The organism is Actinorugispora endophytica (assembly GCF_004363075.1).
GTDB lineage: Bacteria > Actinomycetota > Actinomycetes > Streptosporangiales > Streptosporangiaceae > Actinorugispora > Actinorugispora endophytica.
In genome coordinates this window covers 1-57,440 of sequence record NZ_SNYN01000020.1, presented here as the reverse complement: position 1 = coordinate 57,440, position 57,440 = coordinate 1, and the positions used below count along the sequence as shown (strand labels likewise).

Below are 57,440 nucleotides of genomic sequence, written 5' to 3'. Positions count from 1 at the left end.
GTCACGCAACCCCGGACCGTCACCCGGGGCAGAGGAGGATCACCCGGCCACCCCACCGAACAACCCCCGCACCGGAAACCCCATAGGGAAGCTCCGGTGCGGGGGTGTTTCGGCGTGCCGGTGCTTCGGGTGGGTCTTTCGGCCTCACGCCGTGCGGATCGCGGGGTCACGGCGGGCGGCGACGGCGGGCGGGGGCCGGGGCCGCGCCCATGCTGTCCGTCGCGTGAGGGTTCCGTTGACGGTCTTGGGCTTTCCGCCCTTCCCGGCCCCGAAACGGGCAGAAAGCCCAAGACCGTCAACAAAACCACCGGTGCCCGAATTCACCCCCGCGCCGGAAACTCCCTAGCGCCCGGTGCCCGTCCGTCCCGCCGCCTACAGCGAACGGACCAGGTCGGCGGTGAAGTTGCTGCCGGTCAGGATGGTGGCGACGCGGGAGCCGGGGATGCCGTGGCCGGCCAGGGCCGCGACGCCGAGGGCGGCGGCCGGTTCCACGATCAGCCCGACGGTGTCGCGCAGCAGCCGCACCGCGTCGAGGACCCGCTCCTCGCCCACCACCACCACGTCGTCCACGACCGCGCCCATCCAGGACACCGCCTCCCGTACCGCCACCCGGACGGCGACGCTGTCGGCGACGGTGCGCGCCCGCTCCGTGGACATCGGGGCGCCCGACCGCCAGCTGTGCGCCATCACCGGCGCGCCGGCCGGGACCACCCCGATCACCCGCGTCTCGGGGGAGCGCGACTTGAGCCACCGGCCGATCCCGGAGACGAGCGCGCCGTTGCCGACCGGGACCACCACCGCGTCCAGGCGCAGCGGGGCGAGTTCCACCCCGATGGTCCCGGCGCCCTCGGCGAGCCGGGGCTCCCGGCCGTCCTCGACGAACACCGAGTCGGGGCGGCCCCGGGAGTAGGCGCGCGCGGCCTCCTTGGCCGCGTCGAAGTCGGCCCCCTCGACGACGACCCGGGCACCCAGTTCGCGCATGCGGGTGACCTTGGCGGGGTCGACGGTCCTGGCGGCGAAGACCCGGACGGACAGCCCCCGGCCGCGCGCCACGTAGGCCAGGCCCTGGCCGAAGTTCCCCGCGGAGGCGCAGACGATGCTCCTGCTCTCCCCGGTGTCGCGGAGCAGGAAGTCGGCGCCCCGGCCCTTGACCGAGCGGATCGGGTTGAGCGTCTCGAGTTTCAGGACCGTCTCCCTGCCCAGGCGCCGCGACAGGGCGTCGTCGCAGAACTGGGGCGTGTCGCGGAAGACGGGGTCGATGAGGCCGGCGGCGTGTTCGATTCGGTCCAAACGGAGGGTGTCGATCGACATGTGCGAATCGTAGTTCGTCCGGTTTCGATCTGTAGTCGGACGCGGCGCGGTCAGGAGCCGCCCTCCGCGTACTCCTTCGCCAGTTGCGGCGGAAGCGGTTCGTGGCGCAGGTACTCCCGGTTGAACGTGCCGGTCCCGTGGGAGAGCGACCGCAGGTCGATGGCGTAGCGGGAGATCTCCAGCTGGGGGACCTCCGCCTTGACCAGGATGCGCCCGCCCGCCACCGGGTCACTGCCCACGACCCGGCCCCGGCGCGCGGACAGGTCGCTCATCACCGCGCCCATGTACTCGTCGGGGACGAGCACCGACACCAGGTCCACCGGCTCCAGCATCGCCACCCGGGTCCGCTCGGCGGCGTCCTTGAGGGCGAGCCTGCCCGCCTTCTGGAAGGCCATGTCGGAGGAGTCCACCGAGTGCGCCTTGCCGTCGTACAGCGTCACCCGGATGTCCACCATCGGGTAGCCGGCGAGCACGCCCTGCTCCATCTGGGCGCGCACCCCCTTCTCCACCGACGGGATGTACTGGCGTGGCACGACCCCGCCGACGATCTCGTCCACGAACTCCAGCCCCGCCCCCGACGGCAGCGGCTCCACCCTGATCCGGCAGACGCCGTACTCGCCGTGCCCGCCGCTCTGCTTGACGTTGCGGCCCAGCCCCTGCGCGGGGACGGCGAAGGTCTCCCGCAGCGGGACGATCACCTCCTCGGTCTCGATGGGCACGCCGTAGCGGTTGGCGAGCCGGTCCAGAGCCAGGTCCAGGTGCGCCTCCCCCATGCACCACAGCACCATCTGGTGGGTCTCGGGGTTGACCTCGACCCGCAGCGTGACGTCCTCCGAGGTCAGTCGGGCGATCGCCTGGGCGAGCCGGTCCTCGTCGGCCTTGTGCGCGGCGCGCAGCGCGGTGGGCAGCAGGGGATCGGGGAAGCTCCACGGCGGCATCCGCAGCGGACGGTCCTTGTCGGAGAGGGTGTCCCCGGTCTCGGCCCTGGTCAGCTTGGCGACCGCGCAGATGTCGCCCGCGACGACCGCCCCCGTCGGCCTGTTCTGCTTGCCGAGCGGGACGGAGAGCGGGCCGATCCGCTCGTCCGCGTCGTGGTCCTCGTGGCCCCGGTCGGCGAGGCCGTGCCCGCACACGTGCACCACCTCGTCGGCGCGCAGCGTCCCGGAGAACACCCGGACCAGGCTCACCCGGCCCACATAGGGGTCGCTGACCGTCTTGACCACCTCGGCCAGCAGTGGGCCTTCGGGGTCGCAGGCAAGGTCCGGCACGGGCCGCCCCGAAACGGTCGTGACCGGCGGAAGCGGTCGCTCGGCGGGACTCGGGCAGGCCAGGGGGAGCTCGGCCAGGAGCTCGGGCACGCCCACCCCGCTCAGCGCCGACATCGCCAGCACCGGGTGGAACCCGCCGCGCGCCACCGCGGCCTCCAGGTCCGTCACGAGCATCGCGCGGTCCAGCTCCTCGCCCGCCATGTAGCGGTCCATGAGCGTCTCGTCCTCGCTCTCCTGGATCACCCCCTCGATCAGGGCGGTGCGCAGCTGCTCGGTCTCGGCGGCCAGGTCCGGGGAGGGATCGGTCTCCACCCGCTCGCCGCCGGAGTAGTCGTAGTAGCGCCGGGAGAGCAGGCCCAGCAGGCCCCGCACCGCGCGGGAGTCCCCCTCGCCCTCGACCACGGGCACGTACGCGGGCATGACGCCGTCGCCGAACGCGGCCCGGCACTGGGCGACGACCTCGGAGAAGTCGGCGCGGTGGTGGTCGATCTTGGTGACGGCGACGGCGCGCGGCATGTCCAGCGCGGCGCACTCCTCCCAGAGCAGCCGGGTGCGCCCGTCGACCCCGTCGACCCCCGAGACCACGAACAGGGCGGCGTCGGCGGCGCGCAGCCCCGCGCGCAGGTCACCCACGAAGTCGGCGTAGCCGGGGGTGTCCAGCAGGTTGACCTTGACATCGCCCACCCACAGCGGGGCGACGGCGAGGTTCACCGAGCGCTGCTGCCGGGCCTCGACGTCGTCGTGGTCGCTGACGGTCGTGCCCTCCTCCACCCGGCCGGCCCGGTTCACCGTCCCCGAGGCCAGCAGCAGCGACTCGACCAGGGTCGTCTTGCCCGAGCCGGAACGGCCGATCAGCACCACGTTGCGGATTCTCTGGGGCTGATCGGCCCTGGGTGCCCTGCCGACGGTCGCAGAGCCGGATTTGTCCGCCATGCTCCAACACTCCCCACGGGATGACGCCATCGCCCCCGCCCCGGTGTGACGCGGGCCACTTCTACCGTCACCCGGGCAACCGGATATGACAAGGGCATTCCGTCGTGGAACACCGAGTCATGAGCTCGGCAGGACCAAGGGCTGACCCCGCGGCCCGCTGGTGGTGCCGGCACGTCCTTCCGTGGACGGGGGGCCACCAGTGCCGGAACGGGCGGGGTCGGGCACGATGGGGGGCGTGTCTGATGTTCTAGGCGACCGCACGCCGCGACCGGAGCCGGTCCGGCGGCTGCTCCGCACCTCCGACGGAATCCAGATCGACTCGGTACTCCTGCGCCGGGCGCTGCCCCGGACCAGCGCCGTGGTGCTGGCCAACGGCTTCACCGGGACGTGGCGCAACCCCGCCACCGCGATGATCGCGGACCGGATGCTCGGGGTGGGCGACGTGATGACCTTCGACTTCCGCGGGCACCACGAGTCAACGGGCGAGTCCACCGTCGGCGACCAGGAGGTGCTCGACCTCCAGGCCGTCGTCGAGCACCTGCGCGGACTCGGGTACACGCGCGTCGCCACCGTGGGCTTCTCCATGGGAGCGGCCGTCGCGATCAGGCACGCGGGGATGTTCGGCGGGGTCGAGGCGGTGGCCGCGGTGAGCGGGCCGAGCCACTGGTTCTACCAGGGGACGACGAGCATGCGGCTGCTCACTTTCGGGGTGGAGCGCCCGATGGGGCGGTTCTTCCTACGGAAGGCCCGCAACGTCAGGGTCGTCTCCCGGGCCTGGGAACCGGTTCCGCCCGACCCCACCGAACTCGCGGGCCGCATCGCCCCGGCCGGGCTGCTCGTGGTGCACGGCGACGCGGACTCGTACTTTCCGGTCGACCACGCCCACCGCATCCACGAGGCCGCGGACGACCCCAAGGAGCTGTGGATCGAACCGGGCATGGGGCACGCCGAACGCGCCATGACCCCCCGGCTGGCCGACCGCATCGCCGAGTGGCTCGCACCCTTCCTGTCCCCCGCGACCCCGCCGCCGACCGGGTAGGGAGCAGCGGGTGGCCGGGGGACCCCCTCGGCCGCCGGTGGCGGTCCGGGTCAGAGAAGGCTCCCGGCCCTTGGGGGAGCCGTCGCGTGCGGCGCCTGCCGGGGGAAGGGCGGGGCCGCGCCCATGATGTCCGTTGCGTGAGGGTTTTGTTGACGGTCTTGGGCTTTCTGCCCGTTTCGGGGCCGGGAAGGGCGGAAAGCCCAAGATCATTCCGGGTGAAGGCGGGACCGGCCCTTGAACCGCCGCCTCACGGACATCCGGCAGGGACGCGCGGACCTCCACAGGGTGGTCCCATCGCGTGCTCCGTCGTGGTGTTCCCGGGCGCGCTCTTTCGCGCACGCGCCATCGAAGCAGAGCGCGGCGCGGGGCGCCAGTGGGAAAACGCCCCGCGCTCCGGTCGGCGCCCGGTCAGTACGACGAGACGTGCACGTGGTCGTAGTGGTTCTGGGTGATGCTGCCGCGGTCCGACATCGGCTTCCAGCCGGCGCCGGGGTTGCGGGAGTCCCAGATCTTCTGCTCCCAGATCACGTACATGATGCCGAGCCGGTCGGCGTTGTTCCTGGCGTACTCGGCCATCTGCGTGCCCAACTGCTGGTTCTCCGCGCTGGGCATCCCGCCGCCCGCGCTCATCATGAAGTCGCAGGCGCGGCCGGAGCCGTGCTCGCCGGAGTCGCCCGGGCGCAGGCAGCCGACGGGGTAGGGGGCGCCGAACTGGCCGATGAGGTCGTCGCGGATCGCGGCCATGCGGGGGGTCACGCCGTCGAAGCCGGGGCCCTGCGCGTCGGCCGGGACCGTGCCGTTGCCGGGGGTCTCGGGGACCTGCTCGGCCTCGTACTTCTCGATCTTGGCGAGGATCTCGTCGCGCTGCTCCTCCAGGTCGTCGACCAGCTCCTGGGCCTCGTCGAGCTTGGAGTCGGCCTCCTCCTGGGCGGCCTCGGCCTCGACCTCCAGGGCCTCGAGGTTGGAGACGCGCGCACCGCTGTTGTGCGACAGCTGGCTGAGCAGGGACGCGTCGTCGAGCATCTGCTCGGGCGAACTGCTCAGCACGATCTCCACCGTGGGGTCCAGGCCGGTGCTCTTGTACTGGCCGGCGGCGAGCTGCGCCACGTCGCCGCGCGCGTTCTCCAGCCGCTCCTGGACGTCCTCGAGGTCCTTCTCGGCCTTCTCGGCCGCGTCCTTGGCGCTGGTGTACTGGACGAGTTCGCCGTCGTACTCCTCCTCCAGCGCGTCGGCCTGCTCGTTCAACTCCTCCAGCGTCACCTCTTCCTCATCGGGGTCCGCGTAGCCGGGGGACTGGAGTGCGAGGACCGCCGCGACGAGCGCGGCGGCGACAACGGTTCCGCGGCGGTGGGCACGCGAAAAAGGGGGTTTGCGAGATCTGATCACTTGACTCTGCTCCGTGGGGAGGGACCTGTGGCCTCAGCGACGGTGGGGGCGGGGGTTCCCAAGGGGCCACACGATGCTTCAGCAGACCATACGAGATCTTCTCGTGATATGCCTAGTCGTCATCGTGATTTGTCACTGGAAAGCCGACATCTCATCGGAGCCCGCCGAAAGCGGAGGGAAGTTTCCGGGGGGTCTCCGAAGCGGCGCCGGCGCCCATGAACCAGTCGGAGCGGCGGATCTCGCGCATGGCGTCCCGGCGCGCGTCGCGGTCCAGGCGGTCCAGGTAGAGGGTGCCGTCGAGGTGATCGGTCTCATGCTGGAGGCAGCGGGCCATCAGCCCGGAGCCCTTGAGGGTGACCGGCTCGTTGCGCAGGTCCACCCCGGCCACGACCGCGTGCATGGCGCGCCTGGTCGGATACCACAGGTCCGGCACGGACAGGCAGCCCTCGTTGCCCTCGTCCTGGGTCTCCTCGGACAGCTCGACGATCTCCGGGTTGATGACGTAGCCGATCTCACCTTCGACGTTGTAGCTGAACGCGCGCAGGCCCACCCCGATCTGGGTGGCGGCGACCCCGGCCCGCCCGGGGGCGTCCACGGTGTCCAACAGGTCCCGCACCAGGGCCTCGGTGTGCCGGTCGAACGTGGTGATCGGTGTCGTCGGCGTGGTCAGTACGGGGGCGCCGAACAGGACGATGGTGCGCTTTGTCATGGTTGAAGGGTAGCCGCGCGGAGCGGGTCCGGCTTCGGTTCCCGCAGAGGGGGAGGGCCTTCCCGTCCTCCGTCTTCCGGGGTCGGGCGGGTTTGGGGGCCGGCGCGTCGTCCGGCACCGTCTCGATCGGTACCGGGCCAGGGGGAGGACCCCCTTCGCCCCCCCGCCCTCCGTCTTCCGGGGTCAGGCGGGTTTGAGGGCCAGCGCGTCGTCCAGCACCATCTCGATGTAGTCGAGGGCCGCGCGGCGCCGGGCCAGCGCGTTCTGGTACAGCGAGGGCCGCGTGGAGTCGCGGCGGATGCGCAGGCACTCGTTGACGATGCGGTCCCAGCGCTCGGGGAAGGCGTGCAGGGCGTAGAAGCCCGCCCCCGACTTGGAGGTGATCTCGCCGGTGCGCAGGGTGAAGTGCAGGCGGCTGACGCTCAGTACGCCCCAGGAGGGGGCCAGCGAACCCAGGGCGGCCAGGCCGCGCGGGGTGATCAGGCTGCCGGCCTTGGCGCGCCAGCGCCGCCAGTGCTCGTCGAGGTTGCCCAGGGACCAGGCCTGCAGGCTCACCCGCTCGTCCCAGACGTCGAGTTCGATCGGCAGCGGGCCGCGGACCGTCACACCGCGTTCGGCCAGGACGTGCCAGGTAGCGGGGTTGACGTCGGGGCCGGCCTTGCGGCGGAAGCGCCCGTTGACCACGGAGACCACCGGGCCGCAGTGCTGCGGGTCGGCGGTGAGGTCGTCCCAGGTGACGTGGATGCCGTTGAACTGCGGCCGGGGGAAGCGGGAGCGCATGCGCGCGTGGACGCGGCGCATCGCGGTGCGCTCGGCCTCGTCGAGGCGGTGGGTGGTCACCACCACGAAGTCCACGTCGCTGGTGTGAGGGCGGAAGTCGCCCAGCGCGACCGAACCGGTCAGGTACAGGCCCTCCACGAGTCCGGGCGCCTCGACGTCGGCGTCGAGCAGGAAAGCCTCGGCAACGGTTCGGGCCTGGGGGTGGACAGCCATCAGTACTACTCCAGTCCGGTTCGTCCGAGAGTGGGCCGCGTGCTCCGCCGACAGGAGAGGAGGTGACCGACGCGGACCGGCCGCGGTGCCACGTCCGGCCGTTCGGCCGGGCGGCTCCGCGCCTTCTCCTCGTCCCAGTTTGGGAGGCAACGCATCCGAAGGCAAGTCGTCAGGCCGAAGGAGCCCCCGGTCACCACCGTGATGGTGGTGCGTGCACCACCATCACGGCGGGGCGGCGGCGGCCTCCCGCGCTTCGCCCCCGCGCTGCCGTGAGGAGACGGGAGCCCGGCGGCTGACGGGGTCGTTCAGCGCCCGGGCGCGCGCCCCCCGGTGTCTTCCGCCAGGGCGACGAGAGCGGCGGCGCGCGTGTCCCAGTCGGGGGCGCCGTGCCGGAACGGGGCCGCGGCCCGGCACAGCAGCGCCGCGGACGTGAACGCGTCCAGCGCGCCGAGGACCCCCGCCGCGTACGCGGCGGGCGCCTCGTCCAGGTAGCCGTCGAGCAGCGGGCCCAGTACGGCGGCGGGACCGTCGCCGCTCCGCCCGGCCGCGTACTCGGCCGCGGCGAAGTCCGCCAGGTCGGCCGCGGGGTGGGCGACGCGCGCCCGGTCCAGGTCGGCCAGGGCCGGGCCGCGCTCGCCGACCAGGACCCGCGCGGCGCGGAACCCGCCGTGGGCCAGGACCCGGGGCCCGGACGGATCCGCCAGCGCGTCCGCGCAGCGCAGCGCCACCGCTTCGGCGCGCCCGGCCAGGCCGGGAACGAGGCCGCCCACCTCCGAGGCGGCGGCGGTCGCCTCGGCTCCGAGGTCGGCGGGGAGGAGCTCCCGGGGTGGCGGCACCGAGTGCAGCCGGGCCAGCAGGCGGCCCGCCTCCGCGAGCGTGGCGTCCCCTGCGGCGGATCCCCGCGCCGGCAGCAGGTCCAGCGGCTCCCCGGGGACCCACCGGGTGGCGACCAGCCCGTACCGGCTGATCCGGACCAGGTCGGGTACCGGGATTCCGGCGGCGGCCGACGCCAGGTAGGCGGACGCGTTCACCTTCCCCGATCGGGCGCGCACGACGGTCACGGGGCGGCCGTCCGCGTCGTCGATCCGGCCGACCCAGCGCCGCCCCGGCCGGTAGGCGAGGGTGCGCGCCGATCCGCCGTCCGGTGCGCCGAACCGGTCCGGCGCGGACGCGAAGTGCCGGACGGCGGTGAGTGCCAGGTCGTCCACGGGCGGTCCCACCACCAGGCAGAGCCCGGGGTCGTGCAGCGGGCCGCGCAGCCGGGGCTCCTCGACGTCGGAGATGTCGACGGCGCGCCCGGCGGGTTCCGGGACCCACCGCCGTGCGTAGCGGACCTCCTCGGCGAGTCCGCCCGGTGCCGCGTCGGCGGCGAGGGCCCGGGCGAAGGCGTGCCGGGTGCCGTCCGGGTAGCGCGCGGTGAACCCGGTGGCGAGTCCGGTCCCCGGCCGGTAGCGCCGGTGCGTCACCTCGACCCCGAGGGGGCGCTCGGCGTCGGCGGGAAGTAGGGAGTCGAGCAGGTCCGAGAGCGCGTCGGGGGTGAGCAGCGTGCCCAATCCGGGGACGCGGGTGTCCCCGCGCGCCAGTTCCTCGTGTGCGGTCGACGGCACGCGGGCCTCCTCTGGTTCGTCGCCTCGCTGTCGATTGTGGCGGGTTCTTCCCCGGACGGGGAGCGCGTCGGGAGGAGTGAACGATTCGGGGAGGACGCGCGGCCACCGGCGGAACGCGGGGCGCCGGGTACGCGGGGGAGTGGCCGGTTCGGCCCCGGAACACGCACGTCCGAGCATTTTCCGTTATCTCGGTAGGTATTCTTTTAATTTTCTACCATTCCGCGCGGCGGGTTTGGGAAAATGTGTTAAATCTTGGTCTCTACTGGGTATTTCAGGGTTCTCCGATGCCGACTGGAAATAGTACGTTCACGCTCGTGTGAATCTCTCTGGAGAGGTTGCTGATTGGCTGCGATCCGGTCCTCGATGTCTTAGGACATCGGTCGATCCGACTCTCGCGAGATGGTGCCGCGAGTGACGGGGGCAACATTGCCGCGATGTGGAAAAAGTAATTCTTTTCGCTTATCCTCTGAAGAGTGTGGCTACCGGTGCTGATCGTCGAGGGTGCCCGCCCCTCGAGGTCGCGCTCGGAGTCAACCGACCTGGTCTTTACCGCCCCTTGGACGGGGCGAACAGCGTCATTAGGCACTGTTGCCGCATGTGTAACACGACTTCATTCGTGTGAAACCCGTGCTCATTACGCTCTCGCGTCGACGGGCGGGGTTACTCGGTGGTTTTGGAGGAAGTGGTTATGGTTCCAACCATGGTTCTCGTAGCGGATGGATCGCGTGACGCGCACCGAAGGGACGCGCTCTGCGGCCTGGCGGAAGCGGTGGTTCAGCGGGGCGAGGCGCCCGTGCGCACGGCCTTCGGTTCGCACGCCGAACTCCAGGCCACGGTGGAGTCGGTCCAGGGGCCGCTCGTGGTGGTCCCGGCCTTTCTCGCGGGCAGCGACACGGCCAGCACCGAACTCCTCTCCGGTCTCGACATCAGCGACCGCTTCGACGCCTGCGCGACGGCACCCCTGGGCGCGGTGCCCTCGATCGTCGCCAAGCTCGCCGCCCAGCTCCGCGCGGCGGGCTGGTGCCCCGGCGACGGCGTCGTCCTCGCCGCCGACGGCGGCCCCGACAACGACGAGCGCCGCCAGGTGACGGATGTGGCGCGCATGCTGAGCCGCCGCGTCCAGTCGCCCGTCCAGGTCGGCTACCTCAACGCCTGGGCCCCGTCGGTCTCCGACGCCGTGACCCGCCTGCGGCGCAACGGCCACGGCCGGGTCGCGGTCGCGACCTGGCAGCTGGTGGAAGGCTCGGACTTCGACCGGCTGCGCGACATCGGCGCCACCACCGTCACCGCGCCGTTCGGCCCGTCCGCGGTCGTCATCGACACCCTGCTGGCCCAGCACCGCGCCGCCACCGCGCGCCTGGCCGCCTGAGTCCGGACGCTTCGGACGGTCGTGGGAGGCCGACCGGGGAGCGGGGCCGCGGACGCGTTCCGCCCGGAGGTGTCCGCGGAGCCCCCGCCCGGGGTCCGGCTCCCCTACCCGGGGCCGGGCTCCCGTAGGGGAGCGCGTCCGGCGGAGGAGGCGGTCGCTATGGTAAGGCGGCATGACCTTTCTCGCGTTGCTCGTCGTCCTCCTCGTCCTGGTGGTCCTCCCGCTGCTCGCGGTCGTCGTCTGGCTCGTCGTCCGGGCCGTCAACGAAGGGCCGCGGCCCCCGCGGGCGCCGGGCCGCCCCCGGGGGCCCGGCCCGTACCCCGGCCCTCCGCGGGGCCCGGGGCGCCGCTGACCAGGCCGGGGGAGCCGGACACGCCGACCCGCCGGAATTGTCCGCTTCCGGCCGCGGAGGCGAGCGTACGTGGCCTGGCCTGTGCCTCATGGGCGACGACCAGGGCAGGAGTGACGACCGCCCACGGGGGAAGCGGGGATACTGGAAGTGCGATGTCCGTAGGGTGGTCCTCATGAGTGACGTCACAGCGCAGTTGGTCGATGACAAACAGCGAAGCCGATTGGTCAGGCGCTTCGGAAGCGGAGCGCTCAACTGGCTGGACGGACTTCCCGAACTCGTCACGGAGCTCGCCGAACGCTGGGCCTTCACGGTGGAGGGGGGCGGGCCGCACGGACAGACCTCGGTGGTGGTGCACTGCAGGCGGACCGACGGAACGGCCGCCGTCCTCAAGGTGAGCCCGGACCCCCCGCTGATCGCGGCCGAGGCGCGCGTGCTGGCCGTGTGGCAGCCGACCCGCAGGGTTCCGGGCGTGTACGAGGTGGACGCCCGGCGCGGCGGGATCCTGATGGAGGCCATCGAACCGGGCCGCACCATCGCCGAGACCGGGACGGTCCCCCCGATGGAGCGGATCAGCGGCCTCATCAACGAACTTCACGAAGTCCAGGTGACCGAGTCGGCGCTGTGGGAACTGCACCCGCTGGACAGCCGGGTCAACTTCATCTTCGACCTGTGGGAGCGGGCGCGCGCGGACGGTCCCGCGGCCGACTTCGTCCCGGCTCCGCTCATGCACCACGGGCACTCCCTGGCGCGCGGCCTGGCCTGCGGGGACGAGAACGTCGTGCCCCTGCACGGTGACCTGCACCCGGGCAACGTCCTGGACGGCGGGGCCGAGCGCGGCCTGGTCGCCATCGACCCGCGCGGCTGCCTGGGCGACGCGGCCGTGGACGCGGTCGACTGGGCGGTGTGGAAGGCCGCCTCGCTGGACGAGGTCAACGACCGGATCGCGGTCCTGGCCCCCGGCATCGGGGTGCCGTCCCAGCGCCTGCTCAGATGGTGCGTCGCCTTCGGTCCCGTCTTCGCCACGGCCCTCGCGAACCGGGGCCGCGCGAACAGCGCCGAGTTCAAGGTCGTGATGGAACTGGCCGGTTGGTGAGGAGCCGCCGGCGGTCCTGACGTCGGCGCCGCCCGGAACGGTCCGGGGACGCCGACGTCAGGACCGGCGACCGCCGCTGTCAGCGGACCGCCGTGGTGAGGCGTCGGGCCTGGTCGGGGGTGAACACCGCGTGTAGGACGGTGGCGTCGTCGTGGATTTTGCCCAACGGGACGCCGTTGCGGACCTCCTCGGCGCGGACCCAGTCGACGAGGGAGTGCGGTCCGCGTTCGCGCAGGTGGCGCCAGACGGACTCCCAGGTATGGCCGTAGTAGTCCACGAGGCGGGTGCAGCCGTCCGACATCAGCGCGAACTCGCTCGCCCGCGCGGTTCCGAGCACCGCCTGGTAGGCGGCTTCGGGGACCGTGCTGGCCACCCAGAAGCCGCCCGGGGTGTTGCGTGACTCGCGCACCAGCTGCCGGCTGTAGGGGCGGCCGCCCGGGAGGCGGTCCACCCGGTCGTCGCTGACCGCGCGCACGGTTCCGTCGTCCTGGGCGAACAGCACCGCCGAGTCGGCCAGCACCAGGTAGTCCAGCCCATGCTCGGAGCGCCGGGCCAGGACCGCGGTCGCCGAGGGGCTGTCGGGGTTGTCCAGGTCGCACCCGCCGCCGTGCGCGTACCGCACCCGCTCGATCGCGACGGCGAGCGCGTCCGGCAACGGCATCGGCGTGCCCAGCGTCACGCGCAGGGCCTCGGCCAACCGGTCCACCAGCCAGCTCACGTCGTGCGCGCACCCGCTGGCCACGCCCGACGGGGCGGTGGCCCCGTCCAGGACGAACGCCCAGTCCGCCCCGGCTCCGATACGGTCCTCGTTGTTGGCTGCGACTCCGCGACGGCTTGCCTGCCTGATTCGCACGTGCCCCTCTTTTCACATCTCGTGGCAGGGGCACCACGGACCGGCGCCCGCTTATGCCGTTGTGTCGGGGATGAGCTTTCCCGGGCCGAGTGCGCCGAGGGGGTTCCGGGATCGGGGACGTCCACGCCCGGAGGGCTGGTCTCGACGGTCGTCCGGACCGGTGGCCGATGCCACCGCGTGATGGTGGGAGACGGCCGCGTGGTACGGCGGCGGGCCCGCCGGACGGGCGCGCGGAACGCGGCGCGGCGTCTTCGCGTCTTCGGGGCCGTGTGGCGCCCGGTGGGTCGAGTCGACGGCCTCCCAGCGGAGGGGAGGAGTGTTCGACCAGGTGGTGGCGGTTTTCAGGGTTTCGGTGAGGATGCCCGCAGACAGTAGCGTGTCACGCGGTCGCGGACCCGGGAATCTGGAACACCGCCGGTCTCCCGGCACGCCGGCGCGGCCCGTCGGACGTCGGGAGGGCCCGCCGCCGGGATCCGCGGAAGTCGTGCGGGGCTCTCGGACCGCCGGGGACCGGAGCGGGCCGTGGAAGACCGCGCGGCGTTCGCGAAGCGACGGCGGCGCGAGCGCGCGGGGCCGGCCCCGCGCCGGACCGGGGTGATTGTCAGGGCCTGTGGACGGGAGCCGCGCCGACCCAGCGGTGATAGGCGTCCACGTCGACGTTGCTGCCGCACACGATGGTGGCTACGTGTCGGCCGGCGAAGCGGTCGCGGTCTTCGAGGATCGCCGCGATGCCGAGCGCGGCCGACGGCTCGACGACGAGGCCGGCGTGGTCGAGGAGCATCCGCATACCGGCGATGATCGACGCCTCCTGGACCAGGACGGCGTCGTCAGCGACCAGGAGGAGATCGTCCAGGACGGCCGGGATGGGACGCCGGCCCGCGACGCCGTCAGCGATGGTGTCGGTCGAGTCGGTGGTGACGACGCGTCGCCGGCGCCACGAGTGTGTCAGCGCCGGCGCGCCCAGTGGCTGGACGCAGACCACCTCGACGCCGGTTGCCAGGGTCTTCATCACATGGCCCACGCCGGTGGCCAGCGCCCCGCCGCCGAGGGCGACCAGGACGGCGTCGAACGACGGCGCGGCGTCCACCAGTTCCAGACCGATGGTCGCCGCGCCCTCGCAGGTCTCGATGTCCAGGCTGTCTTCGAGCAGCCGGATGCCGTCGTACCGAGCGATGGCGGCCGCCCGCTCGCGAGCCGTCTCGTGGTCGCCGTCCACCAGCTCCAACCTGGCGTCCAGCGCGCGGATGCGGTCAAGCTTGACCGCAGTCGCGAAGCGGGACGTCACGACGGTCACGTCGAGCCCCCGGCCGCGACCGGACCAGGCGAGGGCTTGGCCGAGGTTTCCCGCGCTGGCGCACACCACGGCGCGCGGGCCGTGGTCGGCGAGCAGGCTCGCGGCTACCTCGGTGCCGCGGGCCTTGAAGCTGCGGACCGGGTTCGCCGTTTCGAGCTTGATGCTCACCGCGCACCCGAGGCCGGGCTCCAGCGCCTCGCAGCGGTACAGCGGAGTGTCGAGAAAAACCGGGTCGATCACCCGGCGGGCAGCCCTGATCCGAGCGGTGTCGAGGCGCGTCTCCTGCACGGCACAGAAGCGTAGCGCCGTCGGCGACCGGGGACCCGGCCCGGCACGGCGCGGTCTCCGGAGGACTCAGGACTTCCTGTTCCTGGTCCCCGGGAGCAGCCCCGCCGCGTTGACGGTTTCGGCCAGCGGCGCGGCGAGTTCGGCCAGCCGGGCGCAGCCCTCGGCTCCCAGGGGGAGGTAGGCGGGCAGCGCCAGCGCGTCGGTGCGGGCCTCGATCTCCCCGCGCAGGGCGGTGCCCGCCTCGGTGAGGGCGAGGGTGCCGTCGGCGGCCGTCGCCACCAGGCCGCGTTCGGTGAGGCGGCCGACGGCGGCGTCCCAGTCCCGCTCGTCCCACCCGCGGGTCCGGCGCAGCCCGCGCGTGCTCGCGTACCCCGTCGCGGCGTGCGTCACCAGCGACTCCACCGGGTCCAGCCCGGCCACCAGCAGCGCGGCCACGTGCCCGTCGCCCCGGTACTCGCGCAGCAGGGACTGGGCGTGCCACAGGACCAGGTGCGGTTCGACCGGCCAGTCCAACCCGGCGTGCGCGGCGAACAGCGGGCGTCCGTGCGTGTGCCGGGACGCCTCCAGCGCCGCGGTCCGCGCCAGTTCCGCCGCCTCGGCGACCCCGTCGGACCCGAGCAGGGCCTCCCCCGCGACGGCGCGCAGCGCCGCGTCCACCACGTCCAGCCGGGCCTTCAGCACCGTCCCGGGGTCGGCCAGGGTCCACGCCCGGGGGATGACCGAGGCCACCACCGCGGGGTTGAAACTGTGGAAGGCCGCCGCGACCAGGCCGGGGCCCACCGCGCCCAGCGCCGCCGACCGGGAGGCGAAGTAGCCCATGACGGCGGGCTCCAGACCGATCGCCGAGTACGCGGCTTCCGCCTGCGGGGCGAAGTAGACCAGGAGATGGACGGGTTCGACCGCGCTCCACGTGGTGCGGGCATGAACGGGTGTCGTGGACGCGGTGTTCATGAGACCTCCGGGCCGCCCGCGAGACGCGGGGCGTGGTCGGGGAACCAAGCGGCGGAAGTCGATCCTAACCATCGTCTATTGACACCGATCCTTTGCCCTACGTAGGAAGAGTCATCGGTTCGGCGAGAGGGGCGGTGTACTCGTGGAGGTCGTTGCCAGGACGCGCGGCGGAGAGGTGCGGGGGGTCAGGGGCGACGGGGTCGCGGTCTTCCGCGGGATCCCGTACGCCGCGCCCCCGGTCGGGCCGGACCGCTTCGCCCCGCCCCGCCCGCCCGATCGCCGGGAGGGCGTGCGCGACGCCACCGCCTTCGGGCCCACCGCGCCCCGCCCGCCCTACCCCGAGGCCATCGCGCGGCTGCTCGTCGAGCGCTCCGTCCCGGGAGACGACTTCCTCAACCTCAACGTCTGGAGCCCGGACCCGGGCGCCGCCGGACTGCCGGTGATGGTGTGGATCCACGGCGGCGCGTTCAGCAACGGCTCGGGTTCGGAGCCGGTCTACGAGGCGTCGTCCTTCGCCCGGGACGGCGTGGTCGCGGTCAGCTTCAACTACCGGCTCGGCGTGCAGGGCTTCGGGCTGTTCCCCGACGCCCCGGCCAACCTGGGGCTGCTCGACCAGATCGCCGCGCTGGAGTGGGTCCGCGACAACATCGGCGGCTTCGGCGGCGACCCCGACAACATCACCGTGTTCGGGGAGTCCGCGGGCGCGATGAGCGTCTGCGCGCTGCTGTCGACGCCGCGTGCCCGGGGGCTGTTCCGGCGGGCCGTCGCCCAGTCGGGGGCCGGGAACACGGTCGTGGACGCGCGCGACGCCGCCACCGTCACCCGGGTGCTGGCCGAACGCCTGGGGGTCGAGCCGACGGCGGCCGGCCTGGCCGGGGTGCCGGTGGACCGGCTGCTCGCGGAGCAGGACCGGATCTCGCGGGAGATCCGGGGCGCCCCCGACGCGGGGGTGTGGGGCGAGCGGATCGCGGGGGGCGCCATGCCGTTGCCGTACGCCCCGGTCGTCGACGGCGGCCTGCTGGAGCGGCGGCCGGTCGAGGCCATCGCCGCGGGCGCCGGACACGACGTCGACCTGATGATCGGCACCACCACCGACGAGTACCGGCTGTTCCTGGCACCCACCGGCCTCCTGCCGTTCATCACCGAGGAGCACCTGTCCGCGCACCTGGCCAGGGTGGGGCTGGACCCCGGCGCGGCCAGGGTCTACGCCACCTCCTGCCAGAGCGACGACCCCGGCGACGTCTTCGCCGCCGTCGTCACCGACCAGGTGTTCCGCATCCCCGCCTACCGGGTCGCCGAGGCCCGCGCGGAGGCGTCCGCGAACACGTTCGGCTACGAGTTCGCCTGGCGCACGCCCCGCCTGGGCGGGATCCTGGGCGCCTGCCACGCGTTGGAGGTGCCCTTCGTCTTCCAGACCTTCGAGGCGGGTGCCGCTCTGACCGGCCCCGACGCGCCCCGGCCACTGGGCGCCGCCATGCACGACGCCTGGGTCCGCTTCGCCGCCACCGGCGACCCGGGCTGGGCCCGGTGGACCCCTCGCACCCGCCACATCATGCGCTTCAACCACCCGGGCCCCGCCGTCGTCGAGGACCCCGGGTCGGCCACCCGCCTGCTCTGGGAGAAGGCCGACCTCTGACCGGCGGGCGCGAGACGACCGCGCGCACGAAGAGCCCGGGACCGGGCCTCCCCGGTCGCCGATTCCATCGGATGCGGTCGGCCCTCGCAGGTGCTCCCCGGTGACGGCCGGACGCCGGCCGAGCGCGCCGGGGCGCCCCCCGTGCCTCCAGCGGCCCCGAAGCCGTGCGGGTCTTCCTACGGTCCGTATGCGAGGCGTCCGGCCCGCGGCGCGGTGGCAGGCAGACCTCGGCCGCGGCGGTCCCGACGGGCCTTCGCGGCACTGGCGCGAGCCGCTCCTCCGGCCGGTCGGCGCGGCGGGTGCTCAGCCGTGCGGTGCCGTGGCCCGGATGCCGGCGAGCACCACGGCGACGATGCGCTCCGCGTCCGCGCGGGTGAACGCGCGTAGGCCGCGGTTGACGATGAGGTGCACAGGACCGGAGATCATCTCGCCGAGGAAGGGGATGTCGACCGGGGGCAGCTCGCCCCGGTCGACGGCGGTGTCCACCCGCCGCCGCATGGCGGCCACGCGCTGGTCGAGAACCCTGTCCAGCGCCTGCCGGACCGAGGGGCTTTGGCGGGCGGGCTGGACGGCCTGTTCGAGCGTCCGGCCGAACGGTGTCTCCAGGCCGCCGGCGATGCCCATCAGGAAGTCCGCCAGATCCCGGTGGAGGTCGCCGGTGTCGGCGACCGACGCGAGGCCCTCGGCGTAGCGCAGCAGGGCGTCGACGATCAGCTCCTCACGGTCGGGCCAGTTGCGGTAGACGCTGGTCTTGTGCACGCCGGCGAGCTCGGCGACCTCCTCGTAGCGGAAGCCCACGACGCCGTCGCGCGCGACGAGCTCAACGGTCGCGGCGAGGATCTGCGCTCGCACCCGCGCGTTGCGGCCACCGGGGCGCCGTGCGGGCGGCCGGTCAGCGGTCTCGTCGGCCATCGCCCTGCTCACCTCTTGTTCCTCTGCTCAGGTGCCGATTGTCGCCATGGGGGCGTTGCGGTGCAAGTCGGTCACCAGTAGGCTCCTTAAAAGCAACAATTAGGCGCTTTAATCTCCGGGCCGCCATCACGGCGGCCCATCCGCCGACCACGCCGCTCCGTGCCCTCCCCTGCCCACCGGCGGGCCGGCGGCGATCCGACCGGCACATCCGCCCAGTCACACCTGGAGCACACAACGTGAACATCCTTGTCTCCGGAGCCGGTATCGCCGGCCTCGCCGCCGCACTCGAACTCGGCACCCGCGGCCACGACGTCACCGTCGTCGAGTACGGCCGTCACCTCCGACTCGCGGGCACACCCATCGACATCCGCGGTGACGCGGTCGAGACCGCGGAGAAGATGGGTCTGCTGGCGGAGATCCGGGGGCGACGACTACGGATGACCGAGTCCACCCGGTTCGTCGACAGCGACGGCGAGCCGGTGGGCCGCATCCCCGTAGCCCGGATAAGCGACTCCGACGACGACATCGAGATCCTCCGCGAGGACCTCATGCGCATCCTCGCCGACGCGCTCCCGGACACCGCGGCGATCTGTTTCGAGGACTCGATCGGGGCGCTGGCCGAAAGCGGCGACGGTGTCAGCGTGCGTTTCGCCTCCGGCCGCACCAGGCGGTACGACCTCGTGGTCGGTGCCGACGGGCAGCACTCGGCGGTACGCAGGCTGGTGTTCGGGCCGGAAGAGGACTACCTCCGCCACCTCGGCGTCTACATCGCGCTCGCCGCGCTCCCCGACGGAACCCGATCCGAGGACGTCAACTCGATATACAACGTCCCGGGCCGGCTGGCGGGCACCTTCTGGTACAAGGACAAGGCCGTCGCGGTCTTCCAGTTCCGCTCGGAACCGCTCGCCTACGACCGCCACGACCTGGACGCCCAGAAGAAGATCGTCATCGACACCTTCGCGGACCACCAGTCGTGGAGAATCCCGGAACTGCTCGACGCGGTCCGCGCCGACCCCGATTTCTTCTTCGACTCCGCGAGCCAGATCCACCTGCCCTCCTGGCACCGCGGCCGCGTCGTCCTCGTCGGGGACGCCGGCTACAGCCCGGCCTTCCTCTCCGGCCGGGGCACGTCACTCGCGCTCACCGGCGCCCGCATCCTCGCCGAAGAGCTCGACCGGTGCGGGGGCGACCACACCGCCGCGTTCGAACGGTACGAGGCCCGGCAGCGCCCCTACGTCACCTTCGCCCAGGACAGCGTCGACGGCGGCCGCGAACGCATGCTGCCGACCAGCTGGTCCGCCATCGCCGCCCGCAACGAGGCCCTGCGAGCAGCGGACACCGACAGGCGCTGAACCCGGCGCAAAGAGTCCTTCACTCCTGACGCGCTGGAGAGGATGCATGTGAAAGACACACTGGACGAGGCCGCTCCCGGCGCCCGGGAGCACCGATGGAGCAGGCGGCTCATCCTCTGGGTGGCCGTTCTCATCCTCGCCAACGTCCTGGCCGACGTGGCCATCGCCTCCCCCATGATGGTCCTGCCCCAGCTGCTCGAGCACTTCGACACCGACCAGGTCGCATGGCTGAGCGCAAGCGCGATGCTGGCCGGGGCCATCTGGTCGCCACTGCTCGCGAAGAGTTCCGACATCTTCGGTCAACGCCGGCTGCTCGTCACCACGCTGTCGATCGCATGCCTGGGCGCGCTGGTCTGCCTCGTCGCACCCAACGTCTGGATCTTTCTGGCGGGGCGTTTCCTTCAAGGGGCCGCCCTGAGCGCGATCTTCATCACGGTGGCTCTCATCCGCCAGCTCTGCGCCCCGCAGGTGGCCATGCCCGCGATCGGGCTCGTGACATCGGGCTCGTCGATCGTCGGGATCATCGAGCCGTTGGTGATGCAGCCGATCATCCACGTGTTCGGCTACCGGAGCGTGTTCGTCGTGGCGGGCCTGCTCGCTGTGGCGGCCGCGCTCTGCGTGCGCTTCTTCATCCCGGAGTCGTCGATTCGCGGCACCGGCCGGATCGACGTGGGCGGGGCGCTGCTGCTCGGCGGCGGGCTCGGCGCGGTGCTCGCCTACGCCAGTCTCGGTGGAGACTCCGGATGGCTGTCCGCGGGCATGCTCGTGCTGCTGGTGGCCGGCGCCGGCGCGTTGGCCGGCTGGGCGTTCCTCGCCCTGCGGGTCGCCGAGCCCATCATCGACATCCGGGCCCTCAGCCGACCGGTCCTGCTGACGCTACTGGCCCTGGTACTGGCCGCGGGCTCCTTCCGGAGCATGCTGCAACTGACGAGCCTCATCGCCCAGGTGCCCCCCGACCTGGGGCTCGGCTACGGGCTGGGCGACGGAGAGGCGATCGGAGTGCTGCTCGCCACCTCCTCGCTCGGCATCGTGGCCGGCGGCACGCTCGCCGGATGGGTCGCGGGGCGGTTCGGCCCGGCAAAGCCCCTCCTCGCAGCCATCGCCGTCGGGGCGGTGGCGACCTTCCTGATGCTGGCGGGCGTGTCGGTGCTCCCGCTGGCGATCGCCTGCTGGGCCATGGTCGGCCTGGCCGCCGGCGCGATCGCGACGTCCGGCTACAACCTGGCGACCGACCTCGCGCCGCCCGAGCGGCAGGGCACGGTCTCCGGTCTGGTGTCGGTCGTGTTCGCTCTCGGTTCGGTCGTCTTCAGCTTCGCCGGAAGCGAGATCCTCAAGGCCACCCGCGTCTCCGGGACCCTCGCCGGCGGCGCCCCGGTGAGCACGGCGGCCGGCGTGCACCTCTACGTCCTGATGGCCGGGATGCTCTTCGCCCTCGCCGCGGTGCCCGCGGTCATGCTGGTGCGCGGCCGGCGTGCCGCGCCGGTCGCGACCGAGGCGCCGCAGCGTCCGAGTCCGTCCGCGGTCGGCCCGTGACCCGGATGCCGGGCCACACCGTCGGAGGGCCGCTGCTGAAGCGGCCGTACGACCTTCGGCACGCCGGGGTGACCTACCGGCTCAACCGGGGAGTGCCCGCGACCCAGGTCGCGGAATGGGCGGGACACAGCGTCGAAGTGCTCGACCGCACCTACGCCAAGGTGTGGAAGGGGATGGACGACGTGTGGATCGACCGGATAGGCGATCACGGGTGACCCGGATCACATGCTGGTGAAGTGTCAAGGGTGGGGACTCCGAGTGTTTTCGGAGTCCCCACCCTTTTTGTCGTCTATGTCCGGTCCACAGGCGGTCCACGAGTGGTCCACGGAAGCTCGGTGAACATGGTGCACGATGACGTGACCTGACATACGAAGAGACGCCGCCCGCCAGGTGTCTTGCCTGGTCAGTGCGGCGTCTGTCGTCGTCGGTATTCTGTGCCCCCTGCAGGATTCGAACCTGCGCACACGGCTCCGGAGGCCGTTGCTCTATCCCCTGAGCTAAGGGGGCTCAGTGCGTGCACAACTCTAGCAGGGGTGACGGGGTGGGTCGTGCGGTCCGGCCGCGGGGTTGGGCATCTCCCGGCGGAAAGAGGGGCCCGGGCGCTAGTGTCACGCCGTGGGAGAAGCTCTGGGACGGGTACTCGTGGTGGACGACGATGAGGTGATCAGGCAGCTCATCGCCTTGAACCTGAGATTGGAGGGGTTCGAGGTGCACACCGCCGTGGACGGGCGGGACTGCCTGGAGCGCGTCGGAGAGGTGGGGCCGGACGTGATCACGCTGGACGTCATGATGCCCCGGCTGGACGGGTGGGTCACCGCGACGCGCCTCAAGGAGGACGCCGCGACCCGGAAGGTGAGGGTCGTGCTCATCACCGCCCGGGCACAGGACGCGGACCTGCGCCGGGGTGCCGACATCGGGGTGGACGCGTTCGTCACCAAGCCCTTCGACCCGGCCGAGCTCATCAGCATCGTGAAGAACCTGGCGGCCGCCCGCTAGTGTCCCGCGCCTGAAGTCCGCCGGGGAGGACCTTGTCCGGGGTGGTGTCCCTTTCCCCCGGTGATCTTGACCTTTTCGGGGTCTCGGAGGCGATGGAGACCCCGAAAAGGTCAAGATCACCGGGAGGACCACCAGGAGACACGTCCACGGCCCCGGCCGCGCGGTCATCCGCCGTCCCCGTCGCGTACCTCGGGACACTCGCATCGGGCGCGACGGGCACCGGCTACCGTGGGCGGGGCCAGGGTCGGTGGACGAAGGGGGACGTGTGGGTTCTCCGTCCGGGCGGACCTTCGACCCGCCCGCGCTCGACGCCGCGACGCCCCGGGAACTGGACCTCCTCCTGCGGTGGGCCTGCGCGGTCGCGACAGGTCTTCCCCCCGAGGGCCTGCCCGGTGAGCGGCCGCGCCGCACACCCCCCGGCGCGCATGGGCAGTACGCCAGCGCCCTGCCCATGCGCCTCGCGGGTCGGGCACGCCGACCCGCCCGCGAACTCGCGGCCGACGTCGCGGCGGTGCTGCGGGACTGCCCCCAGGTCGTGGACGCGCGGGCCGACGGACCCGGGTTCGTCAACCTCGCGGTCGAACCGGCGGCGCGCGCGGCCCTCGCCCGGGTCGTCGCGGACGACCCCGGCGGCCACCTGCTGGGACTTCCTCCGGGGGGCCGCGCATCGGCTCCCACGGAAGACCGCCCGGAGTGGGAGCTGTCCCCCTTGGAACGGGAGCCCGACCCGGCCCGGGCCCGCGAGCGGGCGCGAGCGGACGCGCGCCGCCGGATCGCCCTCGCCACGGACCCCGACACGGCCGCCGCCGCGCTGCCGCCGCCCCCGGCCGAGGCGACCTGGCGCGACGCCCTTCTCGACACGCGCCCCGGCGCCGCCGCGACCGGGGCCGCCCGGCTGCTCGCCGTCATCGGGGGTGACAGCGCCCGCGTCGCCTTCTGCCGGAGCCCCGACGACCAGGTCCGCCCCGGCGAGTCCACCGGTCCGGACCTGCCGGCCCTGCCCACTCACCGCGACCCCGGCGCCTGGGGCCGCAACACCGACGCCAACCCCGCCTTCGCCGTCCGTTACGCCCACGCGCACGCCCACACCGCCCACACGCGGTGGGCCTCCGCGCTCGGCCACCGCCGCACCCCCGCGGACCGCCCGTACACCGCGTCCGCGGTGTCCGAACTCACCCGCCCCGCGGCCGAGGCGCTGCTCGGCGAGCTCTTCGACGGCCCCGCCGCGCTCCGGGCCGCGGCCCGACGTAGCGAACCCCATATCCTGGTGAGATACCTGGAAGGGCTCCGCGCTGCCTACCATGAGTGGTGGGAGTCCCGCGGCGCCGCCCCGGGGCGCGCCACCGGCAACGAGGCCGGTGAGGGCGCCGGCGGCGCGCACGACCAGACCACCGCGGCCCGGCTCGACACCTGCGCCGCCGTCGCCGGTGTTCTGCGCACGGGGCTGTCTCTCATCGGTGTGTCCGCGCCCATAAGGCTGTGAGGCACCCCGGTCCGCGCCCGGTCGCCGCCCCGACGCGCGCCGAGCCACCGAACACGCAATTCCGTCCAGCCGAGAGTCTCGCCCATGAGCCGCTACGCCCACCCCGCCGGACCGCGCCACGCGGACGTGCTTCCCGAGGAGCACCCGCCCGGCCCGCCCGTGAACCTGACCGAACTCGACGCGAACGTGTGGCCGCGTACGGCCGAGCGGGTGAACGGCGAGATCACCATCGGTGGCGTCGGTGTCACCGAGCTCGCCCGCGACTACGGCACCCCGCTGTACGTGCTGGACGAGGACGACTTCCGGACCCGCGCCCGCGACTACCGGCTGGCCTTCAGCGACGCCGACGCCGACGTCTACTACGCGGGCAAGGCCCTGCTCACCAAGGCCGTCGCCCGCTGGGTGCTGGAGGAGGGGCTCAAGCTCGACGTGTGCAGCGGGGGCGAACTCGCCGTCGCGCTCGCCGCGGGCTTCCCCCCGGAGCGGATCGGCATGCACGGCAACAACAAGTCCGAGGCCGAGCTCGCCCGCGCCGTCGAGGTGGGCGTGGGCCGGATCATCGTCGACTCCTTTGACGAGATCGAGCGGCTGGAGCGCCTCGCGGCCGAGCACGGCCGCGTCCCCGACGTCCTGGTCCGGGTCACCACCGGTGTCGAGGCGCACACCCACGAGTTCGTCGCCACCGCGCACGACGACCAGAAGTTCGGCCTGGCCATGAGCAGCGGGGCCGCCGCGGAGGGCGTGCGCCGCCTGCTCGCCTCCGAGCACGTCAACCTGGTCGGCCTGCACTCGCACATCGGGTCGCAGATCTTCGACACCGCCGGGTTCGAGGTCGCGGCGCGCCGCCTCAGCGCCTTCCTCACCCGGATCCACGCCGAGCACGGCGTCTTCCTGCCCGAACTCGACCTCGGCGGCGGCCTGGGCATCGCCTACCTGCCCGGCGACGACCCGCTGGAGCCCAAGACCATCGCCGAGCGCCTGCTCGGGATCGTCGCGCACGAGTGCGCCGCGAACGACCTGCCGATGCCGCGCATCGCGGTGGAGCCGGGCCGCGCGGTCGCCGGGCCCGCCGGGGTCACCCTGTACGAGGTCGGCACCATCAAGGACGTGGAGGGGATCCGCACCTACGTCAGCGTCGACGGCGGCATGAGCGACAACATCCGCACCTCGCTGTACGGGTCGGAGTACACGTGCGTGCTGGCCTCGCGCGACAGCGACGCCGAGCCCATGCTCTCCCGTCTGGTCGGCAAGCACTGCGAGAGCGGCGACATCGTCGTGCGCGACCTGTACCTGCCTACCGACCTGCGCACGGGCGACCTGGTGGCGGTCGCCGCCACCGGCGCCTACTGCCACTCCATGGCCAGCAACTACAACCACCTGCCGCGTCCCGCCGTGGTCGCGGTCCGGGGGGGCGTCGCGCGCACGCTGGTCCGGCGGGAGACCGAAGAGGACCTGCTCCGGCTGGACGTAGGCTGACCCTGGCCGACGGCCTCGTGAAGACCTGGACACGGACAATGAGTGAAGAAACGGGAGTCACCCTCTTATGGCACTGAAGGTGGCGCTGCTGGGTTGCGGCGTTGTGGGCTCTGAAGTGGTCCGGCTGCTCGACGAGCAGTCGTCCGAACTCGCGGCCCGCACCGGGACGCCCCTGGAGATCGGAGGCGTCGCGGTGCGCCGCCTCGGGCGCGCCCGAGGCACGGGCGTGCCCCCCGAGCTGTTCACCACCGACGCCATGAGCCTGGTGACCCGGGACGACATCGACCTGGTCGTCGAGGTCATCGGCGGCATCGAACCGGCCCGCTCGCTCATCCTCGCCGCCATCAAGGCGGGCAAGTCGGTGGTCACCGCCAACAAGGCGCTGCTCGCCGAGGACGGCGCGACGATCCACACCGCCGCCCGCGAGGCCGGAGTGGACGTCTACTACGAGGCCAGCGTCGCCGGGGCGATCCCGCTGCTGCGCCCGCTGCGCGACTCCCTCGCCGGGGACCGCGTGCACCGGGTGCTGGGCATCGTGAACGGCACCACCAACTACATCCTGGACCGGATGGACGGACTCGGCGCCGGTTTCACCGAGTCGCTGGAGGAGGCCCAGTCCCTGGGGTACGCCGAAGCCGACCCGACCGCCGACGTGGAGGGCTTCGACGCCGCGGCCAAGGCCGCGATCCTGGCCCGGCTGGCCTTCCACACCGAGGTCACCGCCGCAGACGTGCACCGCGAGGGCATCACCGAGGTCTCCGCCGGGGACATCGCCAGCGCGAAGGCGATGGGCTGCGTCGTCAAACTCCTGGCGATCTGCCAGCGCTCGGCCGACGACGCCTCCATCGGAGTGCGGGTGCACCCGGTGATGCTGCCCCGAGAGCACCCCCTGGCCACCGTCGGCGAGGCGTACAACGCGGTGTTCGTCGAGGCCGAGTCCGCCGGCCGGCTGATGTTCTACGGCGCGGGCGCCGGCGGCGCGCCCACCGCCAGCGCGATCCTGGGCGACCTGGTGGCGGTGGCCCGCAACCGGCTCGCGAACACCTCGGTGGCCGAGGGCGAGGAGGACAGCGCCCTGCCCGTGCACCCCATGGGGGAGACCATCACCAGCTACCACGTGGCCCTCGACGTCGCGGACCGGCCCGGCGTGCTGGCCGGCGTCGCCGAGGTGTTCGCCGGGAACGGGGTCTCCATCAAGAACGTCCGGCAGGAGGGGCTCGGCGGCGACGCGCAGCTCGTCCTGGTCAGCCACCCCGCGCCGGACGCCGCGCTCTCCAGGACCGTGACGCAGCTGCGCGCCCGCGACGACATGGTCCGCGCGGTCGCCAGCGTCATGCGGGTCGAGACGTTCAGCGACATCCGGTGACCGCTCCGGGACCGGATCGCCGGGTCGAGGCGTACCCGTCTCGCCTGGTGGGACATCCGGCTCTGGATTCGGACGCCGGGTCGGGTGGGCCTACACTCGTGGTCAGATCACGAGGCCGCGCGCGGTGGCCCGCCGGGCCTCCGCCCGCGTCGGGTGCGTCGGCCGCACCGACCCGCGCCGCCCCCACCGGGGCGGCACCCGGTCACCCAATCTGCACACCACTCGAAAGGGCCCTGTCGTGAGCATGGCACGGGCGTGGCGAGGGGTCGTCGAGGAGTACCGCGACCGCCTTCCCGTCACGGCGAACACCCCGGTCGTCACCCTGCTTGAGGGCGGCACGCCGCTGGTACCCGCCACGCGGGTCTCGGAACTGACCGGCTGCGAGGTGTTCCTCAAGGTCGAGGGACTCAACCCCACCGGGTCCTTCAAGGACCGCGGTATGACCATGGCCATCACGAAGGCCGCCGAGGACGGGGCCAAGGCCGTCATCTGCGCCTCCACCGGAAACACGAGCGCCAGCGCCGCGGCCTACGCGGTGCGCGCCGGGATGACCTGCGCCGTCCTGGTCCCGCAGGGCAAGATCGCCATGGGCAAGCTCGCCCAGGCCCTCGTGCACGGCGCCCAGCTCCTCCAGGTCGACGGCAACTTCGACGACTGCCTGGAACTGGCCCGGAAGCTCTCCGTCGACTACCCGGTCGCGTTGGTCAACTCGGTCAACCCGTTCCGGCTCCAGGGGCAGAAGACCGCGGCCTTCGAGATCGTGGACGCCCTCGGCGACGCCCCCGACATCCACTGCCTGCCGGTGGGCAACGCGGGCAACATCACGGCCTACTGGATGGGGTACCAGGAGTACCGCTCCGACGGGTCCGCCACCCGGCTGCCGCGCATGTTCGGCTTCCAGGCCAGCGGTTCGGCCCCGATCGTGAACGGCGCGCCGGTCACCCAGCCGCGCACCATCGCCACCGCGATCCGGATCGGCAACCCCGCCTCCTGGGCGTTCGCCGAGAAGGCCAGGGACGAGTCCGGCGGCCGCATCGACGCCGTCACCGACCGGCAGATCCTCTCGGCCTACCGCCTGCTCGCCGGGGAGGAGGGCGTCTTCGTCGAACTCGCCTCCGCGGCCAGCGTCGCGGGCCTGCTCCAGGCGGTCGGGGCCGGGCTGATCGAGCGGGGCAGCCGCGTCGTCTGCACGGTCACCGGCAACGGGCTCAAGGACCCCGACTGGGCGCTGGCCGGAGCCTCCTCCGCCACCACGGTCCCCGTCGACGCCCGAGCCGCGGCCTCCGCGCTCGGACTCGTCTGACCGTCGAACCCCCTCCGACGGGAGTCTTCCGAATGCCTCAGCCGCTCCACCCCGCGGTGACCGTGCGCACCCCCGCGACCAGCGCGAACCTCGGCCCCGGTTTCGACTCGCTGGGCCTGGCCCTGGACCTGTTCGACGAGGTCGAGGCCGTCGTCCGCGACGACCGCCGGATCACGGTGGCCGTCGAGGGGGAGGGAGCCGGCGACGTGCCCCTGGACGACACCCACCTCGTGGTGCGGGCCATGCGCGCCGCCTTCGACTCCATCGGCGGCGAGATGCCGGGAATCGACCTGCGCTGTCGCAACGCCGTCCCGCACGGCCGCGGCCTCGGATCCTCGGCCTCGGCGATCGTCGCGGGCGTGACGGCCGCGGCGGCGCTGGCGGGCGTCCGGGGAACGGGAGCCGGGGAGGTGGACCGGGACTGGGTCTTCCGGACGGCCGCCGACATGGAGGGCCACCCCGACAACGTCGCCCCCTGCGTCTACGGCGGGTTCACCATCGCCTGGCGTGGCGCCGGGGCGTGGCGCGCGCTGTCGTCGCGGCCCTCCCCGCGCGTGCTGCCGGTCCTGTGCGTGCCGGGGGACAGCCTGTCCACCGAACGCGCCCGGGGGCTGCTGCCCGAATCGGTGCCGCACGCCGACGCCGCGTTCTCCGCGGGCCGGTCCGCGCTACTGGTCGCGGCCGTTTCCGGCCATCCCGAATTGCTGTTCGAGGCGACCGAGGACCGGCTGCACCAGTCGTACCGGGCCGGGGCCATGCCCGGCAGCGCCGCGCTCGTCGAGTCCCTGCGCGGCGACGGCCTGGCCGCGGTGGTCTCGGGAGCGGGGCCGACCGTGCTGGTACTGTGCTCGACCACCGACCACGGCGTTCCGGGGGCCGCGACCGGGGACGGCGGGGATTCCCCGCAAATCAGCGCCGCTCTGCTTGATTCAATCCAGAAGCGAGCGGGTACGGATTGGCACATACGCCCCTTAAGAATCGATCCGGCAGGGGTCCGTGTCACTTCTCCCCGTTCATAGACTTGCGTCGAGGAATAGCTGTGGGCTCCGGTGATGTTAGGCTAGGTGAAGCACCAGATGCCCCAATGCGGGGCGTGTGCTCATCCGCCGCAGTGTTTTCCGCGTCTTTCGCTCAAGTGGTTTTCGTCCCGCGAGCGCTCCGCACGGTTGTCACTGTGTCGAGCCCACGGCGTGCCCGTGGCTCTGCCCAAACCGCCGAAGTCTCGTTTTCCTCACACAGGAACGACAGGATGGCCCGCGGGCAGCATCATCGAGCCCATCGCCCCAATGTCTGGCTGTACCCAGAACCCGCCGCGATCGGGTAAAAGGGCCGTTGCCCGGCAACGGTTCCAGCATCCACGTTGGGCATGCCTGACCCGGCCCCAGCCGGTTCGCACCACCGGGCTGGCCGTTCAATTCACTCCGACGGCCCCAGCCCGCTCCTTGGGAAGGACCCTTAGTGAGCGACACCACCGAACTCCACCAGGACGCGGCGGTCAGTACGCAGAACAAGACCGCGTCCACTGTGGACGTCGGCGACGCCGCGCCTCCGGCCGGCAAGAGCACGTCAACGCGGTCCCGTAGCCGTTCCGGCGGCACCGGCCTGTCCGCGCTGAAGCTCGCGGAGCTCCAGCGCCTGGCGTCCGACCTCGGAATCACGGGCACCGGACGGATGCGCAAGAGCGACATCATCGCGGCCATCGAAACCAAACAGGGCGGCCCTGTCAGCGCCCCCAAGGCGACGAGATCGGCGAAGCCCGCCGAAAAGACGGGCACAGCCGGTAAGGTCGAGACCACCGACGGCGACTCCCGCCGTGACGCCAGGGAAGAAGTCAGGAGCGAGGCCCCCGCGGCCGCCGAGACCCCCGCGGTCGACGCTCCCGAACAGACCGAGCAGCGTCAGGAGCGCTCCACGCGCAGCCGTCGGTCGTCCCGCAGACGCGGCGACGATGCCGGTGAGCAGCAGGCGCCGGCCGACGGCACCGAACCCTCTACCACCGCGAGCGGCGTGACCAAGACAACCAACAACACCCAGACCACCGGTTCCGAGCAGGGCCAGTCGGGGCAGGGCGGCCGAGACCGCCAGCGCAACCGGCGGAACCGCGACGAGCGCCGCGACGAGCGTCGCGGAAACCGGGACGGCGGCGGTGAGCAGCAGTCCCAGGGCGGCCGCGGGAGCAGCGGCGGCGGAGACGAGGACGACGAGTTCGGCGGTCGCCGCCGGGGTCGCCGCCGCGACCGCCGGGACCGCCGAGGCCGCAGCGACCGCCAGGAGCAGGAGCCGGTGATCGCGGAGGACGACGTCCTCCTGCCGGTCGCGGGCATCCTGGACATCCTCGACAACTACGCGTTCGTGCGGACCACCGGCTACCTGCCGGGCTCCAACGACGTGTACGTCTCGCTGGCCCAGGTCCGCAAGAACGGCCTGCGCAAGGGCGACGCCATCACCGGCGCCGTGCGCCAGCCGCGCGACGGCGAGCGCCGCGAGAAGTTCAACGCGCTGGTTCGCCTGGACAGCATCAACGGGATGTCGCCCGAGCAGTCGCGCAGCCGCAAGGAGTTCTCCAAGCTCGTACCGCTCTACCCGCAGGAGCGCCTGCGGCTGGAGACCGAGCCGAACATCCTGACCACGCGCATCATCGACCTCATCTCGCCCATCGGGAAGGGGCAGCGAGGCCTCATCGTCTCGCCGCCCAAGGCGGGCAAGACGATGGTCCTGCAGTCGATCGCGAACGCGATCACCGAGAACAACCCCGAGTGCCACCTCATGGTCGTCCTCGTCGACGAGCGGCCCGAAGAGGTCACCGACATGCAGCGCACGGTCAAGGGCGAGGTCATCCACTCGACCTTCGACCGTCCGGCCGAGGACCACACGACCGTCGCCGAACTCGCCATCGAGCGGGCCAAGCGCCTGGTCGAGATGGGTCTGGACGTCGTGGTGCTGCTCGACTCCATCACCCGGCTGGGCCGCGCCTACAACCTCTCCGCACCGGCGAGCGGGCGCATCCTGTCCGGTGGTGTCGACTCCACCGCGCTGTACCCGCCCAAGCGGTTCTTCGGCGCCGCCCGCAACATCGAGAACGGCGGCTCGCTGACGATCCTCGCCACCGCGCTGGTCGAGACCGGCTCGCGGATGGACGAGGTCATCTTCGAGGAGTTCAAGGGCACCGGCAACATGGAGCTCAAGCTCAACCGGAGCCTCGCCGACAAGCGGATCTTCCCGGCCGTGGACGTCGACGCCTCCAGCACCCGCAAGGAGGAGATCCTGATGTCGGGCGAGGAGCTCGCCATCATCTGGAAGCTCCGCCGGGTCCTGCACGCCCTGGACACCCAGCAGGCGCTGGAACTCGTCCTGGACAAGCTGAAGAAGACCCAGAGCAACGCGGAGTTCCTGCTCCAGGTGCAGAAGACGACGATCGGCCCGAACGAGCACTGACACGTCCGCCGGTGTTCTGGAGTCGAGAAGGAGCGTCCCTCCCCAGTACTACTGGGGAGGGACGCTCCTTTCGTGCGGAAGGGGCAGACCTGCCTCACCATGACCTCCGGGGAGAGCCCGAGGAGGCCGCCGGGACCGGATGACGGCACGGGCCGCTTCGTCCGCCCGGCGTCGTCGAGCACGCGCCGAGGACGAGGTCCGGTCTCCGCTCCGACGCGATGGGAGCGCCGGCGCCCGACACGTATCCGGCCATGCGGCGTCCGCCCCGCCGGAGGCGTCCCTGTCGGGTTCTTGTCCGCGCTCCTCGGACCGGGCCGGAATCCAGGAATTCCCGGCCCGGTCCGGGGAGAACGGGGCGCCCCGGAGCTCCCGACCGTCCCCCTCCACGAGGGAGACGGTCGGGGTGACTCACCGGCAGCGCGCGTCCATGTCCTCAATCCGGCCGTGGAATCACCAGGAACCCGGAAATACCCCGACAGTGACGTCCCGTCCGAATCCTGGGGTTTCGGGCCCCCGTTGGTATCAGAATCCTGACATGGGCGGTATGTGTGCCCTGGCAGCCCCCCCTGAAGTGTGACTCCGGACACGCGGCGATCGCCCACCTGGGTCTAAACCTCCGAGTTGTTCGCCAAAAAGCCCGTTACATGGTGGGATTCGACTCGATGACGCGTAGAAGACGATCCGTGCTCGCGAGCACGGCGGCGCTGGGGACCGCGGCGCTGATCCTGGTGCAGGGCTGTGTGCCCATCGACGGGGGCGAGGACGCGGGGCCCGGTCCCGGGGCGGCCGCGTCGCAGGAGAGCGCGCCGCCCGCGCCCCGGCTGACCCCCGACGAGCGGGTCGCGCTCCAGCAGGCGCTCAACGAGGTCGTGACGCAGGGCTCCAGCGGCGCGGTCGCCGAACTCGTCGAGACCGGGCCGAGCGGCTCGGACAGCTGGAACGGGGTCGCCGGGGTCGCGGACCGGGCCACCGGGGAGCCGGTGGACCCGGAGGCGCGCTTCCGCATCGCCAGCCTGTCCAAGCCGTTCGCCGCGACCGTCCTCCTCCAGCTCGTGGGAGAGGGGGAGGCGACGCTCGACGACACCGTCGAGGACCACCTGCCGGGGCTGCTCGTCGGAGGGGACCGCGTCACGCTGCGCATGCTGCTGAGCCACAGCAGCGGCGTCTACAGCTACAGCCGGGCGATGCCCGACGTGCTGGACGCGCGCGACCGGGTCTGGGCCCCCGAGGAGCTCGTCGCGCTCGCCAACGAGCGCGGCCCCGTGTTCGAGCCCGGCAGCCGGACCGCCTACTCCAACACCAACTACGTGCTGGTGGCGATGGTGATCGAGAAGATCACCGGAGCCCCCTACACGCGGGCGGTCCAGGATCGCGTCATCGACCGGCTGGGGCTCACCGGGACCTCCGTCCCCGCCGGGACCGCGATGCCGCAGCCGGTGCTGCGCGCCTACCTGCCGGTGTCCCAGGGGCCCGGAGGGGCCACCGCGCCCACCGACATCACCGAGTTCGATCCCAGCCGCTGGTACGGGACCGCGCAGATCGTCTCCACCGTCAGCGACGTCAACCGCTTCTACTCCGCGCTGCTGGACGGCGAGGTCCTGGACGGGGAGATGCTCGCGGAGATGCTCACCGTGCGGGGCCTGGACGGCTCCGGCTACGGCTACGGCCTCGGCCCCCGCCAGTACCGGCTCTCCTGCGACGTCCAGGTGTGGATGCACTCGGGGCACATCCCCGGCTACCGCACCTGGACGGTGCACAGCGAGACCCGGCACCTCACCCTGTTCCAGGCCCGCTACTCGGAGGACCCCGACCCCCCGGCGTGGACGCTCATCGAGACCGCGCTGTGCCCCGAGACCGGGGTCGACGGCGCTCTCCAGAGCCCCGAGGAGGTCCCCGGAGCCCCCGACGCGTCGCCCGACCACGGCACTCCCGGGGCCTGATCGGTCCCGTCGGAGGACCCGCGGAATACGCGCTGGACGATTGCGGTTTGAAGGTCTGGCAAACTGGTATATCGACCGCCGCGGTACCGGTTCGCGCATGCCCGCGTCCAGTCAGGACGCAGCACCGCCACGCGCGTGCGTCCGGCGACCGCACCTAGCGAGGAGATCCGCATGCAAGCCGACATCCACCCCGAGTACGTCGTCACCCAGGTGACGTGCAACTGCGGGAGCGTCTTCGTCACCCGCAGCACCGCCACCGAAGGAGCCATCCGGACCGACGTCTGCTCCGCCTGCCACCCGTTCTACACGGGCAAGCAGAAGATCCTGGACACCGGCGGCCGGGTCGCCCGCTTCGAGAAGCGCTTCGGCAAGCGGAAGTAGCGTCCGCCGACGGCGGCGCCCACCGCGGTTCCCGCGAGTGGCGCGCCGCCGTACCGGCACCGGCCGCGCACCGACACGCGGTTGTTCGATCCGACGCTCTGTGGGGATGTACGAAGTGAAGCTGGACGATCTTCTCGGCGAGTACTACGAGCTTGAGCAGCAGCTCGCCGACCCCGCCGTGCACGCCGACCAGGCCCAGGCGCGCAGACTGGCGAAACGCTACTCCCAGCTCACCCCCGTCATCGCCGCCTACCGCGAGCTCAAGCAGGTCGAGAACGACATCGAGGCCGCCAACGAGCTCGCCGAGGAGGACCCGGCGTTCGCGGACGAGGCCAGGCAGCTCGCCGCGCAGCAGGAGGAACTGGTCGAGCGCCTGCGCCACCTGCTCCTCCCGCGCGACCCCAACGACGACAAGGACGTCATCCTCGAGGTCAAGGCGGGTGAGGGCGGCGAGGAGTCCGCGCTGTTCGCCGGGGACCTGGTGCGCATGTACCTGCGCTACTCCGAGCGGCAGGGCTGGAAGACCGAGGTCATCGACGCCACCTACTCCGACCTCGGCGGCTACAAGGACGTCACCATCGCGGTCAAGGCCAAGGCGAGCGCCGACCCCGGCCAGGGCGTGTGGACCCAGCTGAAGTTCGAGGGCGGCGTGCACCGCGTGCAGCGGGTGCCGGTCACCGAGTCGCAGGGGCGCATCCACACCTCCGCCGCGGGGGTCCTCGTGGTCCCCGAGGCCGAGGAGGTCGAGGTGGAGATCAACGACAACGACCTGCGCGTCGACGTCTACCGCTCTTCGGGCCCGGGCGGGCAGAGCGTCAACACCACCGACTCCGCGGTGCGCATCACCCACAAGCCGACCGGCATCGTGGTCTCCTGCCAGAACGAGAAGAGCCAGCTCCAGAACAAGGAGCAGGCCATGCGGGTGCTGCGCGCCCGCCTCCTCGCCGAGGCGCAGGCCTCCGCCGACGCCGAGGCCCAGGCCGAGCGCAAGAGCCAGGTCCGCACCGTGGACCGCTCCGAGCGGGTGCGCACCTACAACTTCCCCGAGAACCGCATCTCCGACCACCGTGTCGGCTACAAGGCGTACAACCTCGACCAGGTGCTCAACGGCGACCTGAGCGGCGTCCTCGGGGCGCTCATCGACGCCGACACCAAGGAGAGGCTGGAGGCGGCCCAGCAGTAGGGGAGCGGACCACAAATGGCTTTGAAGACACGTCCCGGGACCCAGCGGTGAACCTCGTGCTCGACGAGGTCGCCCGGGCGACCCTCCGGCTCGCCGAGGCCGGTGTCGCCTCGCCCCGGACCGACGCCGAGGAACTCGCGGCGTTCGTGCACGGCGTCCGCAGGGGAGAGCTGCACAGTGTCGCCGACGGCGACTTCGACGCCCGCTACTGGGAGTGCGTCGCCCGGCGCGCGGCCCGCGAACCGCTCCAGCACATCACCGGCCGCGCCTTCTTCCGCTACCTGGAGCTGCGGGTCGGCCCCGGCGTCTTCGTACCGCGCCCCGAGACCGAGATCATGGTCTCCTGGGCGATCGACGTCCTGCGCGCGATGGACGTCGCGGATCCCCTCGTGGTGGACCTGGGCACCGGGTCGGGCGCCATCGCGATCTCCATCGCCCAGGAGGTCCCGCGCTCCCGGGTGCACGCGGTGGAACTGGACGACAAGGCCCTGGCCTGGGCCGGGCGCAACATCGAGGAGAGCGGGCACGCGGACCGGATCACCGCGCACCACGGCGACATGCGGACCAGCCCGGCCGGACTCGACGGCGGGGTGGACCTGCTCATCACCAACCCGCCCTATGTGCCCACCGACGACGCCGGACGCATTCCGCCCGAGGTCCGCGACCACGACCCCGCGCCCGCCCTGTGGTCGGGCGCGGACGGCCTCGACATGATCCGCGAGCTGGAGGCGGTGGGCCGCCGGCTGCTGCGCCCGGGCGGCTTCATGGCGATCGAGCACGGCGACGGACAGGGGATCGACATCCCCCGGCTGTTCCCCGAGAAGCTCGGCTGGCGCGACGTGCTCAACCACAAGGACCTGGCGCACCGCGACCGCTTCGTGGTCGCGCGGCGGGCCGAGGACTGACCAGACCCCGAGCAGACCACCGAGGTGACGTTGTGAGCCGCAACTACGACTGTGGGAACGAGGAACAGCGCAGAACCGGTATCGCGGACGCGGCCTCCACCGTGCGTCGCGGGGAGCTGGTGGTGCTGCCGACCGACACCGTCTACGGCCTCGGAGCGGACGCGTTCAGCCCGAGCGCGGTGGCGGGGCTCCTCAAGGCCAAGGGGGGCGGACGCGAGGCGCCGCCCTCGGTCCTGGTCGGTTCGGTCCGCGCCGCGCAGGCCCTCATCGACGACTTGGGCGGGCACGGCCAGGACCTGATCGAGGAGTTCTGGCCCGGCCCGCTCACCATCGTGTGCGCGGCCACCCCCAGCCTGTCCTGGGACCTGGGCGACACCAAGGGGACCGTCGCGGTCCGGATGCCGATGCACCCGGTGGCGCTCGAACTGCTCAAGGAGGTCGGCCCGATGGCGGTGAGCGGGGCCAACGCCTCGGGGCGGCCGGCCGCCACCACCGCCGGGGAGGCCGCGGAGCAGCTGGGCGACAGCGTGGGCGTCTACCTCGACGGCGGGCCGTCCGAGGGGGAGGAACCCTCGACCATCGTCGACCTGACCTACGCGGTGCCGCGGGTGCTGCGTTCGGGCGCCATCGGGATCGAGCGGCTGCGCGCCGTGTGCGGCACCGTCATCGCCGAACTCAAGAAGCCCGACCGCCCGGCCCCGACCGCCCCCGAGAAGGAGCGGACGCGGCCCGAGCCCGCCGGGGACGACACGACGCCCTAGCGTCCTGAGACCGCTGTCCCCCGCTGGTCGTGGCCCTTCCGGGGTCTCGGGGGCGGTCGAGGCCCCGGAAGGGCCACGACCAGCGGGAAACCAGCCCCTCGCTCCGGCTCGTCACGGTTGCCGGAAAGTCCTTCGGGGACGCCCTCCGGGGAGGGGCCGGGGATTAGGGACAGGACTTTCGGCGAGAATTGTTCCACCGAAAGCGATCCACGGCACCACCGAGTGGTGCTAGCGTCGATGTCATTCTCAAGCCAAACCCCGCGCCGTTTCCTCGGACCGGCGCGGCAGGCCCATGGAAGGCTCCTGAAAAGCCGTGCGTGAGTACGCGCTGACCTTCGTCATCGCCGTGGCGGTCACCTATCTGCTGACCCCTTTCGTCCGTCGTGCCGCGATCGCCTTCGGGGCGGTCCCACCGGTGCGAGACCGGGACGTGCACACCGAACCCATCCCGCGGCTCGGTGGAATCGCCATGTACGGCGGGTTCGCCGCCGCGCTGCTCATCTCGGCGCAGCTGCCGCACCTTCGGGCGGTCTTCTTCGACCAGACCTGGTGGCGGGGGCTGCTGCTGGCAGGGGCCCTGATCGTGGTGATCGGGATCATCGACGACCGGTGGGGCATGGCGCCCATCCCCAAGCTGGCCGGCCAGATCGCGGCCGCCGGAATCCTGGTGTCCCAGGGCGTCCAGCTGCTGTGGCTGCCGCTGCCGGGAACCACGCTCGTGCTCGGTCCCGAACTCGGCACCGTGCTGTCGGTACTGCTGATCATCGTCACCATCAACGCGGTGAACTTCGCCGACGGGCTGGACGGCCTGGCCGCGGGGATCGTCGCGATCGCGGCGGCGGCGTTCTTCACCTACTACTACGTGGTCGCCGTCGACCAGGGGTTCGACCGGCAGTCCTACCCCGCGATGATCGCGATCATCCTGGTCGGGGTCTGCGCCGGCTTCCTGATGCACAACTTCAACCCGGCGCGGGTGTTCATGGGGGACACCGGGTCGATGCTGATCGGGCTGCTTCTGGCGTCCATCACCATCACCGTGACCGGCGAGTTCCAGGCCAACGCGGTCGTGAGCTTCGACTCCAGCGGCCTGGTCGCCTTCCTGCCGATCCTGCTCCCGCTGCTGGCGCTCGCCCTTCCACTGGCCGACCTGGTGCTTGCGGTGGTGCGCCGTACCCTCGCGGGCAAGTCGCCGTTCGCCCCCGACAAGAAGCACTTGCACCACAGGCTGCTGGAACTCGGCCACTCCCACGCGCGGGCCGTGCTGCTGATGTACCTGTGGGCGGCGATCATCTCGTTCGCCGCCGTGTCGCTGTCGATCTTCAACGCGCCGATGATCGTGCTGACCGTTACCACATTGGTAGCGATCTGCGCGGTCGGTCTCATCACGCTTCCGAGAATGCGCCGCCGCAGGGCGCTGGCCCGCGCGAAGACGGGGAGGACGCTCACGGACGACCACACCGAGCCTTCCGGAACGTGATTCGGCGCACTGGGCCGGCGCTGGTCAAGGAGGCCGAAAAGGGTGAACGCCGCCTGAACGGACGGGGAAACGGCAGGGTGACGCAGTAGACACGAAGCGAGGAACCACGGTCCTCCGGGCGGTTCGGTCACGGGTAAGCAAGGCGTAAAGGCGTCCCTGGATGGGGCGCCGAAATCCTTGTGATAGCTTTCACGAGCAAGCACCCCACACAACAGCACCGGAGCCCGCACATGCAGGAACACGACGCCAGGATCCTCCGCGGCGCCGCGATTCCCACATTGGTCGTCGGAGGCGGCGCTGTCGCCGTATTCTCCGCGATCGCGGGTACGGCCGGCGCTGTCGGTGCGGCGATCGCACTCCTCCTCGTCCTCGTCTTCTTCGGTGTCAGCGGACTCGCGGTCGCGAGGGCCAGCCGACACAACCCGGACCTCTTCATGCCGGCCATGATGGGGGCCTTCCTCGTCAAGGCGGTTCTCCTGGCCGTCGTGCTCCTCGTGGTGCGCGGCGCCGGACCGATCGCCTGGCTGGACACCACGGCCTTCGCCGTCACCGCGCTCCTCGGAGTCGTCTCCTGGCTCGGAGGGCACGTCCGCGTGCTCGCCACGTCCAAGACGCCGCACGTCGAGCCGTTCCCGGACACCGTCCCCACCGACGCGGGAATCCGGCATGAGAACGTGTGACGCGCGCCGCGCCCGGCGGACGGATTCCACCCCCATCGCGGGGCTCCCCGCTCCCGCCTGCTATTTTGCGGAGCGACGGCATGAGTGAGTCACTGAAGCCGGACAAGGCCTCTACGGAGAAGAGCGAGAGCTCCGTCGACGGGATGAGCGTGGTCTCCCTGCTCATGGCCGGAATGATCGTGTGGGGCGGCATCGGATGGCTGCTCGACCGATTAATGGACTACCAGGGGCTGTTCCTGCCCATCGGAATCCTCCTCGGACTCGGCTTGTCGATGTACATGCTCTTCGCCAGGCTCCGCACCCGCCCCTAGCGGGTGAGGTTTCCCGACCGCATCCGCGTTCCGGATGGGTTCGGCCCACGTGGACCGCTGTGAGCGGCCCACCGCAAGACGCTTAAGAACCGACCAGATTCTCTTGAATTCACGACGGAAGGGTTCGCCGTGAGTGCTGACACGCTCAACCTCGCTGCCGAGGGCGGTGGCGGTCTGTTCACGCCGGGAGGCCCCGGCTTCGAAGCCCCCTCCGTCGGGATCTTCTTCCCGGAGGCTTGGTCATGGGGTGACTACGGAGCGGGCAGCCCCTACCTCGGCGGCATCACCAAGTACGCGGTGCTGCTGCTGGTGGCCACCGCCCTGACGCTCCTGTTCCTGTGGTGGACCACGCGCAAGCAGACCAAGGTCCCGGGCCGGAGCCAGAGCATCGGCGAGATCTTCTTCCTCTTCATCCGCACCCAGATCTCGCGGCCGATGATGGGGGTCAAAGGGGACAAGTACCTCCCCCTGCTGATCTCGCTGTTCCTGTTCATCTTCGCCATGAACATCATGGGGATCATCCCGTTCCTGCAGCTTCCGGTCCCCAGCAACCTGTCCTACCCGGTGGGCCTCGCGCTGATCGTGTACATCACCTTCATCGTGGTGGGAATCCGCGCCCACGGAGGGGTCGGCAAGTACCTCAAGTCGGCGGTCGTTCCCTCCGGGGCCCCCTGGTGGATCCTCCCGCTGCTGGTGCCGATCGAGGTCATCTCGAACTTCATGATCCGCCCGGCGACGCACGCCATCCGTGTGTTCGCCACGATGTTCGCCGGTCACCTCCTGCTCGCCACCTTCGCGGCGGGGGGCTGGTACATGTTCAACCCGAGCGCGGGCCCGGTGTTCGGTACCATCTCGGTGCTGTTCTCCGGCGCCTCCCTGCTCGCGTTCATCCTGTTCACCGCCTTCGAGCTGGTGATCATGTTCCTGCAGGCCTTCGTGTTCACGCTGCTCGCGGCGCTGTACATCGGAGAGGCCCAGGAGGCGCACTAGGGGCCGGAAGGCCTCCGCGCAAGCTCTTTCGACACCGACCACTCAGCGTGCCCGATCCGGGGCGCGCGTGATATCTGGCCCTGCGGTCATGATCCTCAAGGAGAAAAAATGGAAGGCAGTCTGAACGTCATTGGTTACGGCATCAGCGTCATCGGTGCCGGCATCGGTGTGGGAATCGTGTTCGGCATGGGCATGCAGGCCATCGCCCGCCAGCCCGAGGCCCGCGGCCCGCTGCAGACCAACATCTACATCGGCTTCGCGCTGATCGAGGCCCTTGCTCTGCTCGGCTTCGTTCTCGCGTTCGCCATCTAGAGCGAACCGGCGAAGGAACTAGGAAACCGAACGTGAAGGGGCGCTGACCATGTTGGGCCTGGCCGCCGAAGAACAGAACGTTCTGCGGATTCACATTGACGAACTCGTCTTCGGTCTCATCGCCTTCGTTGTGATCTTCGCGCTGGTGTACAAGTACGCCGTACCGCGGATCACGAAGATGCTCGACGAGCGCGCCGACTCCATCGAGGGTGGCATCGAGCGGGCGAAGAAGGCCGAGGCGGAGGCGGAGGAAGCCCGCCAGCAGTATCGCGAGAAGCTCGGAGAGGCCCATCGCCAGTACTCCCAGGAGCTGGAGAAGGCCAAGGAGCAGCGCGCCGCCATCATCGCGGAGGCGCGTGAGGAGGCCCAGGTCGAGGCACGCCGCATCATCGACGCGGCGCACGCCCAGATCGAGGCCGACCGCCAGCAGGCCATGAACCAGCTGCGGATCGAGATCGGCACCCTCTCCACCGATCTGGCCACTCGCATCGTCGGGGAGTCCCTCGCCGACAGCGGGGCGCAGGGCCGGGTCATCGACCGGTTCCTCGCCGAGCTGGAGCAGGCTGACGACGCCCAGCAAGCCGAGGTGCGCTGATGCGGGGTGTCAGCCGAACGTCACTGGACGAGGTGACCCGGCGCCTCGACGGCATCCTGCCGTCGGCCAACACCGCCACGCTGGGCCACGAGCTCTTCGAGGTCGTGGCCCTTCTGGGGCAGGAGCACTCCCTGCGCCGGTGGCTGGCCGACCAGTCCGGATCCTCCGAAAGCAAGTCGGCTCTCGTCGGGAACCTGCTGGAGTCGAAGGTGTCGCCGGCCACGATCCTCGTGGTCAGCGACATCGTCCAGGCCAAGTGGTCCTCGCCGCGCGACCTGGTCGACGCCCTCGAGCGGGCCGCGGTGTTCGCCGCGGTCGCCGGGCAGGACACCGCGCAGCGACTGGAGGGCGTCGAGGACGAGCTGTTCCGGTTCGGCCGGATCGTCGCGGCCCAGCCCGAGCTGCGCGCCGCGCTGACCTCCGACGGCGTTCCGGTCGAGCACCGGCGCGCCCTGGTGGAGAACCTTCTCTCGGGTAAGACCAGCACCGCCACGTCGGCGCTGGTCACCGAGGCCGTCACCCGGCCGAGGGGACGTACCCTGGAGCAGGGTCTCGACCACTTCAGCCAGCTGGTGGCGGAGCGGGCCAAGCACTACGTCGCGGTGGTGCGTACCGCCGTTCCGTTGAGCGACGCCCAGCAGGACAAGCTGCAGGCCGTGCTCACCCGGATGTACGGGCGGGCCATCCACCTGAACACCGAAATCGCGCCGGAGATCGTGGGTGGGCTCTCCATCCGCGTGGGCGACGAGGTCATCGACGGCACCGTCGCAGGGCGCATCGCCGAGGTTCGGCGGCGTCTGGCCGGCTGACACGGCGACGACGCACCGAACGCAAGACGCACGGCGCCGAGGGAAACCGGCGCCAACGAGAGCAAGGACATACGTGAGATGGCGGAGCTGACGATCCGACCGGAGGAAATCCGGGACGCGCTGCAGCGCTTCGTCCAGTCGTACGAGCCTGACGCCGCCGCACGCGAGGAGATCGGAACCGTCACCTACTCCGGTGACGGCATCGCCCGCGTCGGTGGCCTTCCCTCTGCGATGGCGAACGAGCTGCTCGAATTCGAGGACGGCACCCAGGGGATCGCCCAGAACCTGGAGATCGGCGAGATCGGTGTCGTCGTCCTCGGTGACTTCACCAGCATCGCGGAGGGCCAGTCGGTGCGCCGCACCGGCCGGGTGCTCTCCGTCCCGGTGGGCGACGCCTACCTGGGCCGCGTGGTCGACCCCCTCGGCCGCCCGATCGACGGCCAGGGCGAGATCGAGTCGTCCCAGCGTCGCGAGCTCGAACTCCAGGCCCCCACCGTCATGCAGCGCAAGCCGGTCGGCGAGCCGCTGCAGACCGGTATCAAGGCGATCGACTCGATGACCCCGATCGGCCGTGGCCAGCGCCAGCTGATCATCGGCGACCGTCAGACCGGCAAGACCGCGGTCTGCATCGACACGATCATCAACCAGAAGGCCAACTGGGAGTCCGGCGACCCGACCAAGCAGGTGCGCTGCATCTACGTCGCCGTGGGCCAGAAGGGCTCGACCATCGCGGGTGTGCGCGGGGCTCTCGAGGAGGCCGGCGCGATGGAGTACACCACGATCGTGGCCGCTCCCGCCTCGGACCCCGCGGGCTTCAAGTACATCGCCCCCTACGCCGGTTCGGCCCTCGGCCAGCACTGGATGTACGAGGGCAAGCACGTCCTCATCGTCTTCGACGACCTGACCAAGCAGGCCGAGGCCTACCGCGCGGTCTCGCTGCTGCTGCGCCGCCCGCCGGGCCGCGAGGCCTACCCCGGTGACGTCTTCTACCTGCACTCCCGCCTGCTGGAGCGCTGCGCGAAGCTGTCCGACGAGCTGGGCGGCGGCTCGATGACCGGCCTGCCGATCATCGAGACCAAGGCGAACGACGTGTCGGCCTACATCCCGACCAACGTCATCTCCATCACCGACGGCCAGGTGTTCCTGGAGTCCGACCTGTTCAACCAGGGCCAGCGCCCGGCGATCAACGTCGGCGTGTCGGTGTCCCGAGTCGGTGGCGCCGCGCAGACCAAGGCCATGAAGAGCGTGTCCGGCACCCTGCGCCTGGGCCTGGCCCAGTACCGCGACCTGGAGGCGTTCGCCGCCTTCGGTTCGGACCTGGACGCCGCGTCCAAGGCGCAGCTGGAGCGGGGCGCCCGCCTCATGGAGCTGCTCAAGCAGGGCCAGTACTCCCCTTTCCCGATGGAGGAGGAGGTCATCTCCATCTGGGCCGGCACCACCGGCAAGCTGGACGACGTGCCCGTCGAGGACGTGCGCCGCTTCGAGGCGGACTTCCTGGAGTACCTGCGTCGCGAGCACGACAAGCTCCTCGGCAACATCCGTGAGAGCGGCAAGTTCGAGGCGGAGACCGCCGAGACCCTCACGGACGCGCTCGCCGACTTCAAGAAGACCTTCCAGACCGGCTCCGGCACCATCCTCGGCACCGAGGAGGAGGCCGAGGCCCTGGAGGCGTCCGAGGTCGGCCAGGAGACCATCAAGGTCGCCAAGACCGGCGGGAAGTAGCCCATGGGTGCACAGCTTCGCGTCTATCGCCGGAGGATCCGCTCGACGAAGTCGATGGCGAAGATCACCCGCGCGATGGAGCTCATCGCCACCACGCGCATCACCAAGGCGCAGAAGGCGGCCGAGGCGGCTGGACCCTACGCGCGGGAGATCACCAGGGCGGTGTCGGCGGTGGCCTCCCGCGTCAGCGACCACCCGCTGCTGACCGAGTCGGAGAACCCGATCCGGGCCGCCGTCCTGGTCATCACCAGCGACAAGGGCCTCGCCGGCGCGTACACCACCAACGCGATCAAGGAAGCGGAGAGCCTCTCCCGGCTCCTCACCGAGCAGGGCAAGGAAGTCCTGACCTACATGGTGGGCCGCAAGGGCATCGGCTTCTACAAGTTCCGGGACCGTCCCATGGCGGACTCGTGGGAGGGCTTCACCGAACGCCCCTCCTACGCGCACGCCAAGGAGATCTCCTCGGTCCTGATGGACAAGTTCGTCCAGGACAGCGCGGAGGGCGGCGTCGACGAGATCCACATCGTCTCGACCGAGTTCGTCTCCATGATCACCCAGCGGGCCGGCGCCAACCGCACGCTGCCGCTGGAGATCGAGAAGGTCGAGCCGAAGGTGTTCGACACCGAGTTCGGCGGCCCCCTGCCGCTGTACGAGTTCGAGCCGTCGGCCGAGGAGGCGCTGAACCAGCTGCTTCCCCAGTACGTGACCAACCGGATCTACTTCGCGCTCCTGGAGTCGGCCGCGTCGCAGCAGGCGTCGCGTCGCGCCGCCATGAAGGCGGCCACCGACAACGCCGAGGAGCTTGTCAAGAACCTGACCCGCCAGGCCAACCAGGCCCGCCAGGCGGAGATCACCAACGAGATCAGCGAGATCGTCGGCGGCGCCGACGCGCTTGCTGCCGCCAGCGCGGGGAGTGAGTAAGAGAAGTGACTGCGACTGTTGAAGGGACGGCAGCGCCCGGTACTGTGACCGGCCGCATCGCCCGGGTCACCGGCCCGGTCGTCGACGTGGAGTTCCCCGTCGGCTCCCTGCCCCCGATCTACAACGCCCTCAAGACCGAGGTCACGCTCAGCGGCGAGACCAAGACCCTGACCCTGGAGGTCGCCCAGCACCTGGGTGACAACCTGGTCCGCACCATCAGCCTCGCCCCCCAGGACGGTCTCGTCCGGGGAGCGGAGGTGCGCGACACCGGCGAGCCGATCACCGTTCCGGTGGGCGACGTCGTCAAGGGCCACGTGTTCAACACCCTGGGCGAGCCCCAGGACGTGCCCACCTCGGAGCTCAAGGTCACCGAGCGCTGGCCGATCCACCGCCAGGCCCCGGCCTTCGACCAGCTCGAGTCGAAGACCGAGATGATGGTGACCGGCATCAAGGTCATCGACCTGCTCACCCCGTACGTGCGCGGTGGCAAGATCGGCCTGTTCGGCGGCGCCGGTGTCGGCAAGACCGTGCTGATCCAGGAGATGATCACCCGAATCGCCCGCAACTTCGGCGGCGTGTCCGTCTTCGCGGGCGTCGGCGAGCGCACCCGTGAGGGCACCGACCTGTTCCTGGAGATGGGCGAGATGGAGGTCCTCCCGGACACCGCTCTCGTCTTCGGCCAGATGGACGAGCCCCCGGGCACCCGTCTGCGGGTCGCGCTGAGCGCCCTGACCATGGCGGAGTACTTCCGCGACGTCCAGGGTCAGGACGTGCTGCTGTTCATCGACAACATCTTCCGGTTCACCCAGGCGGGTTCCGAGGTCTCCACTCTGCTGGGCCGCATGCCCTCCGCGGTGGGCTACCAGCCGAACCTGGCGGACGAGATGGGTCTGCTCCAGGAGCGGATCACCTCGACCCGCGGCCACTCGATCACCTCGATGCAGGCGATCTACGTGCCCGCGGACGACTACACCGACCCCGCCCCGGCGACCACCTTCGCCCACCTGGACGCGACGACCGAGCTCTCCCGCCCGATCTCGCAGAAGGGCATCTACCCGGCGGTGGACCCGCTGACCTCCACGTCGCGCATCCTTGACCCGCAGTACGTGGGCCAGGAGCACTACACGGTGGCGCAGCGGGTCAAGGAGATCCTGCAGCGCAACAACGACCTGCAGGACCAGATCGCGATCCTCGGTATCGATGAGCTGTCCGAGGAGGACAAGATCATCGTGCAGCGGGCGCGCCGCCTGGAGCGCTTCCTGTCGCAGAACATGTTCGTCGCCGAGAAGTTCACCAACAACCCCGGCGTGTTCGTGCCGCTGGAGGAGACCATCGCCTCCTTCAAGGGCCTGTGCGACGGCGACTACGACCACCTGCCGGAGCAGGCGTTCCTCGACGTCGGCAACATCGAGATGGCTGTCGAGAAGGCCAAGACGCTGCAGGGCTAGTAGCAGTGGAGAAAGGGGTGCCGACGGCGTTCGCGCCTGTCGGCCCCCGTTCTTCGCAAAGCGGCCCTCATACCTGAGGAGTTTGTGGCAGTGTCGAAGAAGCTTTTCGTCGAGCTCGTCTCGCCCGAGCGTGAGCTTTGGGCGGGCGAGGGCGACATGGTGATCGCCAAGACGGTCGACGGTGAGATCGGTATCCAGCCCGGGCACGTCCCGGTGCTCGCGCTGCTCGCGCCCGACGCGGTCGTGCGCGTCCTCGGCGCGCGGGAGACCGGAGAGGTGCGGGCCGCGGTGCACGGCGGGTTCATCTCCGTCGCGGGCGACCGGGTCTCGATCCTCGCCGAGGTCGCCGAAATGGCCGAGGAGATCGACGTGGAGCGGGCCAAGACGGCGTTGAGCGGCGTCGAGGCCGGCGGCGGGGTTCCTCTTGACGACGAAGAGGCCAAGGAGCGCGCGGCCCGTGCGCGCAGCCGCCTGCGGGCAGCCGGAGAGGCCGCCTGACCCACGGCCGATGACGACGTGCTCCCCGCGCGTGCGGGGACGACTCTTGGGGAGAGCAGCTGAACACCGGAACGTGGTTCGAGATCGCCGAATGGTCGTTCTTCTCGCTGCTCGCCCTGGCCATGCTGGCGCTCGTCGGCCTCATCGCGCGCAGGTACGCCCTGGAGCGCGGCGGCGGGGCCGTCGAGTGCTACCTGCGCCCCGTGGACGGCCGGAGCCGTCCGTGGCGCATCGGATGCGGGCGCTACGGTACGGACGAGTTGCGTTGGTACCGGGTCTTCTCCCTCTGGCCGCGGCCGGCAGCAGAGCTGCCGCGCCGCGGCCTCGTCGTCGTGGGGCGGCGCGTCCCCGCGGGCGAGGACCTCAAGGAGTTGACCGAGGACCTGGTGGTCGTCGGGATCGGCTGGAGCGCCGCCGACGGCTCGGACCCCGAGGAGCCGGTCTACGAGCTGGCGATGAGCGAGGCCGCCCTGACGGGGTTCCTGTCCTGGCTGGAGTCCATGCCCCCCGGGGGCCTCTGGCAGTCGGAGGAGTAGCCGGAAGCTTTTCCCGCTGATCTTGACCTTTTCGGGGTCTCAACCGCCGTTGAGACCCCGAAAAGGTCAAGATCAGCGATTTCGCCACCGCCCCTAGCGGTCGCCGCCCGGCTTCCACAGGACGTCGTTTCCGTTGCTCACGACCCGGCACAGGATGAACAGCAGGTCCGACAGCCGGTTCAGGTACTTCGCGGTGAGCGGGTTGACCGAGTCCCCGTGCGCCTCGATGGCGCTCCACGCGGTGCGCTCGGCCCGGCGGGTGACGACGCGGGCGGTGTGCATCAGCGCGGTGGCGGGCGTGCCGCCGGGCAGGATGAAGCTGCGCAGGACGGGCAGGTCCGCGTTGTACTCGTCGCAGGCCTGCTCCAGGCGGTCGATGTACTCGGGTTCGATCCGCAGCGGAGGGTACCCGGGGTTCTCGGAGACCGGGTTCGCCAGGTCCGCGCCGAGGTCGAACAGCTCGTTCTGGACCCGGGCCAGCAGCACGCGCACGTCCTCGGGGACCTCCCCGAGGGCGAGGGCGACGCCGATCGCCGCGTTGGCCTCCTCCACGTCGGCGTACGCGGCCAGCCGAGGGTCGGTCTTGGAGGTGCGGCTCGCGTCCCCCAGCGCGGTCGAGCCGTCGTCCCCGCCCCGGGTGTAGATCCTGGACAGCACCACGGGTTTGTCGGTGTCGCGTTCGGTCATGGCCATCACCCTAGCCAGGCCCCCGGCGCGACGGGAACCGCACCGCCGGGAAAGGGGCCGGGCGCCGAGTGGACGGCCGGTCCGCGGGTAGGGGCGTCCCCATGACCAGCGCACCGCTCGAACCCGATCCGCGCCTCGACCAGGACGAACGGATCGCCGCCGCGGACCCGGGCCCCGGCGCCCCGCCGCCGGCACCGGGGTTCGGAGTCGAGGGGGAGGATCCCGACCAGGTGGAAGCGGAGGAGCCCGAGGACGACCGGCCCGGGGACGCCGAGCAGGGATAGCGCCCCGCGCCTGAAGGCCGACCGGCGGTTTCCGCTCGCCACCGCCGCGCCCCCGTGCCCCGGGCGCGCGGGGACGGCGGTCGCGTACAGGGACCCGGCCGGCGGCTAGGCCGGGCCCGGGGGCAGGCCCAGGTTCCGGTAGCGGGTGTGGCGCGCCCGGAGGCGCTCGGCGGGGTCGCGGTGGAGCAGCGCGGTGAGCTCGTGGGCGAGGGCGGCGCCAAGGCGGCGGCAGAACTCCTCGGGCTCGTCGGCGGCGTCGTCGTGTTCGGCGACGATGCGGTCCACGATGCCGTTGGCCCGCAGTTCCACCGAGCGCACGCCCTGCTCGGCGGCGAGCGCCGGGGCCTTGTCCACGGTGCGGTGCACGATGGCGCTCGCGCCCTCGGGAGGCAGGGGGGAGAGCCAGGCGTGCTGGGCGCTGACGACCCGGTCGGCGGGGACCAGCGCGAGCGCGCCGCCGCCGGTGCCCTGGCCGAGCAGGACCGAGACGGTGGGCGCCTCCAGCGTCACCAGTTCGGCCAGGCAGCGGGCGATCTGTCCCGCCATTCCGCGCTCCTCCGCGTCCTTGGACAGCGCGGCGCCGGGGGTGTCGATCACGGTCAGCAGCGGCAGCCGCAGCTCGCGCGCGATGCGCATGCCGCGCCGCGCCTCGCGCAGCGCGGCCGGCCCCAGCGGGTGCTCGATGCTCTGGCGGTTGCGGTCCTGCCCCAGCAGCACGCAGGGGGCGTCGCCGAACCGTGCCAGGGCCAGCAGCAGACCGGGGTCGGTCTCGCCGTCGCCGGTGCCGTTCAACGGGACCACGTCGTTCGCGGCGTGCCGCAGCAGCCGCCGTACCCCGGGGCGGTCGGGGCGGCGGGACCGCAGGATCGAGTCCCACGCCGGGATGTCCGGAATCTCCTCGTCGGGCGGGTCGGGGACCTCGGCCAGTGGGCGCGGGCGGGCGAGTAGGACGTTGAACGCCCGTTCGGCGATCGAGGGAAGGTGCTCGGCCTCCAGCACCGCGTCGACGAGCCCGCTGCGGTACAGGTTCTCGGCGGTCTGCACCCCCTCGGGGAACTCCCTGCCGTACAGGGCCTCGTACACGCGCGGGCCGAGGAAGCCGATCAGCGCGCCGGGCTCGGCGACCGTCACGTGCCCCTGGGAGCCCCAGGACGCGAGGACGCCGCCGGTGGTGGGGTGCCGCAGGTAGACCAGGTACGGCAGGCCGGCCGCCTTGTGGGTGGCGATCGCGGCGGAGATCTTCACCATGCCCAGGAAGGCGAGTGTGCCCTCCTGCATGCGGGTCCCGCCCGAGGAGGGGGAGGCCAGCAGCGGCAGGCCCTCGGCGGTGGCGCGCTCCACGGCCGTCACCAGGCGTTCGGCGGCGGCGATGCCGATCGATCCGGCCAGGAAGCCGAACTCGCCGGCCACGATGGCGACCCGGCGCCCGCGCAGGAGGCCCTCGCCGGTGAGGACGGCCTCGTCGCAGCCGCTGCGCTCGCGGGCCCGCGCGAGCGCGGCGGCGTACTCGGGGCCGGGGCGCACGTCGACGGGGGGCTCGTCCCAGGAGGTGAACGAGCCGGGGTCGAGGGTGCGGTCGATCAGTTCCCGGGCGCCGTGTCGCCTGTCCATGGGGGTCTCCTTCTCGTCTCGTGTGCGGGAGCGGTCACAGCCAGTCGGGCAGCACCATCACCGCCCAGGCCAGCAGCGGGCCGACCGCGACGACGATCGCCCCGTATCCCAGGATCTGCTTGTAGAAGCGGTCGGGGTCGACGCCCCTGGCGTTGGCGAGCACGAGCGCGCCGTTGGTGGAGAACGGGCTGACGTCGACGATGGTGGAGGCCACCGCCAGCGCCGCGATCACGCCGATGGCGCCGATGTCCCCGGCCAGCAGGAAAGGCACCGCCAGCGGGATGGTCACGCCGAGGATGGCGGTGGAGGAGGCGAAGGCGGAGACGATGCCGCCGATGTAGCACAGCAGCAGGGCGACCAGCAGCGGGGAGCCCAGTCCGGCTACGCCGTCGCCCACGAACTCGATGGTCCCCGCCTCCTCCATCACGTGCACGAAGGTGAGCACGCCGCCCAGCAGCAGGACGGTGGACCAGCTGATCTTGCTGACGGCGTCCTTCTGCGCCTTGGGGAACAGCACCGCCAGGACCACGGACACGGAGATGGCGACGAAGCCGACGTCCATCTTGAAGCCGAGGGCGAGTACGCCCAGGACGACCAGGCCCAGGACGGTCATCGCCTGGTCGAGGCGGAAGCCCGAAGGCCCGGAGGGCGCGGAGGGGCTCTCGGCGCCTTCGGACCCGGGGTGTTCCGCGCCCTGCTCCCGCCCGCCGGTGCGCACGGCCTCGAACTGGCGCGAGTGCACCCCGATGAGCTTGCGGCCGCCGAGAACGAGGAACAGCACGAGGGCGATCCCCGTGTTGAACAGCAGGCTGGCCAGGAACAGCGTGGTCGGGCTGCTCTCCAGGTCGGTTCCTGCCACGATCCCGTTGACGGTGGCGCCGTAGACGCTGATGGGGGAGAAGCCGCCGGCCTGCGCGCCGTGGACCACCATCATGCCCATGAGCAGCGGGTTGATCGAGTAGCGGGCGGCGAAGCCCAGTGCGATGGGCGCGATGATGGCCACCGCGGCGGGGCCGAGCGCGCCCATCGCGGTCAGGACGCCGGTGATCGCGAACATCACCCAGGGGATCGCCGCCACCCACCCGCCGACCAGGCGGACCGCGCCGCGTACGAGCAGGTCGACCGTCCCGTTGTTCTGCGCGATCGCGAACAGGTAGGTGATCCCGACCAGGACCAGGAACAGGTCGCCGGGGAACCCGGCGAGGATGTCCGCGGAGTCCATCGCCAGCACGAGCGTGCCCAGCAGGAAGGCGGCCACGAAGGCCAGGGCGCCCATGTTGATGGGAAGTACCGTTGCGATGACGAACATCGCCGCCAGGGCGACAATGGAGAGGATCTCAGGTGACATTGCGGGGCCGTTCAGTGAGGATCGAGGGGTGTGAGCCCGGGCACTGGCCTCCGTGATCCAGTCCACTGGCTCAGTGGCCTAGCCAATACTTCCCTGGTAGGCCCTGTCAAGATCCCGCCGGCAAAAATGGAGCGTGCGACGTAGTGAACGCCAGGCCTTCCCCCCGACGCCTCGTCCGTCCCCGGCTCTACGAGCAGCTCGTCGAGCGGCTGTGCGAGTACATCCGCGAGGCCGGACTGGAGCCGGGGGACCGGCTGCCGCCCGAGCGCGAGCTGTCGGCCACGCTGGGGGTCAGCCGGGCCTCGCTCAGCCAGGCGCTGGTCGCGCTGGAGGTCCAGGGGATCATCGACGTCCGCCACGGCGACGGCGCGATCGTGCGGCGGACGGTCGCCGAGGAGCAGGTGCTCGCCGTGCTGCGGGACCGCGGCAACCGGCACGCCGAGATCATCGAAGCCCGTCAGGCGCTGGAGGTCAAACTCGCCGAGCTCGCCGCGCTGCGCCGCGACGAGCTCGACATCGCCGCGATCGACGCCGCGCTGGACGAGATGCGGGCCGAGGTCGCGTCCGGCGGGCGGGGGGTCCACGGGGACGAGAGCTTCCACACCGCGATCACCCGGGCCGCCCGCTCGCGCCTGCTGAGCCGCATGATGGACGAGATCGCGCCCATGATCACCGAGACCCGCGTGGAGTCGCTGTCCCAGCCGGACCGTCCGGGAGCCTCCCTCGCGGGACACCAGCTGATCGCCGACGCCATAAAGGCGGGCGACGCCCGCGCCGCCGCCGACGCCATGCGCGCCCACCTGGTCCTGGTCTCGGACGTGGAGTCGCTGCGCGGGTAGGCCGTCGACGGGAGGACCCCGTCTGGTCGGGAGACGGCGGGCGGACGAGCCTCCCCGCCCGCCGACGGTCGAGGGCCGGGTGGCGCCGGGGCCTCCGCCGCGCGGTTGAGGCCCCGGCGCCACCCGGCCCCGGCAGTGCTCTCCGGTCCCGGAGGAGCCCCCGGCCGTCCCGACGGGTTCCACCGGATCGCGGTTCTCCGTCGGCGATCGGGCGGAACGGGTCGGGACACGGGGAGGGTCAGCGCACCCAGCGGTCGGAGACGCGGTCGAAGGCGCCGGCCGACTGCGGTCCCGCCCTGAACGGCGCGACCCCGTTCACCGGGAGCGTGTTCTCGGAGAAGGTCTCCACCGAGTAGGCGATGCCGCCGGAGAGCTCGGTGACGCTGTCCCAGTTGATGTTCTCGAAGGTGTCGTCCGCGGTGTGGTAGTTGCGGTCGTACTGCACCCCGGCGGTGCCGCCGTAGTACTCCACCTGCTCCTCGGTCTTGATCCCGTCGGCGCCGCTGAACAGGCCGCCGGCGGGGATCCCGGCCAGCATGAACGCCCGGTAGTCCGAGCGGCCGCTGAACTCGGTGGGCTCGACGACCAGGCCCTCGGCGGCGAAGTAGTCCTCGAAGGTCTTCTGGATCGCGCCCGAACCGGACGGCGCGGCGGCGGAGCCGGGGAGCTCGTTGCGGCCGTCGTAGACCAGGCGGGCGTAGTTCTCCGAGCCGATCATGTCGAAGTTCAGGTAGAGCGCGATCCTCTCGAGCTCCTTGTCGCTGAGGCTCTCGACGTACTCGGTGGAGCCGATCAGCCCGACCTCCTCGCTGCCCCAGAAGGCGAACCGCACCTTGTTCTCCGGGGTGCCGAGCCGGGGCAGCTGCCTGGCCACCTCCAGGATCGCCGCCACGCCGCTGCCGTTGTCGTTGATCCCCGGCCCCTCCTCGACGCCGTCGAGGTGGGCGCCGACGACGACCACGTTGTCCTTCTTACCGCCCCTGGTCTCGGCGACGATGTTGTAGGAGGTGGAGGTCTCGATCTCGGAGTCGACCCGCAGCCGCAGTTCGAGGTCCGCGCCCGCCGCCAGGAGCGCCTCGCCGACCTCGACGCTGGCGCCGACGGTCGGGATCGCGGACGGGTTGGTGACGGTGCCGTTGACCGGTCCGGTGTCCCCGGGGGCCTCGGTCGCGCCGTGGTTGAAGATCACCGCGCCCGCGGCGCCGGCCTCAGCGGCGTTGGCCGCTTTCTGCTCGAAGGTGCAGGTGCCCCGCTTGAGGACGGCGATCGAACCGGTGGGGAAGCCCGCGAAGTCGTCCGCCTCGCAGCCGCTGTCCGAGCCCTGGGCGTCCACCGGCACGGCGGTGGCGGTGACGTCGCCGGGGCCCGAGTACTCCATGGTCAGGAAGTCCTCGCCGTAGGCGAACTCCCGGGCCTCGGGCGCGGTCTGGGACAGGACCGCGTCGCTGAGCTCGATCCACTCGTCGAACGTGTAGGTGTGCTTGACCGGCTTGTACCCGGCCCGCTTGAGCTGGTCGATGACGTACTTGGCGGCGACGTCGTAACCGGGGGTGCCGGTGGCCCGGTTGCCGCCGTTGTACTCGGCGATCGTCGCCAGGTTCCGCATGTGCTCCCTGATGGCGTCGGTCGTCACCAGTCCGGGCAGCGCGGCCTCGTCGACGGTGGTCGTGGACGCATTGGCCGCGGGGGCCAGGCCAAGGCCCAGCACCATGACGGCGGAGACCCCGGCGGCCAGCCCCGACTTCACGCGCGCGGTCCGCGGGGGTCGTCCAGATGGTGTTCGCACGCTCATCCTCCCGAAAGGGCGTCCGCCTACCCCGAGTGACGGAGTGGACGCGAAAGGTGTGAAGACGATGTGCAGCTTGTCACCCGGCGGCGGCGCCGGGCAAGGAGGGCGCGGCCGTTTGCCACATCCGGTCGGCGCTCTTCCGGAGACCGGACGGATCGTGGTCTCATGAAGGGTTCCCGCGGCGGGGAGCCCGCGTCGCCAGGGGAGGGGAGGGCGCGACCGCTCTACTCGTCCGCCTCCAGTTCCTTCCGCTTCTTCTTGCCCTTGGCGGGCTTCTGGTGCTTACGGGGTTTGCGGACGACCTCGACCCCGCCCATCAGCGCGATCCCCAGTACGCGCACGACCGGCGCGCCGGGTTCGACGACGCTGCTGGGCGCGCCCCCGTCCACCCCGTAGCCGCCCATGACCCCGACGCCGTTGACCCGGACCTCGATGTCGTCGGGGACCACGATCTCGATCCCGCCCATCATGGCGTTGGCGATGACGGTGGTCTCGCGGGAGGTGAACCTCGCCTCCCGCAGGTCGATCTCGATCCCGCCCATGACGGCGAGCGCGTGGTAGGTCCCGGGGACCGTCCAGGTCCCGCTGCGCTCGGCCCCGCCCATGAGGGCGAGGGAGAAGTGGCCGTCGGCGGCGGAGTCCACGATCCGCTCCCTGCCGTAGACCGGCCGGGGCGAACCGAAGGGGCGTCCCATCGGCAGGGGCGGGGAATCGGAGGACTCGGGAAGGTCGCGGGTGATCGGGACGAGCTCGCCCAGGGTCTTGGAGTCGTAGACGGCGTCGAGCCGCTCGGAGTGCTCGTCCGGACTGATCCGGCCCTCGGCCAGGGCGTCGCGCAGCCGGGAGGCCACCCGGTCGCGGTCGCTGTCGGAGGCCCGGATCTCACTCGGTTCCGGAATGGGGGAATCGCTCATGACGTCGACCATAGTTCCGAGTCTGTCGGAGCGCACTCGCCTCGTGCCTCAGGGGCGGACCCTGGGAAGCCCCTGAAAGGCGCGCCTCAGAAGAGCCGCATCACATCGGACTCGGTGCCCCGCAGCGCCTCGTAGTCCAGGGTGACGCAGGAGATCCCGCGGTCGGTGGCCAGCACCCGCGCCTGCGGCCTGATCTCCTGGGCGGCGAAGACGCCGCGCACCGGCCTGAGGGTGGAGTCGCGGTTCAGCAGCTCCAGGTAGCGGGTCAGCTGCTCGACGCCGTCGATCTCGCCGCGCCGCTTGATCTCCACCGCCACGGTCGCACCGTCGGAGTCGCGGCACAGGATGTCGACCGGGCCGATCGCGGTGGGGTACTCGCGTCGGATCAGGGTGTAGCCCTCCCCGAGGGTGGTGATGTGCTCGGCGAGCAGCTCCTGAAGGTGCGCCTCGACGCCGTCCTTCTGCAGGCCCGGGTCCACGCCGAGCTCGTGGGAGCTGTCGTGCCAGATCTCCTCGATCGTCAGCACGAGCCTCTCCCCGGACTTGCCGTGCGTGACGGTCCACACGGCGCCGCCCCCGTCCTCGTCGGGGGCCTCGCGAACCGTGCACGGAGGGTTCATCCAGTTCAGGGGTTTGAAGGCGCGGTCGTCGGCGTGGATCGACACCGACCCGTCCGCCTTCATGAGGATCAGACGGGGGGCCATGGGCAGGTGGGCCGTCAGGCGGCCGACGTAGTCGACGCTGCAACGGGCGATAACAAGACGCACGGGACGTCACGCTACCGGTTCCGGCGGGCCGGTTCGCGTGGTTCCGGGGGGAACCGGGGCGTCCCGTGCCGAACGGGCCCGACACGGGCGGCCCCGCCCCGGACGGGCTTCCCCGCGCCATTTATGGTGGGGCCATGGTGGAGGAATTCAGCAAGGTCGGAGTGGTCGGGCTCGGAACCATGGGCGCCGGCATCGTCGAGGTGTTCGCCCGGGCGGGCTTCGACGTCACCGGGGTCGAGATCGACGACGCCGCGCTCGAGCGGGGGCGCGCGCATCTGGAGGGGTCGCTGGCCAAGGCGGTGGCGCGGGGCCGGCTCACCGAGGCCGAGCAGCGGACCATCCTCGGCCGCGTCGCGTTCACCACGTCCAGGGAGGACCTGGCCGACGCGGACCTGGCGGTCGAGGCGGTGCCCGAGCGCGTCGACGTCAAGCGCGACGTCTTCGCGGACCTGGACCGGATCCTGGTGCCGGGCGCGATCCTGGCGACCAACACCTCCTCACTCTCGGTCACCGAGATCGCCGCGCTCACCAACCGCCCCGGCAAGGTCATCGGCCTGCACTTCTTCAACCCGGCCCCGGTGATGAAGCTCGTCGAGGTCGTCGGCACGGTCGCCACCGAACCGGGGGTGCTGGACGTGGCGGCGGAGGTCGCCAAGCGCCTGGGCAAGACCCCGGTCGCCGTCGCCGACCGCGCCGGGTTCGTCGCCAACGCCCTCCTGGTCCCCTACCTCAACGACGCGGTCTCGATGTACGAGCGCGGCCTCGCCTCCCGGGAGCGGATCGACACCGCCGTCACCGAGGCGGCCGGACTGCCGATGGGCCCGCTCACCCTGCTGGACCTGGTCGGCCTCGACGTGGGCCTGGCCGTCATGGACGTGCTGTGGGCGGAGTTCCGCGACCCGCGCTACGTCGCGGCCCCGCTGCTGCGCCGGATGGTCGCGGCCGGGCGTCTCGGCCGCAAGACCGGGCGGGGCTTCTACGACTACTCGGGAGCCGCCGACCCCGCCGAGGCGGAGCCCGCGAACCCGCTCGCCGCACTGGTCGGCGGCGACAGGCTCGCCCCCGCGTGGCCGCTGCTGGCCGCGCACGTCAACGACGCGGCGCGCATGGTCGGGGAGGGCTACGCCACCGCCGACGACGTGGACACCGCGATGCGGCTGGGCTGCGGCTACCCCAAGGGCCCGATCGAGATGCTCGACGAGCGCGGTGTCAAGTGGACCACCGGCGTCCTGGAGGACCTGGCGGAGTCGGGACTGGCCCAGGGCGTCCGCACGGCCCCGCTGCTGCTCCTGCTGGAGAAGGAGGGGCGCGACTCGCTGCGTTAGCGGGGGGCGTCCGAGGCCGCCCCGCCGGTCACGCGGGCCGGGTGCCCCGTCAGGGCGTTCGCGGCCTTCTCGTACGCTTGGACGGTGAGTCCGCGTCGCAACGCCCCCCGCCGCAGGAGGGGTCCCCAGAAGCCCGGTGAGGGCGAGTCCTCGTTCGTCGAACGCGTCCTCGGAGGGGAGCGGCGTGAGAGCGGCCCCGACGGGGACTGGGCGACCAGGCGCGTCAGCGGCGCGGCCGCGAGCAAGGCGTACCGGTGTCCCGGCTGCCACCAGGAGATCCCGCCGGGCATGCCGCACGTGGTGGCCTGGGCCGCGTACGGCGACGGCGACGACCGCCGCCACTGGCACAGCTCCTGCTGGGACCGGCGCACCCACCGCTCGGTCCGCCACCCCAGGCGCTGAGAGCGCACTCCCCGCACGAACCCCGACCTTCGAGGAGCCATGGACATCCGCGCGAGTACGGTGCTGCCCGCCCGCCGACGCCCCGTCACCCTGCAGACCGCCGACGGCCTGGCCCTGATCGGCGAGCTCGCGCTGCCGAAGGAGCGTCCTCCGGCGGCCACGATCGTCTGCCTGCACCCGCTGCCCACCGCCGAGGGGATGATGGACAGCCACGTGCTGCGCAAGGCGTCCTTCAGGCTGCCCGCGCTGGCCGACGTGGCGGTGCTGCGGTTCAACACGCGCGGCACCGTGTCGCGGCACGGCGCCAGCGAGGGGGAGTTCGGCGACGGCGAGACCGAGCGCCACGACGTGGCCGCGGCCATCGAGTTCACCGAGTTCGAGGGGCTTCCCGAACCGTGGCTGGTGGGCTGGTCGTTCGGCACCGAGCTGGCGCTGAAGTGGGGCCGCGACCCGGCGGTCCGGGGGGCGGTCCTGCTGTCGCCGCCGCTGCACCACGCGTCCGACGCCGACCTGGACGCCTGGGCCGACTTCGGCAGGCCGCTGGTCGCGCTCGTCCCCGAGTTCGACGACTACCTGCGCCCGGCGGAGGCGGAGCGGCGCTTCGCCCGCGTCCCGCAGGCCGAGGTGGTCGGCGTGGACGGCGCCAAGCACCTGTGGGTGGGCGAGCCCTCCGTGCGCGTCGTCCTGGACGAGGTCGTCACGAGGGTCGCCCCCTGGGCCCACCCCCTCCCGACCGAATGGGACGGCCCCTACGAGAAGGACACGCTCTAAGGAGTCTCCGGCGCGGGGGTGGTTCGGCGTCGGGAATCCGCCGACCGGATCGTCGGGGTGTCCTCGTGCGCGGCGCGGTGACGGGGGCGGCGACGGCGAGCGGGGGTCGGGGCCGCGCCCACGATGTCCGTCGCGTGAGGGTTCCGTTGACGGTCGTGGGCTTTCTGCCCGTTTCGGGGCCGGGAAGGGCGGAAAGCCCACGATCATTCCGGGTGGGGGCGGAACCGGCCCTCGAATGTCCGGTGATCTTGCTGTTTCCCCCGAGGTCAAGGTTCTCGGGGGGAAACAGCAAGATC

Annotated in this window: 53 protein-coding genes and 1 tRNA gene; 37 read left to right on the top strand and 17 right to left on the bottom strand. The window is 71.6% G+C overall.

Annotated elements, in window-relative coordinates; all coding sequences use genetic code 11:
- Positions 1–372: 372 nt before the first annotated feature.
- A complete protein-coding gene (locus EV190_RS18565; protein ID WP_133742867.1) occupies positions 373–1,311 on the bottom strand; it encodes a threonine ammonia-lyase in 939 nt (312 codons plus the stop codon).
- 50 nt (positions 1,312–1,361) lie between these two features.
- On the bottom strand, positions 1,362–3,512 hold the full coding sequence (locus EV190_RS18560; RefSeq protein ID WP_133742866.1) for an elongation factor G-like protein EF-G2: 2,151 nt from the start codon (positions 3,510–3,512) through the stop codon (positions 1,362–1,364).
- 226 nt (positions 3,513–3,738) lie between these two features.
- On the opposite strand from EV190_RS18560, the gene EV190_RS18555 reads away from it, so the two are divergent.
- Positions 3,739–4,551: an alpha/beta hydrolase gene (locus EV190_RS18555; RefSeq protein WP_133742865.1), complete on the top strand. Its 813-nt coding sequence runs from the start codon at positions 3,739–3,741 to the stop codon at positions 4,549–4,551.
- Positions 4,552–4,959: 408 nt separating this feature from the next.
- Here the strand turns inward: EV190_RS18555 and EV190_RS18550 are convergent, their stop codons facing one another.
- The 4 genes from EV190_RS18550 to EV190_RS18535 all read right to left on the bottom strand — a co-directional run bounded on the left by EV190_RS18550 (position 4,960) and on the right by EV190_RS18535 (position 9,246).
- Positions 4,960–5,937, bottom strand: a complete 978-nt coding sequence (locus tag EV190_RS18550; RefSeq protein ID WP_133742864.1) for a coiled-coil domain-containing protein — start codon at positions 5,935–5,937, stop codon at positions 4,960–4,962.
- Between the two features lie 151 nt (positions 5,938–6,088).
- Positions 6,089–6,646 (bottom strand): peptide deformylase, encoded by a 558-nt coding sequence (gene def, locus EV190_RS18545; RefSeq protein WP_133742863.1) that lies wholly within the window; start codon positions 6,644–6,646, stop codon positions 6,089–6,091.
- 183 nt (positions 6,647–6,829) lie between these two features.
- On the bottom strand, positions 6,830–7,639 hold the full coding sequence (locus EV190_RS18540) for a nucleotidyltransferase domain-containing protein (protein ID WP_133742862.1): 810 nt from the start codon (positions 7,637–7,639) through the stop codon (positions 6,830–6,832).
- Between the two features lie 305 nt (positions 7,640–7,944).
- Positions 7,945–9,246, bottom strand: a complete 1,302-nt coding sequence (locus tag EV190_RS18535; RefSeq protein ID WP_166655505.1) for a phosphotransferase — start codon at positions 9,244–9,246, stop codon at positions 7,945–7,947.
- 688 nt (positions 9,247–9,934) lie between these two features.
- On the opposite strand from EV190_RS18535, the gene EV190_RS18530 reads away from it, so the two are divergent.
- The 3 genes from EV190_RS18530 (at position 9,935) to EV190_RS18520 (ending at position 12,060) form a co-directional block, all read left to right on the top strand.
- Positions 9,935–10,615: a sirohydrochlorin chelatase gene (locus EV190_RS18530; RefSeq protein WP_133742860.1), complete on the top strand. Its 681-nt coding sequence runs from the start codon at positions 9,935–9,937 to the stop codon at positions 10,613–10,615.
- 172 nt (positions 10,616–10,787) lie between these two features.
- A complete protein-coding gene (locus tag EV190_RS18525; RefSeq protein WP_133742859.1) occupies positions 10,788–10,967 on the top strand; it encodes a hypothetical protein in 180 nt (59 codons plus the stop codon).
- Positions 10,968–11,139: 172 nt separating this feature from the next.
- Positions 11,140–12,060 carry an aminoglycoside phosphotransferase family protein gene (locus tag EV190_RS18520; protein WP_133742858.1) on the top strand — a complete coding sequence of 307 codons (921 nt, stop codon included), beginning with the start codon at positions 11,140–11,142 and terminating at the stop codon, positions 12,058–12,060.
- 79 nt (positions 12,061–12,139) lie between these two features.
- On the opposite strand, the gene EV190_RS18515 is transcribed toward EV190_RS18520, so the two are convergent.
- The 3 genes from EV190_RS18515 to EV190_RS18500 all read right to left on the bottom strand — a co-directional run bounded on the left by EV190_RS18515 (position 12,140) and on the right by EV190_RS18500 (position 15,446).
- Complete coding sequence (locus EV190_RS18515) at positions 12,140–12,913, bottom strand: protein phosphatase 2C domain-containing protein (RefSeq protein WP_133742857.1); 774 nt, start codon at positions 12,911–12,913, stop codon at positions 12,140–12,142.
- A 601-nt stretch (positions 12,914–13,514) separates the two neighbouring features.
- Positions 13,515–14,495, bottom strand: coding sequence for a threonine ammonia-lyase (locus EV190_RS18505; protein WP_133742855.1), 981 nt, complete (start codon positions 14,493–14,495; stop codon positions 13,515–13,517).
- 66 nt (positions 14,496–14,561) lie between these two features.
- The gene (locus EV190_RS18500; RefSeq protein WP_133742854.1) at positions 14,562–15,446 is read right to left on the bottom strand and encodes an SCO6745 family protein; all 885 of its coding nucleotides are present in this window, start codon (positions 15,444–15,446) and stop codon (positions 14,562–14,564) included.
- A gap of 142 nt (positions 15,447–15,588) precedes the next feature.
- Between EV190_RS18500 and EV190_RS18495 the strand changes: the two genes are divergently transcribed.
- Entirely contained in the window at positions 15,589–17,082 is a 1,494-nt protein-coding gene (locus tag EV190_RS18495) for a carboxylesterase/lipase family protein (protein ID WP_133742853.1), read from the top strand.
- A 303-nt stretch (positions 17,083–17,385) separates the two neighbouring features.
- On the opposite strand, the gene EV190_RS18490 is transcribed toward EV190_RS18495, so the two are convergent.
- The gene (locus EV190_RS18490; protein WP_243742664.1) at positions 17,386–18,006 is read right to left on the bottom strand and encodes a TetR/AcrR family transcriptional regulator; all 621 of its coding nucleotides are present in this window, start codon (positions 18,004–18,006) and stop codon (positions 17,386–17,388) included.
- A 224-nt stretch (positions 18,007–18,230) separates the two neighbouring features.
- On the opposite strand from EV190_RS18490, the gene EV190_RS18485 reads away from it, so the two are divergent.
- From EV190_RS18485 to EV190_RS18475, 3 genes are read left to right on the top strand one after another with little or no spacing between them, the layout of a single operon-like run.
- Positions 18,231–19,346: an FAD-dependent monooxygenase gene (locus tag EV190_RS18485; protein WP_133742852.1), complete on the top strand. Its 1,116-nt coding sequence runs from the start codon at positions 18,231–18,233 to the stop codon at positions 19,344–19,346.
- A 48-nt stretch (positions 19,347–19,394) separates the two neighbouring features.
- Complete coding sequence (locus tag EV190_RS18480; RefSeq protein ID WP_133742851.1) at positions 19,395–20,879, top strand: MFS transporter; 1,485 nt, start codon at positions 19,395–19,397, stop codon at positions 20,877–20,879.
- Positions 20,876–21,094, top strand: coding sequence for a hypothetical protein (locus EV190_RS18475; RefSeq protein WP_341770566.1), 219 nt, complete (start codon positions 20,876–20,878; stop codon positions 21,092–21,094). Before EV190_RS18480 ends, EV190_RS18475 begins: the two co-directional genes overlap by 4 nt.
- 220 nt (positions 21,095–21,314) lie before the next feature.
- Here EV190_RS18475 and EV190_RS18470 read toward each other — a convergent pair.
- A tRNA-Arg gene (locus EV190_RS18470) sits at positions 21,315–21,386 on the bottom strand.
- 108 nt (positions 21,387–21,494) lie between these two features.
- On the opposite strand from EV190_RS18470, the gene EV190_RS18465 reads away from it, so the two are divergent.
- From EV190_RS18465 to EV190_RS18350, 24 genes are all read left to right on the top strand, one after another.
- The gene (locus EV190_RS18465) at positions 21,495–21,875 is read left to right on the top strand and encodes a response regulator transcription factor (protein ID WP_243742663.1); all 381 of its coding nucleotides are present in this window, start codon (positions 21,495–21,497) and stop codon (positions 21,873–21,875) included.
- Positions 21,876–22,140: 265 nt separating this feature from the next.
- Positions 22,141–23,358 carry a DALR anticodon-binding domain-containing protein gene (locus EV190_RS18460; protein ID WP_243742662.1) on the top strand — a complete coding sequence of 406 codons (1,218 nt, stop codon included), beginning with the start codon at positions 22,141–22,143 and terminating at the stop codon, positions 23,356–23,358.
- 84 nt (positions 23,359–23,442) lie between these two features.
- Positions 23,443–24,834, top strand: a complete 1,392-nt coding sequence (gene lysA, locus EV190_RS18455) for a diaminopimelate decarboxylase (protein WP_133742849.1) — start codon at positions 23,443–23,445, stop codon at positions 24,832–24,834.
- A gap of 67 nt (positions 24,835–24,901) precedes the next feature.
- The gene (locus EV190_RS18450; protein ID WP_133742848.1) at positions 24,902–26,200 is read left to right on the top strand and encodes a homoserine dehydrogenase; all 1,299 of its coding nucleotides are present in this window, start codon (positions 24,902–24,904) and stop codon (positions 26,198–26,200) included.
- A 244-nt stretch (positions 26,201–26,444) separates the two neighbouring features.
- Complete coding sequence (gene thrC, locus EV190_RS18445; RefSeq protein ID WP_208113233.1) at positions 26,445–27,503, top strand: threonine synthase; 1,059 nt, start codon at positions 26,445–26,447, stop codon at positions 27,501–27,503.
- A 32-nt stretch (positions 27,504–27,535) separates the two neighbouring features.
- A complete protein-coding gene (thrB, locus tag EV190_RS18440; protein ID WP_133742846.1) occupies positions 27,536–28,522 on the top strand; it encodes a homoserine kinase in 987 nt (328 codons plus the stop codon).
- A 439-nt stretch (positions 28,523–28,961) separates the two neighbouring features.
- Entirely contained in the window at positions 28,962–30,938 is a 1,977-nt protein-coding gene (gene rho / locus EV190_RS18435; protein WP_133742845.1) for a transcription termination factor Rho, read from the top strand.
- A 683-nt stretch (positions 30,939–31,621) separates the two neighbouring features.
- Positions 31,622–32,878 (top strand): serine hydrolase domain-containing protein, encoded by a 1,257-nt coding sequence (locus EV190_RS18430; protein ID WP_243742661.1) that lies wholly within the window; start codon positions 31,622–31,624, stop codon positions 32,876–32,878.
- 171 nt (positions 32,879–33,049) lie between these two features.
- Positions 33,050–33,259: a 50S ribosomal protein L31 gene (gene rpmE / locus EV190_RS18425; RefSeq protein ID WP_133742843.1), complete on the top strand. Its 210-nt coding sequence runs from the start codon at positions 33,050–33,052 to the stop codon at positions 33,257–33,259.
- Positions 33,260–33,374: 115 nt separating this feature from the next.
- Positions 33,375–34,442 carry a peptide chain release factor 1 gene (prfA, locus tag EV190_RS18420; RefSeq protein ID WP_208113232.1) on the top strand — a complete coding sequence of 356 codons (1,068 nt, stop codon included), beginning with the start codon at positions 33,375–33,377 and terminating at the stop codon, positions 34,440–34,442.
- A gap of 47 nt (positions 34,443–34,489) precedes the next feature.
- Complete coding sequence (gene prmC, locus EV190_RS18415; RefSeq protein ID WP_133742841.1) at positions 34,490–35,347, top strand: peptide chain release factor N(5)-glutamine methyltransferase; 858 nt, start codon at positions 34,490–34,492, stop codon at positions 35,345–35,347.
- Between the two features lie 32 nt (positions 35,348–35,379).
- Entirely contained in the window at positions 35,380–36,108 is a 729-nt protein-coding gene (locus EV190_RS18410) for an L-threonylcarbamoyladenylate synthase (RefSeq protein ID WP_133742840.1), read from the top strand.
- 313 nt (positions 36,109–36,421) lie between these two features.
- The gene (locus EV190_RS18405; RefSeq protein WP_133742839.1) at positions 36,422–37,585 is read left to right on the top strand and encodes an MraY family glycosyltransferase; all 1,164 of its coding nucleotides are present in this window, start codon (positions 36,422–36,424) and stop codon (positions 37,583–37,585) included.
- A gap of 230 nt (positions 37,586–37,815) precedes the next feature.
- Entirely contained in the window at positions 37,816–38,265 is a 450-nt protein-coding gene (locus EV190_RS18400) for a hypothetical protein (protein WP_133742838.1), read from the top strand.
- An 80-nt stretch (positions 38,266–38,345) separates the two neighbouring features.
- Positions 38,346–38,576 (top strand): AtpZ/AtpI family protein, encoded by a 231-nt coding sequence (locus tag EV190_RS18395; RefSeq protein WP_133742837.1) that lies wholly within the window; start codon positions 38,346–38,348, stop codon positions 38,574–38,576.
- Between the two features lie 129 nt (positions 38,577–38,705).
- A complete protein-coding gene (atpB, locus tag EV190_RS18390; protein WP_133742836.1) occupies positions 38,706–39,566 on the top strand; it encodes a F0F1 ATP synthase subunit A in 861 nt (286 codons plus the stop codon).
- A gap of 108 nt (positions 39,567–39,674) precedes the next feature.
- A complete protein-coding gene (gene atpE, locus EV190_RS18385) occupies positions 39,675–39,878 on the top strand; it encodes an ATP synthase F0 subunit C (RefSeq protein ID WP_133742835.1) in 204 nt (67 codons plus the stop codon).
- A 49-nt stretch (positions 39,879–39,927) separates the two neighbouring features.
- Positions 39,928–40,473: a F0F1 ATP synthase subunit B gene (locus tag EV190_RS18380; protein ID WP_133742834.1), complete on the top strand. Its 546-nt coding sequence runs from the start codon at positions 39,928–39,930 to the stop codon at positions 40,471–40,473.
- On the top strand, positions 40,473–41,282 hold the full coding sequence (locus tag EV190_RS18375; protein WP_133742833.1) for a F0F1 ATP synthase subunit delta: 810 nt from the start codon (positions 40,473–40,475) through the stop codon (positions 41,280–41,282). Before EV190_RS18380 ends, EV190_RS18375 begins: the two co-directional genes overlap by 1 nt.
- A 78-nt stretch (positions 41,283–41,360) precedes the next feature.
- Positions 41,361–43,004 carry a F0F1 ATP synthase subunit alpha gene (gene atpA / locus EV190_RS18370; RefSeq protein ID WP_133742832.1) on the top strand — a complete coding sequence of 548 codons (1,644 nt, stop codon included), beginning with the start codon at positions 41,361–41,363 and terminating at the stop codon, positions 43,002–43,004.
- A 3-nt stretch (positions 43,005–43,007) separates the two neighbouring features.
- Positions 43,008–43,925, top strand: coding sequence for a F0F1 ATP synthase subunit gamma (locus EV190_RS18365; protein ID WP_133742831.1), 918 nt, complete (start codon positions 43,008–43,010; stop codon positions 43,923–43,925).
- Positions 43,926–43,930: 5 nt separating this feature from the next.
- The gene (atpD, locus tag EV190_RS18360; RefSeq protein ID WP_133742830.1) at positions 43,931–45,373 is read left to right on the top strand and encodes a F0F1 ATP synthase subunit beta; all 1,443 of its coding nucleotides are present in this window, start codon (positions 43,931–43,933) and stop codon (positions 45,371–45,373) included.
- 90 nt (positions 45,374–45,463) lie between these two features.
- Positions 45,464–45,871: a F0F1 ATP synthase subunit epsilon gene (locus EV190_RS18355; protein ID WP_133742829.1), complete on the top strand. Its 408-nt coding sequence runs from the start codon at positions 45,464–45,466 to the stop codon at positions 45,869–45,871.
- A 122-nt stretch (positions 45,872–45,993) separates the two neighbouring features.
- Positions 45,994–46,407: a DUF2550 domain-containing protein gene (locus tag EV190_RS18350; protein ID WP_243742660.1), complete on the top strand. Its 414-nt coding sequence runs from the start codon at positions 45,994–45,996 to the stop codon at positions 46,405–46,407.
- Between the two features lie 93 nt (positions 46,408–46,500).
- Here EV190_RS18350 and EV190_RS18345 read toward each other — a convergent pair whose 3' ends face one another.
- On the bottom strand, positions 46,501–47,094 hold the full coding sequence (locus EV190_RS18345) for a cob(I)yrinic acid a,c-diamide adenosyltransferase (protein ID WP_133742827.1): 594 nt from the start codon (positions 47,092–47,094) through the stop codon (positions 46,501–46,503).
- A 101-nt stretch (positions 47,095–47,195) separates the two neighbouring features.
- Between EV190_RS18345 and EV190_RS18340 the strand changes: the two genes are divergently transcribed.
- Positions 47,196–47,378, top strand: a complete 183-nt coding sequence (locus EV190_RS18340; RefSeq protein ID WP_133742826.1) for a hypothetical protein — start codon at positions 47,196–47,198, stop codon at positions 47,376–47,378.
- A 105-nt stretch (positions 47,379–47,483) separates the two neighbouring features.
- On the opposite strand, the gene EV190_RS18335 is transcribed toward EV190_RS18340, so the two are convergent.
- Together EV190_RS18335 and EV190_RS18330 are read right to left on the bottom strand one after the other, a co-directional pair.
- The gene (locus tag EV190_RS18335; protein WP_133742825.1) at positions 47,484–48,989 is read right to left on the bottom strand and encodes a carboxyl transferase domain-containing protein; all 1,506 of its coding nucleotides are present in this window, start codon (positions 48,987–48,989) and stop codon (positions 47,484–47,486) included.
- A 34-nt stretch (positions 48,990–49,023) separates the two neighbouring features.
- Positions 49,024–50,337 (bottom strand): SLC13 family permease, encoded by a 1,314-nt coding sequence (locus tag EV190_RS18330; RefSeq protein WP_133742824.1) that lies wholly within the window; start codon positions 50,335–50,337, stop codon positions 49,024–49,026.
- A 143-nt stretch (positions 50,338–50,480) separates the two neighbouring features.
- On the opposite strand from EV190_RS18330, the gene EV190_RS18325 reads away from it, so the two are divergent.
- A complete protein-coding gene (locus EV190_RS18325) occupies positions 50,481–51,176 on the top strand; it encodes a FadR/GntR family transcriptional regulator (RefSeq protein WP_133742823.1) in 696 nt (231 codons plus the stop codon).
- Positions 51,177–51,414: 238 nt separating this feature from the next.
- On the opposite strand, the gene EV190_RS18320 is transcribed toward EV190_RS18325, so the two are convergent.
- From EV190_RS18320 to nucS, 3 genes are all read right to left on the bottom strand, one after another.
- A complete protein-coding gene (locus EV190_RS18320; protein ID WP_133742893.1) occupies positions 51,415–52,887 on the bottom strand; it encodes a M20/M25/M40 family metallo-hydrolase in 1,473 nt (490 codons plus the stop codon).
- A gap of 302 nt (positions 52,888–53,189) precedes the next feature.
- Positions 53,190–53,879, bottom strand: coding sequence for a DUF1707 SHOCT-like domain-containing protein (locus EV190_RS18315; RefSeq protein ID WP_133742822.1), 690 nt, complete (start codon positions 53,877–53,879; stop codon positions 53,190–53,192).
- An 86-nt stretch (positions 53,880–53,965) separates the two neighbouring features.
- Positions 53,966–54,646, bottom strand: a complete 681-nt coding sequence (gene nucS, locus EV190_RS18310; protein WP_133742821.1) for an endonuclease NucS — start codon at positions 54,644–54,646, stop codon at positions 53,966–53,968.
- 134 nt (positions 54,647–54,780) lie between these two features.
- Here nucS and EV190_RS18305 point away from each other — a divergent pair, with 134 nt between their 5' ends.
- The 3 genes from EV190_RS18305 to EV190_RS18295 all read left to right on the top strand — a co-directional run bounded on the left by EV190_RS18305 (position 54,781) and on the right by EV190_RS18295 (position 57,144).
- The gene (locus EV190_RS18305) at positions 54,781–55,971 is read left to right on the top strand and encodes a 3-hydroxyacyl-CoA dehydrogenase (protein ID WP_133742820.1); all 1,191 of its coding nucleotides are present in this window, start codon (positions 54,781–54,783) and stop codon (positions 55,969–55,971) included.
- Positions 55,972–56,055: 84 nt separating this feature from the next.
- A complete protein-coding gene (locus EV190_RS18300) occupies positions 56,056–56,373 on the top strand; it encodes an ATP/GTP-binding protein (RefSeq protein WP_133742819.1) in 318 nt (105 codons plus the stop codon).
- 39 nt (positions 56,374–56,412) lie between these two features.
- Positions 56,413–57,144, top strand: coding sequence for an alpha/beta hydrolase (locus tag EV190_RS18295; protein WP_133742818.1), 732 nt, complete (start codon positions 56,413–56,415; stop codon positions 57,142–57,144).
- The last annotated feature ends 296 nt before the right edge of the window (positions 57,145–57,440 follow it).

Bases quoted from the DNA above. Each gene is read 5' to 3' on its own strand.
- EV190_RS18565 (WP_133742867.1), bottom strand. From the start codon at position 1,311: ATGTCGATCGACACCCTCCGTTTGGACCGAATCGAACACGCCGCCGGC.
- EV190_RS18560 (WP_133742866.1), bottom strand. From the start codon at position 3,512: ATGGCGGACAAATCCGGCTCTGCGACCGTCGGCAGGGCACCCAGGGCC.
- EV190_RS18555 (WP_133742865.1), top strand. From the start codon at position 3,739: ATGGGGGGCGTGTCTGATGTTCTAGGCGACCGCACGCCGCGACCGGAG.
- def (WP_133742863.1), bottom strand. From the start codon at position 6,646: ATGACAAAGCGCACCATCGTCCTGTTCGGCGCCCCCGTACTGACCACG.
- EV190_RS18540 (WP_133742862.1), bottom strand. From the start codon at position 7,639: ATGGCTGTCCACCCCCAGGCCCGAACCGTTGCCGAGGCTTTCCTGCTC.
- EV190_RS18530 (WP_133742860.1), top strand. From the start codon at position 9,935: ATGGTTCCAACCATGGTTCTCGTAGCGGATGGATCGCGTGACGCGCAC.
- EV190_RS18525 (WP_133742859.1), top strand. From the start codon at position 10,788: ATGACCTTTCTCGCGTTGCTCGTCGTCCTCCTCGTCCTGGTGGTCCTC.
- EV190_RS18520 (WP_133742858.1), top strand. From the start codon at position 11,140: ATGAGTGACGTCACAGCGCAGTTGGTCGATGACAAACAGCGAAGCCGA.
- EV190_RS18500 (WP_133742854.1), bottom strand. From the start codon at position 15,446: ATGAACACCGCGTCCACGACACCCGTTCATGCCCGCACCACGTGGAGC.
- lysA (WP_133742849.1), top strand. From the start codon at position 23,443: ATGAGCCGCTACGCCCACCCCGCCGGACCGCGCCACGCGGACGTGCTT.
- EV190_RS18450 (WP_133742848.1), top strand. From the start codon at position 24,902: ATGGCACTGAAGGTGGCGCTGCTGGGTTGCGGCGTTGTGGGCTCTGAA.
- thrC (WP_208113233.1), top strand. From the start codon at position 26,445: ATGGCACGGGCGTGGCGAGGGGTCGTCGAGGAGTACCGCGACCGCCTT.
- thrB (WP_133742846.1), top strand. From the start codon at position 27,536: ATGCCTCAGCCGCTCCACCCCGCGGTGACCGTGCGCACCCCCGCGACC.
- rpmE (WP_133742843.1), top strand. From the start codon at position 33,050: ATGCAAGCCGACATCCACCCCGAGTACGTCGTCACCCAGGTGACGTGC.
- EV190_RS18400 (WP_133742838.1), top strand. From the start codon at position 37,816: ATGCAGGAACACGACGCCAGGATCCTCCGCGGCGCCGCGATTCCCACA.
- EV190_RS18395 (WP_133742837.1), top strand. From the start codon at position 38,346: ATGAGTGAGTCACTGAAGCCGGACAAGGCCTCTACGGAGAAGAGCGAG.
- atpE (WP_133742835.1), top strand. From the start codon at position 39,675: ATGGAAGGCAGTCTGAACGTCATTGGTTACGGCATCAGCGTCATCGGT.
- EV190_RS18380 (WP_133742834.1), top strand. From the start codon at position 39,928: ATGTTGGGCCTGGCCGCCGAAGAACAGAACGTTCTGCGGATTCACATT.
- EV190_RS18375 (WP_133742833.1), top strand. From the start codon at position 40,473: ATGCGGGGTGTCAGCCGAACGTCACTGGACGAGGTGACCCGGCGCCTC.
- atpA (WP_133742832.1), top strand. From the start codon at position 41,361: ATGGCGGAGCTGACGATCCGACCGGAGGAAATCCGGGACGCGCTGCAG.
- EV190_RS18365 (WP_133742831.1), top strand. From the start codon at position 43,008: ATGGGTGCACAGCTTCGCGTCTATCGCCGGAGGATCCGCTCGACGAAG.
- EV190_RS18350 (WP_243742660.1), top strand. From the start codon at position 45,994: ATGCTGGCGCTCGTCGGCCTCATCGCGCGCAGGTACGCCCTGGAGCGC.
- EV190_RS18345 (WP_133742827.1), bottom strand. From the start codon at position 47,094: ATGACCGAACGCGACACCGACAAACCCGTGGTGCTGTCCAGGATCTAC.
- EV190_RS18340 (WP_133742826.1), top strand. From the start codon at position 47,196: ATGACCAGCGCACCGCTCGAACCCGATCCGCGCCTCGACCAGGACGAA.
- EV190_RS18335 (WP_133742825.1), bottom strand. From the start codon at position 48,989: ATGGACAGGCGACACGGCGCCCGGGAACTGATCGACCGCACCCTCGAC.
- EV190_RS18330 (WP_133742824.1), bottom strand. From the start codon at position 50,337: ATGTCACCTGAGATCCTCTCCATTGTCGCCCTGGCGGCGATGTTCGTC.
- EV190_RS18320 (WP_133742893.1), bottom strand. From the start codon at position 52,887: ATGGTGCTGGGCCTTGGCCTGGCCCCCGCGGCCAATGCGTCCACGACC.
- EV190_RS18315 (WP_133742822.1), bottom strand. From the start codon at position 53,879: ATGAGCGATTCCCCCATTCCGGAACCGAGTGAGATCCGGGCCTCCGAC.
- EV190_RS18305 (WP_133742820.1), top strand. From the start codon at position 54,781: ATGGTGGAGGAATTCAGCAAGGTCGGAGTGGTCGGGCTCGGAACCATG.
- EV190_RS18295 (WP_133742818.1), top strand. From the start codon at position 56,413: ATGGACATCCGCGCGAGTACGGTGCTGCCCGCCCGCCGACGCCCCGTC.